This is a genomic window from Cutibacterium modestum, assembly GCF_008326345.1.
GTDB classification, from domain to species: domain Bacteria; phylum Actinomycetota; class Actinomycetes; order Propionibacteriales; family Propionibacteriaceae; genus Cutibacterium; species Cutibacterium modestum.
Genome location: NZ_BJEN01000002.1, coordinates 403,701 through 461,371, shown reverse-complemented (window position 1 = coordinate 461,371; position 57,671 = coordinate 403,701). Strand labels below are relative to the sequence as shown.

The window sequence follows — 57,671 nt, the reverse complement described above, 5'->3', positions numbered from 1 at the left end:
AGGCCACGCAATGGCGTCATCAGGCTCTCATCTGGCGGTCGGCCCACGTCACCGGGGAGACGCGCTCGCCGGTGAAGAACGGGGTATCGACGTCGACGTGGCGACGAGCCTCAACATAACGGAGGTCCTTCATAACGTCGACAACACGGGCAAGGTCGTCACCTTCCAGGGTAAGAATCCACTCGTAGTCCCCGAGCGCGAATGCAGCCAACGTCGACGCCTTGACATCGGAGCTGGCGGCACCGACGATGCCGTGTTCGCGCAGCATGCGGGAACGATCAGCCGCCGGAAGGAGGTACCACTCCTTGGATCGAATGAAGGGGTAGAACGCGGCCCAACGCCTCGGGGCGATACCGGCGAAGCAGGAGGGCAGGTGAGACTTGTTGAACTCGGCAGGGCGATGAACTCCCACGTTGGACCACACCGGTTCCAGGTGGCGACCCAGTCCAGAAGCGCGGAAACGATGGTAAGCGTCCTGCAACACCGTCGGATCGTCGCTAACCCACCACACCAGCAGGTCGGCATCAGCGCGCAAGCCCGACAGGTCGTACCACCCGCGGGTGTCGACACCAGACTGTCCCACCCACTCGTCGGAGCCTTCAATGAGGTGGTGACGCTCGTCATCGTCAGCAGGAAGTGGGGTCGCGACGCGGAACACCGAGTACATCGCCCACTTGCTGGCGGCGTTGACCTCGTCGGGAATGACGGGGGTGTCGCGGGGATCGGTCGGCGCGGTGTAGGAGCCGGCGGGGACCTCGTCGTCGCGTGGTCCCTCAATTACCGAATCAGCACCGGAATAGTCAGACATGGGGGTCTCCTTAATCAACAGGTCGTAGGAGGAAAGAGCCACCGGTTCGACGGCCTCTGGCTCCGGGTGCGCGACTGCACTCTCTGAGCCGCTTGGCGCAAACCCCGCACCTACTGGCTCAGAAGCGGCTACCCCGGTTCTGGCAGCCGAAGACTCGACGACATCGTTACCGGAGACAGCTAGAATATCCTCAGCGCCCGGCCAGCGTCGACAGCAACCAGCGGCGCAGGGAGTCTGCCACGACGTCAGATTGCCACCCTCGCCTCGAGCCGCCGCGGCCTGGGACACGATGAGCCCGGCGATATCAGCGATAAAGGCCGGGTGGACGCCAGCAGTTGCCGCCCGCGCGAAAGCGAGCCCGGACTTGTTAGCCGCCTCGGCGGCCTCGTGATCGAGGTCGTTAGCGACCTCCATGTGGTCAGCAACGAAACCGATCGGGGCAACGACAACGGATTTCACGCCCTGCGCGGGAAGACCGCGTAGGTAGTCGTTAATGTCCGGTTCGAGCCACGGATCGGTGGGGCGTCCCGACCTCGAACAGTAAGCCAAATCCCACTGGGGCATATTTCCGAAGGCCTGGCGCACCTGTACGGCGACCCGCTCGCAAACCGTCTTATGCTGGGAGACGTAGTCGGTTTCCGGCTGACCGGTACCGGATGCGTCTTGCATGGAATCCGGGATCGAGTGAGCGACGAAAACGACGCGGGTGGCCTCGAGAGGAGTGGGCGGAATCCGCATAAACGCCTGCATCAGGGCATCCGCATTGGCGCGGATGAATCCGGGTGCTTCATTGAAGGGGGGTACCTTGTCGACCCACATGTCAGTGATACCGGCATGAGCCAGGGCAGACGCGATCTCCTCGCGGTACTGACGGCACCCGGAGTAGCTGGCATAGGCAGAGGTGACAACCGCCAACACCCGACGCACCCCGTGCGAGTGCATCTCAGGTAGCACGTCCTCGAGAAAGGGCGTGCCGTTGCGGTTTCCTAATACCACCGGAACTCGTACTCCGTGACGGCGCAGTTCATTCTCAAGTGCGTTAACGAAAGCATCTGTCGCATCATTGATCGGGCTGATTCCGCCGAAACGATCGTAGTGACGGGCAACGTCGGCCAAGCGCTCTTCAGGAATGCGACCGTTGGAGACCCTTCTCAGAAAAGGTACGACCTCTTCGGGGGAGCGTGGCCCACCAAACGAGGCGACGAGCACGGCATCATAAGGGGCCAATGGATCCGTGGGAGTGATGTAGGGGTTGGCGGTCACGATTTCCTCTCCTTACCTCGGGGCGCCGTCTCCGCGGCAAGATCGTCCACCCGCAGGCCGGTAACCGGACACGTCATGCAGTCAGCATTAACGAAGCTGGACATGTCGATGACAGGCGCGGCGATATCCACGTCAATACCCAATACGTCCGACAACGAATTGAGCCAGCGATCCCCTAAACCCTGCTCAGAGGCCATCCTGGCTCGTGCCGACGGGATGTGCGCCATAGACGCAGCGAGCCGGCGAAGGGACACCGCTACCTCATCAACGGGGACCGAACCTTCTTCGGGCAAACGTTCCAGTTCAGCGGTAACCAGATCTGAAATGACGTCGCGCAGGGCAACAACAGCCGGAGCCATCCGGCGGCGCTCCAGATCGATAGCCAGATGGTGCACTCCCGTAGCGACGATGTGCTCGGCAGCGGCCCGCTCAGCTTCCGCAGAGGCAGGAACAGCCTGTCGGATCGTCTCAAGGTCGATGACCTCTACCCCAGCGGGAACAGGCTCCTCAACGTCCCCGCTGATCGCTAGATCAAGAACCAGGAGATCGCGACCGCCACGAGTGTCAACCGCGCGCCGAGCAGCCTCGGCCGACAACGCGGGAACTCCCGACCCACGACATGTGACGACAAGGTCAGATTGCGCCAGTGCGGCGTCAAGATCGAGGGCCTCAGTCACCCGGTGGCGGCGCGCGAATCCAGCGGCCCGCCCGGAGGCCGAGTGAACTTGGATCTCAGCGACCCCACCAGAACTCAGCTGAGCGCACGACGCGCCGGCATAGGAGCCAGTCCCCATCACGAGCACCCGGGCGCCATTCAAGTCCATCCGCTGGGCGACAAGGTCAAGCCCAACCGAGACAACGGTGCGACCCTCAGCAGCCAGCGCAGTCTCGGTCGCGACATGGCGCGACGTCTTAAGAGCCTCCTCGACGACGTGACCAATCGTGTAGGTGACGGTCTGCTCACGACGCGCCTCACGGAGAGCACGCTTCATCTGTCCAGCGACCTCACGCTCCCCGACAACCATCGACTCCAGGCCTGCGGCCACCCGGAACAAACGCCAAACGGCGTCGTTCTCGCAGAAGAACTGGGCAGATTCAGCCAACACGGTCGCACCATGGTCTGCAATACGCCTGCGCAAGGCGGCCTCGTCGAACCCGTGCGCGACTGCGTCAGGGGAGGTCTCAACGATCACGCACACCCGGTTGCACGTAGATAGCACAAGGGCGCCCCGGATCTGGGGATAATCGGTCAATGCTAGGCCGAGTCCGTCAACCTGCGCGGCAGCCTCGGAAACAACGCCAAGTCCCTGCCCAGCATGGTCCACGGTCAAGACACACAATCCCACGAGGCGCTATTCAACCATGCTGTACCGACGAACCCCAGTACATCCAAAGGTCGCATCTCGCTCAATAACCGCCCCACAGATGGCATCTGCACGCGGTGCGGCACAATCGAGGTGATGACTGAAACCACCACGTTCACAGCAAATTCATCGCTTCTGCAGGCCATGACTGGACACCGCCCGGCCGTAACCCCAGTGTGGTTTATGCGCCAGGCAGGTCGTTCGCTCCCGGAGTACCGCGAAGCCCGAAAGGGCACCACAATGCTCGACTCCTGCCTCAATCCGGAGCTCGCGGCCGAGATCACCTGCCAACCTGTGCGCCGCCACCACGTCGACGGGGCCGTTCTCTACTCCGACATCATGGTGCCGCTCGCGCTGGCCGGGACGGGGGTGCGCATCGAGCCGGGAGTCGGTCCTGTTCTCGACGAACCCGTCCGCACTGCCTCCGACGTCGACCGCATTACTCAGCGCAATGCCGGGGATTCCTCGGTTATCGAGGAGGCTGCACGCCTAGTCGTCGCAGAGTTGGGCGACACCACTCCGCTCATTGGCTTTGCGGGTGCCCCATTTACTATTTCCGCCTACCTTGTTGAAGGCAGCCCTTCCCGCGACCATCTGTCCGCCCGGGCGATGATGCACTCAGATCCACAGGCCTGGGCGAGGCTTATGGAATGGGTTGCCGACCTGGACGCTGCTTTCCTGGCTGCTCAGTTGCGCGGCGGGGCGCGTGCCATCCAGCTCTTTGATTCCTGGGCTGGATCGCTGAGCGCTACCGATTACCGAGCCAGCGTCGCGCCGTTCTCTCAACGTGCGCTAGCTAACGTCGATCTGAACACCCCGGTGGTTCACTTTGGCGTCAATGCCACCCACCTGCTTTCTGAGTTTGCGCAGGTGGCGGCTACTGCCTCGCGGTACCCGGTACTTGGCGTCGACCACCGCATTAGCCTCGACGAAGCCTGCGCCACCCTCATGGTCTCCGAGATGGAGATGCCAGTGCAGGGCAACATCGATCCCGCCTTGCTCTTCGCCGGATGGGAACCGTTAGAGACCGCCACCCGCGAAATCGTCACAGCAGGACGTCAGGCCCCTGGACACGTCGTCAATCTGGGCCACGGCGTACCCTCGAGCACTGACCCCGACGTCCTGACACGGCTAGTCGAGCTGGTGCATTCACTGTGAGCAGGGAAAAGCGATGACTTCTTGTGATCCGCAGCACGTCGACGCCATCGTCATCGGCGGGGGCATGGCTGGCCTCGTAGCCGCCTGGCAATTCACCCAGGAGGGTCTGCACCCCGTCCTTGTCGAGTCCCGCGGGTACACCGGTGGGCTGGTCGCGGGGTCGACGCTGGCCGGAATCAGCTACGACATCGGGGCTGAGGGATGGGCGATCCGTCTACCTGACACCGCTGAGCTGGCCGCTGAGCTGAGGTTGACGGTTGAGGCGCCGGCCGCCTCCCCGTCATGGGTGTACTTCGATGACGCCTGCTTCGCAATGCCTAGCAATGCCATTCTTGGCATCCCGGCCGACTTGGCGGACCCAGCCGTCGTCACCGCCTTGGGAGCGGAACAGGCCGCCCGCGCCGCCGAACTCGATCGCACCCCGATGCCTAAGGAGCTTCCTCGCGACCTAGGGACGCTCGTGGCCTCCCGGATGGGGCCAGAGGTGCTAAGGCGTCTCGTCACCCCAATCGCCGGTGGCATCCACGCCGCCGATCCGCATCTGCTGTCGGCCGACGTCGTCTCCCCCGGTCTGAGAGCCGCCGCCCAGGCCACCGGGTCGCTGGCCGCAGGAGTGGCTCTATGCCGCTCACGGACACCAGCAGGGCCCGCAGTTGCCTCGGTGACAGGTGGCATGTTCACCATGCCGGCCGAGTTGCGTCGTCAGGCTGAACAGGCCGGCGCGACGGTCATAACCCGGGTGGGGGCCCGCGAGCTGACTCGCCACGGCGACCAGTGGCTGGTGGAGACCGCTGAGACCTCCCGTAATCCGGACCCGTCTTTGCCCCCCATCCCCGACGGCGAGGTCCATTCCTTCATGACCCCTCGGGTCGTGGTGGCCTGTTCGGCCGGGCCTGCCACGAAACTATTGAGCCGTGTCATCGACACCGCTGGGCCCAAGATGGTGCCGGGCGCCCCGATCGGCCATGTCAATCTCGCCTTGCAAGCGCCCGAACTAGACTCCAACCCGCGCGGAAACGGCATGCTGGTGGCCCCCGGAACGACCACCGTCACTGCTAAAGCACTCACCCATATGTCGGCAAAGTGGCCCAGCCTGGCAGAATCGTGTCCTGAAGGTCTGCATTTACTCCGGGTCTCCTACGGTCGATCCGGTGAGGCAGGCGTCGCCTTAAACGTTAACCAGGCCTTAATGGACGCCTCTATCCTGCTCGGCATGGAGCTTTCAGCCGATCAGGTTGTGGACTCTCAGATCATTCACTGGACAGGTTCCTTAGCGCCCACGACTCCAGAAACCCGAGCATGGCGCGACGGTCTGCATCATCAGCTCGAGGTGTTGAACCAGTCTGGACGGGGACGAATCAGCCTAGTCGGGGCGTGGGCATCGGGGTCGGGGATCGCCGCCCTGGTGGCACAGGCTCGCCGGACCGTTCGGCAACTGGTCTGACTGCGGACTGAATCTACGTCGGTGCTAAGTGCCACAATGAATAGCATGTCTGCGATCCGTCTGGGAACCCGAGCCAGTACCCTGGCCACCACTCAGTCAGAGATGGTTGCAGGAATGCTCAGATCGGAGGGACTGGACGTCGATCTGACAACGATCACTACCCGCGGGGACACCTCAACGACCTCGTTGGCGGCGATGGGAGGAATCGGGGTATTCGCCTCGGCGATCCGTGCGGCCTTACTGGGGGGAGACGCCGATATCGCCGTCCACTCCTTCAAAGACCTACCGACAGGGCGCCCACTAGGGCTGACGATCGGCGCCGTTCCGCATCGAGAAGACCCACGCGACGCCTTGGTGGCCCGTGACGGGCTCACCCTTAACGACCTCCCGCAAGGAGCTAGCGTCGGGACGGGCTCGCCACGTCGAGCAGCGCAACTATTGGCAGTAAGGCCAGACCTGACGATCATCGACATTCGCGGAAATGTCGACACCCGGCTGGGTCGCGTCAAAGGACTCGGCCACTACGCCCAAGGCAGTGGCACAGAAGACCTCGACGCCGTCGTTCTCGCAGCCTCTGGATTGGCTCGACTGGGCCACAGCGACGTCGTGACTGAGTTCCTTAACCCATCGGTGATGCTACCTGCCCCCGCTCAGGGAGCGCTAGCCGTCGAATGCCGGGCCGCTGATTCGCGTCACGGCAAGCTGGCCAAGGCGCTGGCGAAGATCGACGACCGGCCAACCAGACTGGCCGCCACCGCTGAGCGCGCAGTGCTCTCTCATCTGGAGGCGGGGTGCGCTGCCCCCATCGGAGCGTTGGCGCAGCTCAAGCCTGCCCCCGGAAAATCCCCAGAGGTCTTGACACTGGATGTCGTGGTGACTGCTGTCGACGGCTCCCGCACCATTCGGGAACAGGTCAGCGTCGAATTACCCGAGGAGGTCGATCCAGCACTGGCTGCGGCACATACGCTGGGCATGACTGCTGCCGAAGAGCTGCTGGATGACGGCGCAGCCGACGTTGCAGACCTCAAAGCTTCAGGAAGCACTCGATGACCACAAACCCTGCCGATCTCATGAAACCCCCGGTTGTCGTTCCTCGTGACGACTCCCACGACAAGTTCGTGACGACCTTGAAGCAGGCCGGTTATGGGGTTATCCATAAAGCGCTGACGCGCACCATCAAACTGCCGCAGGCCAAGGAACTCACCGGCCCTGACCTATGGCAGGCCGACTGGCTGGTCATCACCTCGAAGACCACCGTCGGACTGCTTCCCAACCCATTGCCGAACCCCAACATCAAAGTGGCCGCGGTCGGGGCCGCCACCTCCGCTGCACTGCGCAAGCGTGGGATTGACGTCGACTTCGTCCCCAAGGATCACAGCGGCGCCGGTCTAGTCGCAGAATGGCCCGGTGGGGCCGTCAGCGTGCTCCTACCAGTGTCCCAGTTGGCGGCCGACACCGTACCGCAGGAGCTGACGAATGTTGGCTGCACAGTAAACCGTTGCGAGGTGTACACCACCACCGCCGTCGAGAAACTGCCCGATGTCATCGCCCAGTCGTGGCCGTCTGTCGGGATCGTCGTCGTCACTGCCTCCTCGGTGGGACGCGCCCTCGTGGAGCTAGTGGAACCGCTGGGATGGCGTTGTCAGAAGCTCGTCGCCCTCGGTAAGCCGACCGCCAGAACCCTCGGGGAGCTCGGCCATCCGGCGAATGCGGTAGCCTCCTCCCCCACCCCTGAGGCCGTCCTTGATGCGGTTGAGTCTTTGGCTGTTTGACCAACGACTGTTCGTGAAGGAAGTTCATCATGAACCTGTACCTGCCTGATGCCAGCGATCCCCGCATGACCGGGGTTAAGCCACTGCCCAGGGGTCTGAATCCTGTCTCCCGTCCGCGTCGGCTACGCACCACCCCTGCGATGCGCCGGATGGTCGCTGAAACCCGCGTCGCCCCCGCCCAATTGATGCTGCCGGTATTCATCAGGGAGGGGATCGATTCCCCCGTCGAGATCACCAGCCTGCCCGGCCAATTCCAACATTCCACTGAGTCGATCAAGGAGCTCGCTACCCAAGCTGCCGAGGCCGGTATTGGTGGTATCGACCTATTTGGTATCCCGGTTCATAAGGATGAGATCGGTTCTCAGGCCTGGGACCCGAAGGGCATTCTCAACGCCGGTATCTCTGCGGTGCGCGAGGCCATCGGCGACGATCTGGTGATCTGTGCCGACACCTGTCTGGACGAGTTCACCGATCATGGTCACTGTGGGGCTCTGACCCCTGATGGTCGCGTCGATAACGATTCCACCCTGCCGCTCTACGCCGCGATGGCGGTGTCCCAGGCACGCGCCGGAGCCCACATGGTCTCCCCGTCGGGGATGATGGACGGCCAGATCGCTGTCATTCGCGATGCTTTGGATCGCGAAGGATTCACCGACGTGTCGATCATGGCCTACTCAGCCAAGTACGCCTCGGCCTTCTTCGGCCCCTTCCGTGACGCCGTCGACTGCTCCCTCAAGGGCGATCGCAAAGCCTACCAGCAGGATCCGTCGAACCGCCGGGAGGGCATGCGCGAGGCCCTCCTCGATCTCGCCGAGGGAGCTGACCTGGTCATGGTGAAGCCCGCCTCTCACTACCTCGACGTGCTGGCCGACGTCGCCGAAGTGTCGCAGGTACCGGTTGCCGCCTACCAGGTCTCCGGCGAGTACGCCATGCTCGAGGCCGCTGCCACTAACGGTTGGATTGATCGCCGCCGTTGCATCGGCGAGTCCTTGACTTCGATCGTGCGGGCCGGTGCCGATCTCGTCTTGACCTACTGGGCGATTGAGGCCGCCCAGATGTTCCGCGAAGATTTTTAATCCGTCGTGATCACAATCATCACAAGCCCCAATGACTGGAAGGACAACATGACCTCCAACGCCGAACTGTTCTCCGCCGCCCAGGCCGTCATTCCCGGCGGGGTGGATTCCCCGGTGCGGGCGTACGGCTCAGTAGGAGGGGTCCCCCGCTTCATCGAGAAGGCCCGAGGACCGTGGATCTGGGACGCCGAAGGCACCCGCTACCTCGACTTGGTATGCACCTGGGGCCCGGCTCTGCTTGGGCACGCCCACCCCGAGGTCGTCTCTGCGGTTCAAGAGGCCGCATCGAGGGGGCTATCCTTTGGCGCTCCTACCCGCACCGAGACCAACCTGGCGGACGCCATCATCGAGCGGATGGCTCCGGTCAAGAAGGTGCGCTTCGTCTCGACGGGCACCGAAGCGACGATGACGGCTGTCCGTTTAGCCCGTGGCGCTACCGGACGTGACGTCATCATCAAGTTTGCAGGTAATTACCACGGCCATTCCGACGCGCTGCTCGCCGCCGCCGGCTCCGGGGTAGCGACGGCTGGTCTGCCCGGTTCGGCCGGCGTACCGGCTGCCTCGACGACCGACACCATCGTGGTGGATTACAACGACGTCACGGCCCTCGATGCGGTGTTCTCCGAGCGTGGCAACCAGATTGCCGCAGTGATCGTGGAATCCTGCCCGGCCAATATGGGAGTCGTTCCTCCCGACCCCAGCTTCAATGCCGCGATCCGTCGCCTTACAACCGGGCACGGTGCTCTCATGATCACCGACGAAGTACTCACCGGTTTCCGGTGCAGCGCGTCGGGGTTCTGGGGTCTCCAGCAACACGATGGAGAGGACTTCGCTCCCGATATCTTCACCTTCGGCAAGGTTGTTGGCGGTGGAATGCCGCTGGCTGCCCTAGGTGGACGCGCTGATGTCATGGATCTGCTAGCTCCCACCGGCCCTGTCTACCAGGCTGGCACGTTGTCTGGTAACCCGTTGGCCACCGCCGCGGGGCTCAAAACCCTGCAGCTAGCCGATGCCGGGGTGTATCAGCGCCTCGATGCCCGCTCTAGGCAGTGGCGCGGGGAGCTCGCCTCCGCGCTCGACGCAGTCGGCGTGACGTACCGTCTACAGAACGCCGGAAATCTCTTCAGCGTCTTCCTTGACGTCGATTCTCCGGTGCGCAATTACGACGACGCCAAATCCCAGAATGCCGAGGCATACGCCGCCTTCTTCCACGCCATGCTGGACGCCGGGGTGAACCTGCCGCCGTCGTGCTTCGAGGCCTGGTTCCTTTCCGACGCCCACGATGACGAAGCCTTCGAAGTGTTCCGCGCAGCCCTGCCAAAGGCCGCCGAGGCCGCTGCCCGAGTCATCGGCGTCTGAGAACGGGCCATCAGTGCCTGCCGGGCTGACTCCGCAAGCCATCAAGACAGTCTGTGACTGGTTCGACATCAACGGGCGTGACCTGCCATGGCGTCGACCGGGCACCTCCCCGTGGGGTGTGCTCGTCAGCGAGGTGATGAGCCAGCAGACTCCAATGTCACGGGTAATCGACCCGTGGCACGAGTGGATGAACCGCTGGCCTACCCCTGACGATCTCGCAGAAGAGGACTCTGGGGAAGCAGTTGCCGCGTGGGGGCGCCTGGGTTACCCGCGTCGAGCCCTACGCCTACACGCCTGTGCCGTCGCCATCGCCACCGAGTACGACGGGGTTGTGCCCAGCAGTTATGACGAACTCGTCGCCCTGCCAGGCATCGGCGATTACACCGCTGCCGCAGTGGTGTCCTTTGCGTTCGGCGGCCGCGCCACTGTGCTCGACACCAATGTGCGCCGCCTTATCGCCCGGGCAGAATCTGGGATCGCGAACTGTCCAACCTCGGTAACAAAGGCCGAGCGGGTAGTCGCCGACGCATTGGTTCCCGAGGAAGATGCCCGGGCGGCCCTGTGGGCGGTGGCGTCGATGGAATTGGGAGCGCTGGTATGCACGGCGCGGTCTCCCCAGTGCACGGTCTGTCCGATCCGGGAACGCTGCCGGTGGGTGGCCGACGGCAGACCGGACAATGCCCCGGCCCGGCGAGCACAACCGTGGAAGGGTACAGATCGTCAATGCCGCGGCGTGATCATGGACGTCGTGCGTAATAGCCCTCACGGAATAGAGGTTCGGATCGCCGTGTCGGCGTGGCCGGAATCCGACCAGGCCTTACGATGTCTGGAATCTCTCGTCAACGACGGTTTGGTACGCCGCCGCGGCAACCTCGTAAGCCTGTGACTGGGAAATACTCAGATGGATCATTCAAGGAGACTGAGTCCGGCAGTGATGCCGCCGGGTTATTCTTGGATATGGTCCTCAGACGAGATCCGCCAAACCACGTCACTGATTAAGACACCATGAGCGCAACACCCAGACAGCCGCGCACGGCGACAGCTGCTCGTCGTCGGCATATTGTCGACCATCTGCGTTCCCTAGGGCGCTCAGAGTCCATCGGCGATCTTTCCCAGCTGTTCGGGGTATCCACATCGACGATCCGCCGTGATGTCGATGCCCTCTCGGATGAATCCAAGATCTGGAAGATATCCGGGGGAGACGTCATGATCCGACGACACGAACCCACCTGGCACGAGAAGGAACAACACGGGCACATCTTCAAGACGGCAATGGCCGCATATGCCGCAGAACACCTCGTGAACGAAGGTGACCTCGTCCTGCTCGATTCCGGAACGTCTACCGCAGCACTGGGCCGCCTTCTGTCGACTCGCGATGACATCACCATCCTCGTAGGCGGCCTGTCGGTACTCCAGGCCGTCGCCGAGGGCACTGCAAATGTCATGGTGCTCGGTGGAGCGTTGAGGCAGCACAGTGGGAGCCTCTTAGGGCCGTGGGCATCATCGAACTTGCGGAGCATCACCCCAGATGTCGCGTTCATTGGCTGCGATGCCGTCTCTGCGACCGAGGGACTCAACTGTCCGCTCCTGGAGTCCGTCGAGTTCAAACACGAAGCGATGACGCGGGCTCGTACGTCGTGGATCCTCGCCGACCCCACCAAGATCCTTAACCCTGGCGCTGAACCATATTGGGCACCGATACCGCCCCGCACGGGGATCCTCACTGTCAAATCGTCGGACATTGAGCTAGGGGAGAAGCTCGATGCCTTCCTCCAGAACGGGCACCGGGTCATCCAAACAGCCCTTCAGCCTTCAGACGCCGACTGACGCTTCTTTCGGCTCCCAGCAAGCCCGTCACCGGCTAGTCCCATTATCTCGTCCTCATCCCACAGTGCGGACATACTTTTAGATGCTCATGATTCTCATCTTGTGGCTACTTTCCTGCATTAAGTCCGCAATTCATAACCAATCCTGATATCATGGCGCATGTTCACATGAGAACATGAGCATGATGCTCATATGCATGCCCTAAGCGAAGGAGCTGGGAGTCGTGTCGGAGATTCTCGTCATCGGAGATGACCTCACCGGTACCAATGCAACCGCGTCCGCATATGCGCGAGATGGGCTGCGGGCAATGACCGTGCTCAATCCCACCGTGCCGGTCGCCCTCGACGACTCCGTCCAGGTCGTCGCATGCTCGACGGGCTCTCGCCACATGACACCCGCACGCGCCGCACAGACTGTGGCCGCGACCGTCAGAAACTTTGGTCATGGTACCCGGGTCATCGTAAAACGGTTTGACACCACCTTGCGCGGCAACATCGGAGCTGAGATCGAAGCAACCCTTACCGCAGCCAGAGAGGTGCATCCGAAACATTGGATACGCGGTCTCGTCGTCCCCGGTTTTCCGGCGGCTCATAGAACCACTATTGGCGGTTATCAACTCCTCAACGGCGAACCCATTCTCATGGGTCCGGCATCGCGCGATCCCTTCACGCCGGTCCAACATTCTGGTGTCGCCGGCATTATCCATGAGCAAACCCAGCTGACCACGACGAACATTGACCTGGATGTCGTCATGGGTGATGTCTCTACACTCGCCGACAAGCTCGCGAGGGCTATACAGGACGCCGAGCTCGTCATCGTCGACAGCGTGACCGACGACGACCACCAGCGGATCGCTACGGCAGCCAGTGCTCTCGAATCGGATGGATGCAGCTGGGTCGTGTTCGAGTCGGGCCCGTTCGGTGCCACCTACGCGCATGCGCTGGGAATTCGTCCACATGCAAACCGGACCAATCCCATCCTGGCGTTGATAGGGTCACCCACCGAACTCACGAGATTGCAGTCGGACCGGCTCGAGGGCCAATCCGGTGTCGACCTCATCACAATCGAGGACCCGGCCTCCGACGTCAACCAACTCTTGTCGCGACTCCAGGCATCAGCCAAAGCCGGGAACGCCGTCGTCGGAATCCGCACCACGTCACGGGACGGCTCAACCCCCGACCCGCTGCACGCATCCCAGATGCTTGCGCTAATCATCGACTTGGCAGTGGAGTGCGCGGATTCAATGCAGTTTGACGGCATCTACGCCTCTGGGGGTGACGTTGCTTTCGCCGTCCTCGACGCCTTGGGTGCCCGTCGCTACGAGGTAGAGACCGAGGTCGTCCCCCTGGCCGTGTCCGGGAAACTGGTCGGTGGCCCTCACGATGGTCTCGGATTTGCGACCAAAGGTGGCCTCGTCGGGGACGTCGACGCGGCGGTCGAGCGCATCAACCAGCTCCGAAGCCGAATACGTCATTCCAAACCGCAGATCGTTTAGACACGGATTCAGCGCGATCGCATCATCAACCCCGCCCACACGACAACCATCAGATAACAAAGGAGAGTATGACAATGCCCAAGACACCACTTCTTGGAATCACCGAAGGCGACCCCGCAGGAATCGGGCCGGAAATCGCGGTCCGCGCCATCCACAACATGGCTGACGACCGATCCTTCATCCCAGTCGTGTACGGCGATCCAGCCATCATCTCTCAGGCGTGCTCCGTCACAGGATTGAGCGAGACTGTTCGTCCCGTCACCTCCGAGGAGCAAATCGAGCCAGAGCCGAATGTGATCAACGTCATCGATACCGGCACCGTTTCCAATGCCAATTCCATCGAGTGGGGAACCGTTCAGGAACTCGCCGGGCAGGCAGCCATCGCTTCGATCGAGGCAGCTACTTCCGCGGCTCTTTCAGGAAAGACCGATGGTGTCGTCACCTCCCCAATCAACAAAGAAGCTATCTGGAAGACTGGCTCAGAGTTCCTGGGGCACACGGAGATGTTGGGGAGCCTGTGCGGCGCCCCAGACACAGACACAATGTTCGTCGTCGGTGGGCTCAAGATCTTCTTCGCTACCAGGCACATGTCGTTGCGCGAAGCTGTTGACTCCATCAGACGCGATCTCATCGATCAAGAGATCCACAAGGCGCTTCGCGCTCTGAAGGTGTTCGGCTGTAACTCGCCGAAGCTAGCGGTCGCCGCCCTCAATCCCCACGCCGGTGAGGGCGGCCACTTTGGCACTGAGGAGATCGAAGTCCTTCGCCCCGCTGTTGAGCGCGCCTGCGCCGAGGGACACGACGTCATCGGACCGGTTCCTGCAGATTCCGTCTTCCACAAGGGCGTCATCGGGGAGTACGACGGCGTCCTTTCCCTATATCACGATCAAGGCCATATTGCATCGAAGACCCTTGACTTCGACGTCACGGTCTCCGTCACCGCAGGGCTGCCCATCCTCCGGACGTCGGTCGATCATGGCACGGCATTCGATATCGCTGGTCGGGGCATCGCTTCACCTAGGACAATGCAGTCAGCCCTGCACGTTGCCAGCGATTTTGCGAGATTTGTTCCGGCAATTCGAAAGGAGTATTCGCCGAGCACCGGCCACCACTGATTTTTGATGGCATCTGTCTTCGACAATCTTAGGGGTCCTCCATGGCCATCAACTCAATCCACGATTCAAAAATGACCGGCAACACCGACGCAAGCAAACCACCAACGAAGCGCTGGGCCTACGTGATCCCCGTAGCCGTGGTCATGTACATGTTGGCATACCTTGACCGGACCAACACGGCGATGATTCTGCCGTACATCAACTCGGACGCCTCCAGCCAGATTCATCTCACCAAAGCCGATGAGGGCATCGTGAGCGGTATCTTCTTCTTCGGCTACATGTTCCTGCAGATCCCGGCCGCCATTCTCGCAGAACGTTGGAGCGCGAAGAAGACCGTTGCGATCCTCATGTTTCTTTGGGGATTTGCCGCCATGGCAGTCTCCTTCGTCCAATCCAACGGTCAATTCTATACCGCCCGATTCATCCTCGGTTTCTTCGAAGGTGGCGTGTGGCCGTCGGTCCTCATCCTCATCGCCAACTGGTTCCCGCTCAAGGAGCGCGCCAGGGCAAACTCCTTGTGGATGTGCTGCCTGCCGCTATCGTCGGTGCTCATTTCCCCGATCACCGGAATTCTTCTCGACCATTTCAGCTGGCGGACGGTGCTCTTCGTGGAAGGAGTCCCGCCACTGATCTGGGCGATCGTGTGGCTGTTAGTCGTCTCCGACCATCCTCGTGATGCGACGTGGGCGTCCGGTGCCGAGCGAGAGTACATTGAGGCTGAGCTGGCCGCCGATGAGGCCAGCAAACCCGTCATCGACAGCGACGGGAAGGGCGGCTACCTAGCAGCCGCACGCAGCCCGCACGTATGGCAGCTCATTGTCATCTACCTGTGTTTTATGGGCGGTTTCTACGGCTACACTCTGTGGCTTCCCACCGTGGTTAAGGGGCTCGTGTCCGGCTCGTCAGCATCATCCGTCGGACTTATCACCGCAATTCCATACATTTTCGCGGTCGTCGGGATGCTAGCGGTGTCGTCCTGGAGTGACCGTACCGGGGACCGGCGTATGGCCATCGCGGTCCCGCTCTTCATCGGGGCCGTTGCGCTCACCATCGGCCAGTTGGTGCATAATCCGATCGTCAACATCGTTCTCCTGGTGATCGTTGCCATCGGGGTGTACTCACCGTATGGCCCGTACTGGGCCGTTCCGGGGGCCTACCTCAGAATTGAGGCTCTCGCAGGGGGACTTGGTCTAATCAATGCCTTAGGCAACCTGGGTGGATTCCTCGGCCCGTATCTTGTCGGTTGGCTTGCCGACCTCACGGGGTCTGCCGCGACCGGCTACTACGCCCTGGCCGGCCTGCTCGTCGCTGGTGCTGTCCTCACGTGGGTCGTCATTAAGCCGGAGATCACCCCGACAGCACCGTAAGGTTGCGTCGAAGCTCCACTCGCATCTGCGACCCACCCTGTTGTTCTCGTCGACCCGTTCCTAGACGGGCTCAATGTGACCCATACACGGAAGTCCAGTCAATCCGACCGAGTACTCGCGGCCAGATTGACTGGACTTTAAACAGAAACCTCAGATTCCGGTCAGATCCTTGAACTTCACGGTCGTGACCTCACTAGGATCTGTGGCACAAATTGCATCAACTTTCCACTTGTCATGAGCATCGACAGAGCTGGTGTTAGCCAAGCAAGTTTTCTGCGTTGTTGCCGCCACATTATAGGTGTGAAACTCGATCTGGATATGATTGTTCATCGGATTATCGGAATTGTTGCACACAAATCCCGCCACGTGGACCGAGACCTTGTCCTTCTTTAATTTCTCACCCCCGAGCATGGCAGGATCACCCTTGACTCAATCCTCATCGTAGTCTTCGCAGCAAGCTATGCCATCCGGTGGGGGTGCTTGTTCCCTTATAACACCCCTCACGATCAAGCACCGGTCTGTGAAGAATCCTTTATCGGTTACTAGGTTAGTTATATAAGACGGTACCGAAGAGGTTAGACAAACAACGTCACTATTACGCCGCATTAGCGTACATAGTTGTGGATCTGAGCGCCATCGTGTTCTGGCTCCCCCCACCTCAGCCTCTCCACCAAAGGCTGTGCTAGCATTTCGGGAGCAGTTCATGGATTTCAGGCTTGTGACTTTCGGCAATACCTGATCCACCGGCGGGTACGAGTGTGTTCATGCCGGTGTTCCACAGTGCCGGAGGTTTACATGAATTCAGTCATGCAGTCCCTAGCAAAGGGACTCATCGTGTCGTGCCAGGCGTTGCCTGGCGAACCCATGTATTCCGAGAACGGCGGCGTCATGCCCCTGTTCGCGACAGCAGCTGCGCAGTCCGGGGCCGTCGGCATCCGCGCTAACTCAGTCCGCGATATTAAGGAAATCCGAGCAGCCGTTCCGTTACCAATAATCGGCCTGCTCAAGGAGAACTACGACGGTTTCGAGCCATACATCACCCCGACCCTCGATGGCGTCGAAGCAGTCCTGTCCGCCAGAGCCAACATCGTCGCCTTCGATGCCACGAACCGCATCCATCCCCACGGTGTGTCCACTCCTGACTTCATCGGTCAGATTCGAAAGGCCGCCCCGTCAGCTGTTCTATTGGCCGACATCTCCACCTATGACGAGGCCATAACAGCCGAGAAGTGCGGCGTCGACCTCGTTGGAACCACCCTGTCGGGATATACGGCTGCCTCCGCGGACTCGCCGGTTCCTAACCTCAACCTGGTGCGACGCCTCGCGTCAAGCTTGTCAATCCCTGTCCTCGCAGAAGGGAACATCTCGTCCCCCGGCCTCGCGGTCGCCGCCCTTGACAGCGGGGCCCACAGTGTCGTCGTCGGTGGCGCTATCACCCGTCCCGCTCAGATCTGCACCCAATTCGTCAACGCGATCCATGCCCACGTCCCCCAATCCTTGGAGAATTGACATGTTCAAGACCCTGCAAAAGATCGGCAAGGCGTTTATGCTGCCGATCGCCATCCTCCCTGCCGCAGGTCTGCTACTGGGAATCGGTGGTGCGTTATCCAACCCCACTACTGTCAAGAGTTACCCAGCTCTCGGCAATCCCATCCTTCAAGACATCTTCCAGGTGATGAGCGCTGCTGGAAATGTCATCTTCGAAAACCTTGCTTTGCTCCTGTCGATTGGCCTGTGCATCGGCCTGGCGAAACGTGACAAGGGAACCGCGGCACTCGCCGGCATCACAGGTTTCCTGGTCATGACAGCCACTACTAAGGCGCTCGTCGCTCTCTCAAGTAGCCCCGACCGTTCGATTGACACCGGAGTCATCGGTTCACTCGTCATTGGTGCCGTCGCCGTCTGGCTTCACAATCGCTACCACAACATCGAACTACCGGCGTTTCTCGGCTTCTTCGGAGGTTCTCGCTTCGTTCCTATCGTCACGGCGTTTGCGGGAATCATCATTGGCGCATTTTTCTTCCTCGTCCGGCCACCGATCCAAACCGGGATGGTGTCGGCCGGCACTGCGATCGCAGGATCGGGTGTCATTGGTACGTTTTTCTACGGCTTCCTCATGCGACTGGCCGGCGCCGTCGGTCTTCACCACATGATCTACCCGATGTTCTGGTACACACCCCTCGGCGGCACCGAGGCGGTCGCCGGCAAGACGATCGTAGGCGCACAGAAGATCTTCTTCGCCCAACTAGCCGATCCCAACCATGTCGGGCTGTTCACCCATTCCACCAAGTACTTCGCCGGCCGCTTCGCCACCATGATGTTTGGACTGCCCGGGGCCTGTCTGGCGATGTGGCACTGCATTCCCAAAGGGCGTCGCGCCAAGTACACCGGTCTGTTCGCCTCCGTCGCCTTCACGTCCTTCCTGACCGGAATCACCGAGCCCATCGAGTACATGTTCCTCTTCGTGGCCCCACTGCTCTACGTGTTCCACTCCTTCCTCGACGGCGTCTCGTTCCTTGTCGCCGACGTTATGAACATCCGCATCGGCAATACCTTCTCTGGCGGCGTTATCGATTATCTGCTGTTTGGTGTGCTGCAAGGTGAATCGAAGACACACTGGTTGTACATCCTGCCGGTCGGTACCCTATGGTTTGCCCTCTACTACTTCTCGTTCTCGTTGTTCATCAAGAGGTTCAAGATCGCGACCCCCGGACACCTCGAGGACACCATGATTGCCGCCATCCCCACCGGTAGGGGGTCTAAGAAAAAATCCGACCGGGGGAACGACGGGATCGACGAGAGAGCGACGGAGATCATTACTGCCCTGGGCGGTGCCGAGAACATCGAGGACGTCGACGCATGCATTACGCGTCTGCGCGTGTCAGTAAAGGCCCCTGATCAGGTCAACAAAGCTAGCCTCAAGGACCTGGGAGCGACCGAGGTCTTTGAAGTCGGTGGTGGCGTCCAGGCCGTCTACGGGGCGAAGGCCATCCTCTATAAAAACGCCATCAACGCCCAACTCGGAATCGACGACTGAGAGGTACCAGCATGTCCATCTTTCGCAAGCGCCACAAGGCCGCCTCCTTAAGCATCGCAGTGCCGGTCTCGGGAACCATCCTCGACATTAGCGATGTTCCAGATCTAGTGTTCGCGGGCAAGCACATGGGTCCGGGATTCGCGGTCGACCCAACCTCGGGGGAGTTCGTTTCCCCGATCGACGGGGTCGTCACTCTGATAGCTCCGACCCTGCACGCCGTCGGACTCAAGGCCGATAACGGGGCCGAAGTCCTCGTTCACATCGGCATCGACACGGTTCAGCTCAAAGGTGAAGGTTTCACCGCACACGTCAAGGACGGCGACACCGTCAGCACCGGCGATCCGCTGCTAAGCGTCGACCTGGACGCCGTAAAACCCCGGGTACCGTCGATGATCTCCCCTGTGGTCATCACCAATGCGTCTGATTTCACCATCTCGGAACGCAGCAATGATCCGGCGTCAGTACTCTCAGTTACCGCAGGATGACCCGGTGCAGCCTCCGAAACACTCGCAGCAGCTGACCAAGTCCGCCTCGCTCGGTCCTGAGCAGGTCATCATCAAAAAAGTTTATAACAACAATGTCCTTCTCGGCGTCGATCACTCCGGGACCGAGATGGTCGTCAATGCCCGCGGTATCGGCTACGGTCGGCATCGGGGCGAGGTTGTCAACGTCTCATCGGGCCAGCGCTACGTGGCGGAAGGCACCTACCGGACGGCGGCCATAGCATCTTTACTCTCGAACGCTACGCACGCCCAAGTACGTGTAGCGCAGGCAATTATCGAGCTGACGCAGGATGACCTTGGAACGCCCAATGCTCAGCGGATGATGCTGCCGGTGCTTGACCATCTTGTCGCAGCCGTGCATCGGGCCGAACGGGGAATTGTGATCGACTTCCCACTGACCTGGGAGGTTCAGCAGCTCTACCCCGACGAGGCTGTCTTGGGTCACCGAGCCGTTGAGATCGCTGACAGTGCCCTCGGGATCCACCTGCAACCCGAAGAGTGGGTGGCATTCTCCCTGCATTTCATCAACCAACGGTGGGATGGTAAAGGGGTTTCGCGGACTATGTCGATGACCCAGGCGATCTCCGACATCTTCCGAGAGCTCGAGGACCTATGGCGGGTCGAGATCGACCGCTCGTCCATGAGCGCATCACGCTTCGTCACACATCTTCGCTATCTGTTCGCTCGAGCCTCGGACAGCAAACAACTTTCTCACGTTGACCTGGACATTGTGGGGCTTATGTCAGATCGCTACCCAGAAGCCACATTGGCAGCTACCCAAGTGGCCGAGCACATGTCGAAAGTAATTGGCAACGACCTGACGAACGCCGAGATCAACTACATCGCCTTACACACCACCCGGCTCTACAAGGAGGTGATGGGGACGGATGGCTGACGGCCGCGCCTATTACGCCACATCGATAATCATGGCCGGTACACAAGAATGGCGATGTCCCTCCTATCGGAAATGTGAGCGCCGAAGCCACCCAGATCAAAATCCAGACATTTACTTAACCTCCGCGCCGGCATAACGAGGTTCAGCCACTGTGATCCATGGCAGTGGCTGAACCTCAAATTCATCAGATCCCGGTCAGGTCCTTGAACTTCACAGTCTTGACTCTATGAGGGTCTGTTGAACAAATCGCGTCAAACTTCCATTTGCCGTGAGCATCGATGGTATTGGTATTGGCCAGACAGGTGTCTGTGTTGTTGCCGGACGCGTCATAGGCGTTGAATTCGATCTGGACGTAGTTGTTGATCGACTCGTCAGAGTTGTTGCGCACGTACCCCATCACATGGGCCGAGAACTCGTCCTTCTTCAACTTCCAACCTTTGAGCACGGCAAGATCACCCTTGACTTGATCCTCGTCGGTGGTCTTAGCGGCAGGCTTCTCAGCGGGTTTTCTCGCAGACTTGTCAGCCTCCTTGACCTGGCTCGTAGCCGGAACCGACGCAGCCTTGTCACTACCGGATTTCTGCTCATCACCTCCTTTCAACCCTCCTGACTGACCTGCGAAAATCCCCACAATGACGACGGCGATGACAATCCAGAACCACGCCCGCTTGTAGATTGGCTTTTTTGGCTTCGACGGAGGCATTCCGCCCGAGTTCTGGGCATGCTGAGGGTTGGGTTGGCCTTGCCGGCCATCTCCCAGATACTGCGGCTGTGGGTAGTGGGGTGGTTGCTGGTCATTGGACATTGGTGTCTCCTTTCGACTCCACACCAGTGCATCCCGGGAACGGGCTCCCCCACATCGGCCGAACGGACAAACCACAGGTGGCCGATTGGCCAGATGTCTTCGCCCCACCGGTCGAGGCAGCTTTACCGCGCCCGCCTTTAAGATGAGAGCATGTTCGAGTACGAAGTCGTGGGTGAGGATCGCAGGCCTGCCATCTGGCTGTCCATCATCCTCATCGTCATCGGGATGCTCGGATGTTTGGTCTCGACCGCATTCTCGCCGATGGCCATCCGTGTGACGGCGCCGAACCCCGCCGGTCTCACCGCGCTGCACGGAATCGCCACCTTCACCGCAGATGTGGTTGTGCCCATCTGGCTACTGCGGCGTCATCGTCAACCGTTCACAGTCACCCTCGTCACAGCGGCAATCAGCTTGGTTTTACCGATTGGCAACACCGTTCCCCTCATCGCCCTAGCATGTTTGTTAGGACGACGACGCGGTGCGGCGTCGTGGTGGGCCACCGCAGCCGTAGCGGTCACGACCACTATCGTCGGCGTCGTCGACGCCACCAGGTCCCCAAAGGCCGCGTCGACGATCAAGTCTCTCCTGTCGCCAGCAAACACCCCTGGCACTGCCGACCTGACGGTCTCTTGGCCTACCGTTGCAGCATTCATCGTCGCCGGGCTCATCATCTCGATTAGTTCGGGGCTGTGGCGCCGCACTCAACGGGCCGCAACCTCACTCACCCGGGAGCGCGACGTCGCGCGAGCTACCAACGCCAAACTCGGCGACGAACTGTCACGCCGTGAGGAACGCGAGCGTATCGCCCAGGAGATCCACGACCAACTCGGCCATCGGTTATCCCTTCTCAGTTTGCAATCGGGAGCGCTGGAGACCCAGCTTCGGGGCAATCCAGACGCCGCCAAGGCTGCCCACGAGGTGCAAGCTGGGACAGCTGCCGCAGTCAAAGACCTGCACTCCCTGCTGTCGGTGCTCACCGAGTCCCATGTCACACCCGACCTGCCGCCGCTGTCGAATTTGGCGGAGGTCATTGACGCATCGTTCGGTGCCGGTCAGCCCCTCAATTCGAGCGTCTTCATCGAGGACGCCAACCGGGTCGATCCTGCCGTGTCGAGAGCCGTCTACCGCATCATTCAAGAATTGCTCACTAACGCCGCCAAGCACGCGCCCGGACAGACGACGACCCTGCGCGTGCGCGGGAATCCCCAAAACGGAATCAGCATCGACGCAACGAACGGCTACATCGGCGGATGGGCCGGAGGGCCAAGTGCCCATTCCCGCGGGCTCAGGGGGATCACCGAACGCGTCGAGCTACTTGAGGGCAGCCTTCACTACGGCCTTGACGACAATCTGTTCCACGTTCATGTAGACATCCCATGGCGCTGATAGTCATCCCACCCAATCCCATAACCACAGCGGAGTCGCAACGGATCGCAAGCTAAGAACATCATAGGATGTGGGTATGTTGCCCGTTCGCGTCTTGCTCGTCGACGACGACACACTCGTACGCAAGGCACTGCGCCAGATCCTCGAGGCCACTAACGACCTTGAAGTGGTCGGAGAGGCCGGTGACGGCGACGAAGCCGTTAGGCACGCTCATCAGGCCGATGTAGTTCTCATGGACCTACGGATGCCCGGAATGGGCGGCGTGGAGGCGACGTCGCGGATCATCCATTCGCCGAGCCCGCCCAAGGTTGTCGTCCTCACTACCGTCACCGCTGATGCGGCCATCATCGACGCAATTCACGCCGGGGCATCGGGATTCTTGCTCAAAACATCCTCGCCCGAAGAAATTGTCAATACGGTACGTGCGGCCCACGCTGGGGATGCCTTCATGTCCCCGACGTCGACCCGTCAACTTCTCGAACAGTTAAGAAGCGACGCTGGTAGACGGGACCGCCGGGCTGCCCGCAGGACCCTCGCCGCCCTCACCGACCGGGAGCGAGAGGTTGCAGTCGCGGTAGCCGAAGGACTGACCAATGATGCCATTGCAGCACAGTTAAACATCTCGGCGAGCACCGTCAAAGCACATCTGTCAACGATTCAGACCAAGCTCGACGTCGACAGCCGAGTCCGCATCGCGGTACTCGTTGAGCGGGCGGGGTATCTTGTTGCATAAGCGCAACGGCGCTGATAACTTGGGGTCGCTGCGCGGAGCTACTCACCTGATGACGGGCTGACCGCCCCCATCGTTGCTTTCCCTGGTCCAAGAGGACAAGACTTGTGGGGTGATCATTGACGCCAACCGCCCTGACCTTCTGGAGGAGCTCATCCTTGCCAGATTTCCACAGCACGAGCAGCCGGTTGTCCTCATCGATGGGCGCTCTGGGGCAGGCAAGACCACCTTGGCCAACACCCTCATCTCCCACCACGCCGACTGGCAGCTCGTCCAGGCTGACGACCTGTATCCCGGCTGGTCTGGACTGTCAGGAGCGTGGGATCTGCGTGATCTCGTCACTCGACACCGGTACCGGCGATGGGATTGGTATCAGGACCGCTTCGGCGACGAGGTCGTCCTGGATACGAATCGTCCCCTTGTCATCGAGGGCTGCGGAGTATTGACGCCGACGAATGCGCCCTTGGCATCCCTGCGAGTGTGGTGCGAAATTCCCGCACCGCTAAGGCGTCAGCGAGCCCTAACCCGGGACCCAGAATTTCGCGACCATTGGTCCATGTGGGCCATTCAGGAGGGACTACACATCGCACGTCACCGACCAGCTGATCTCGCTGATCTCACCGTCTCCTGACCGGCACCAAGCTGGTCTCAGCCCATCAGATATTTGACCACCAAGGCCGCCACCATGGCGACCAACAACAGGGCCATCCGAGGCCACGTCTGCGGGGATTTACCGGCCTGAACGCGTTTGGGATCCTCGAAAAAAATGATCCCGCACACCATTCCGACGAGAAAACCACCGAGGTGAGCCTGCCAGGCGATTCCGGAAATGAAGAACAACAGGGCCGCGTTGATGGCCAGCACGACCCACAGATCACGGGTCGAAGCTCCCAGTCTTCGCTGCACGATCAGCAACACTCCGAAGAGGCCGAAGATCGCCCCTGACGCCCCGACAACACCGTCGTCAACGTTCGGCAGGATCGTCCCATTCCCATTCGTAGTGGCCATCAGACAGAACAGCGCTCCTCCACCCAGTCCAGACATGAGGTAGGCGGCGAGGAATCTGGCGCGTCCTAGAAAGGGCTCCAGAGATCGGCCTAGGGCCCACAGCGCGTACATATTGAAGCCAATGTGGAAAATGTTTAGTGCGTGCCCGAACATTGAGGTGACGAATCGCCACGGCTCGGTAAACCCGGCTCGTGGGGCTAACACAACCGCCTGACTCACCTGAGGGCTTAGCAGCTCCCCCACCCACACTAGGAAACAGGTACCGATGAGGGTCCATGTGACGACCGGAACATCACTACGGCGCTTCACCCGGGCAACCGGCTGGGGAGCCGCCTGCTGGTATGACACCGAAGGAGGCGCCCACGAAGGATCTACGTCAACCGATCGGTAAGGCTCAGGCTGGGGTGTCGTCGTCTCATCTCGCTGCGCTGGTCTGGCATCGTCTCGTGTCCCTGCCGCATCGCCGTGGTTCTGCTGGGGTTCGTCCTGCCACGACCTCCACTCGTCGGGGCGAGAGAAACTGTCGGGGCGTTGGTTGTTGTGGTTCATCGGCGTCCTGCAAGTGCTGAGGTGATTGACTCGGTAATGGAGGCGTCACGGAACTCGAATCCGTGCTCAAGGGGTTTGGCTGGTCTGATCCTCTGCCCCGAGCACAGCGCCTCGTCGACGAGCTGGGGCCCGAAGATCATCTTCGCTGCTGGAATCGGGAATGGCATCACAGATGGACGGTGAATTGCCTTAGCCAGCGCTTTCGTGAACTCAGCATTCGTGCATGGGTTTGGACCGACGAGGTTCACCGGCTCACTTGTGGAGTTGACCACAGCGTCGACATCGTCAAGGAAAGGAGGCGCGGTGGAGAGGGTGTCAAGGCCCCACCGTTTATCGGAGGGCTGGATGGGTTCATGACGAGTCAACGTGACGACGTCATGGCCTCCCTTGCGCAGCCGCTGAACCAGCGCTGTGCCGATAAGGCCGGCAAACCCTCCGATGGCAATCCTCATGTGATTATCCTAGGGGTCCGGCGAAGGGCATCCATGCCACCATCGATCGGCCTTACATGAGTGCGCTCACGAATCACGCTGACGTGAACCCTGAAAGTCCGCAAAGAATGCGCAGACGATCACGCAGATCGTTCCGGCACTAATCGTGATGAACATCGACTCACCAAGGCCTCGGCCCAAGTTGTGACGAGCCATGATTCGGGCATCCATCATCATTGCAATGAAAGCCGACCCTAAAGCTGACCCGACCTGACGGGTGGCGTTATAGACCCCCGAACCGGCTCCAGCGTCGGCTTGGCCGAGGTCATCGGTACCAACCAGAGAAATTGGGCTCCAGGTAAGAGCCGCACCGACGCCGGTGATGGCAGATAACAGCGGGAACACCCACAGTCCGGTCGATGGCACCGTAAACAGCCACCATCCGAGGGAGGAAATCACATATAGCGCGACGCCAATCGCAGCCATCCGGCCAGACCGACGGCGTTGGAGAACCCGTCCAATCAGCGGAGACAGCACGCCGGACACAACAGCGGTTGGGATCAGCAATAGGGCAGCAACTGTCGGGGATTTTCCGCGCACATTCTGCAGATAGACGGCCGTCGGCAGGAAGTAGGCGGTCACTAGCATGCCCACAAGGAAGATCGCGATATTGGCAAGGGTGAAGTTTCGCTTAGTAAACAGCCGCAGCGGAACCAGCGGCTCAACGTTGGTCGAACGGGCATGCAGGCGGATCTGTACCCGCTGCGTCTGCGAGACGACGAAGAGCACCATAATGACCACACCGAGGATGATGAGCAGCGGCACGGAAATGACGCCAGTGATCGTCCCCCAGTTGTACTGCTCTCCCTCCTGAATGCCGAAAACCAGCAGGGTCATGCCGATACCCGATAGGACGACGCCGAGCCAGTCGAAGGCGTGGCCGTGAGTTTCGAGGGCAGGCACATTACGGATAGCCAACCACAGCCCGATGACGGCAACCGGGACGTTGACGAAAAAATCCACTCCCAACCCAGGGTGTCGACGAGGATGCCGCCGAGCACAGGACCGACGAAACTCGCGACACCGGCAGTGGCTCCCCACAGACCCATAGCAGCCCCGCGCTTCTCCGGTGCGAAGAGCCGGGTGATCATCGACAGGGACTGCGGGGTCATGAGGGCAGCGCCGATGCCCTGAACAGCCCTAGCAGCGATGAGGACGCCAATCGTCGGAGACAGGCCACATGCCAGTGAAGAAACTCCAAAAACGACCATGCCGATGAGGTACATCCGATGCGGCCCCCAGCGGTCACCCATACGCCCGGTAATCAGCAACGGGACCGCATAGGTGAGCAGGTAGGCGCTCGTGATCCACACGCCTTGGTTGAGGTTGGCGTTAAGGGCGCGGATGGTCGCCGGCAGAGCGGTCGTAACGATTGACGTATCGACAAGGATCATGAAGAAACCGATGAGAAGGGCCCACAGTGCGCTCCAGGCCTGCTCCTCAGTGATGACATGTCCATCTTGGTCCCGAGCAAGGTGTTCGACATGCGCGACGGACGACTGCTCAGACAGCAAGAGGCCTCCTAGGAGAAACGAAGAGGGTAGTCAAGAAGCGATCGTACCCCCGTAGGTCAGCCAGGGAATGCGCCACATCGTCCCCGAAACCTGCGTTATCACACTATAAACAAGTCTTCGACTAGGAATTATGCTTATAGATGAGATCTCAAGCTAATAGCCGTCACCAGTCGCAAGCGGCCATCACGAATCTGACGACGACCCCTGCCCGCGCCTGGGCAAGACGGTCAGCATCCTCGGGATCGACAACCCCAATAACCGGATAACCGCCCGTCGTCGGATGGTCCGGCCCAAAGACCAGAGGCACTCCCGAGGTAGGCACCTGGATTGCACCTCGCATCACCGGCTCACTCGTCAACTCCCCGGTCACCGCTCTTTCCAGGGATGGTCCTTCCAGCCGCGTTCCGACGCGGTCACTCGCCTCCCCGACGCGCCAATGGGTCTCCTCAAGGCAACGCCGCCCAGCTTCGGTAAACCAATCGTCGCGAGGTCCCCACACCCCATGAAGGACGAGTTCCATCGGCACCTGGTGCATGTCGACGGGATTCGTCGAGATGAGGCCAGCTGGACCGTCACCGACGCTGACGCGGTCGCCTGCCTTGAGAGGGGCCGGACCCATCTCACGGGTCGGATCGGCTGAAACGCTGGCAAAGGTGGGCTCCACGTTAATCCCTCCGGTCACAGAAAAATAACTTCGCAATCCGCTCACTGGCACGCCGATGCTCACCGTCTGACCATCTGTCACGAGAAAACCCCAGCCATTGGGCCGCGGCGCGCCATCCAGATCGACCTGAGCATCAGCACCTGTCACCGCAACTAGGACAGGTCCCCCGACACATCTCAACTGCACCGGTCCGAGCAGAATCTCCAGGCACCCCAACCCAGCACCATTGCCGACGAGTCGGGCACCGTCCAGATAGGCCTGACGATCCCACGCCCCGCAGCCACTGATTCCTAGATCCGCCCAACCGCGACGGCCAGCGTCCTCGATGAGGGTTCTCGGCCCGGCCGTCTCCACTACGAAGTGGGTCATCAGTTCGCCACCTCGAATTTGATGACAGCTCCCGGAATTAGTAGGGCTGGCGGGTCGGCCTTCTCATCCCACAACACTGCGTCAGTCGTGCCAATAATCTGCCAGCCCCCCGGGGAGGCTTGTGGGTAGGCGCCTGTAAATCCGTCGGCCAAGGCGATACTGCCCGGCGGAATCCTGGTTCGAGGACTGTCCCGACGCGGGACCCGGTAAGGCCAATCAGTTCCGGACATGTACCCAAATCCGGGCATGAACCCAGCGAATTCCACCGTCCACTGTTGATCACTATGGCGTCTCACCAGCTCGTCAGTGGCCATGTCGAGTACGTCCGCCACGTCAGACAAGTCCAGCCCGTCATAGCGAACTGGTACCACAACGGCCTCCTGCGCTCCTTCCTCGACGCATTCCAATCCATCGGCGATCAGCTCCTGGACATGAACGACGGCATCTGGTAATTGGCCGGCTGACTCGACCTCGATGAGCACCGTCGTCTGAGCTGGAACGAGATCTACCGTTCCTACCGCCGGATGCTCACTCAGGGTCCGATGCAGGCGTCGACGCTGACCGGCATCATCCAGCTCGACGAGCACAGCTGTTCGCCCGGCCGGCAACAATCTCATGCGGCAGCCCGCAGTTCCACTCCAGCGGCAGCAAGGCGATCACGCACTGCCGTAGCCATCGCAACAGCACCCGGGGTGTCACCGTGGACACACACCGAATCGGCCTTAATAGCCACTTCGGTGCCATCGATAGCAGTCACCGATCCCTGAGTCACCAGAGCCACGACCCGCTCGGCGACCTCGTCAGGGTCATGTAACACCGACCCCTCTTGGCGACGTGATACCAAAGTGCCGTCGGGGTTGTAAGCGCGATCGGCGAACGCCTCGCGCAGGGTGCGGATACCCTGCTGCTCAGCGAGGTCAAGAACGAAAGCTCCTGGCAAGCCGAGAATGGCCACATCGGCGCCCGTGGCGGAATTGACAGCACCGATTGCATCGACGACGGCCTTAGCCTGGGCCTCGTGGTGAACGATCGTGTTGTACAAGGCACCATGAGGCTTGACGTAACGTACCGAAGCACCATGAATTGCAGCAATTCCACGCAGTGCTGACAACTGGTAAATGACTTCGTCACGCAGCCGTCCGGGGTCAACGTCGATGAAATTGCGACCAAAACCGGCGAGGTCCCGGTAGGAGACGTGGGCGCCGATGCACACCCCATGCTCCGCAGCGGCTTTGCACGTCCCGCCCATGACGACGGCGTCGCCGGCATGGAACCCGCAAGCCACATTCGCGGAGGTGACAATTCCCAGCAGGGACTCATCGTCACCCATCTTCCACGATCCGAAAGATTCCCCCATGTCCGCGTTGAGATCAACAGTTGCCATGACATAAGGGTGACGCCGAGATCCCTCTCGGTCAACACGTTTGTCTCGGTAAACGCGCCCATGACGGTCTGGTCACCTCTAAAGTGACGCCACAACATCCCCAGAAACAGGAGAGGAGTGCACCATGTGGGTTCTGCTCGCCGTGGCTATCGTCGTCGTCGGCTTTGCATTGCGGCTCAATGCCATGCTCGTGGTCGCCGTCGCGGGAATCACTGCTGGCCTTATTGCCGGAATGTCACCTATCAAGATCATCGAGACGTTCGGCACCGGATTCGCCAGTTCGCGTTCTGTGACGGTCTTTATCGTCGTGCTACCCGTCATCGGATTGCTCGAGCGCCACGGCCTCATGCAGCAGGCCGGCTGCTTGATGTCAAAGATGAAGTCTATGACGGCCGGAAAACTCCTCACCGTCTATCTTGCTGTTCGTCAGATCACCGCAGCTGTGGGACTGTCATCCATTGGTGGACCGGCCCAGGCGGTGCGTCCCCTCGTAGTGCCGATGGCTGAGGCTGCCGCTCGACGCACCCACCCGCGATACACCCGCAAAATGCGTGAAAAGCTGCGCTCCTATGCGTCCTCGTCAGACACCATCGGATTGTTCTTCGGCGAGGACGTCTTCATTGCTATCGGGTCGATTCTGCTCATCACTGGATTCGTTGACGCTACCTACAACCTCAAACTCGAAGCCCTACAAATCGCCTTGTGGGCCATTCCAACAGCTATTTGTGCCTTCCTCATCCACGCGCCCCGGTTGTGGTTGTTGGACCGTAAACTCGCGAAGATGGCTGCCGAGGGAGGCGACGACGTCGACATCGATGGCGCCCCTGAGCCTGGCCACACCGTCAGCCTGCCCTCGGGTGGCAATCCGGAGCAGGGGGTCCGCGAATGATCAAAGTGGAATGGTTTTACTGGCTGTGTGGGCTCCTGTTCCTCGTTGTCGCGGCCGTCCGGCTACGGGACCGCAACGACAGCAAGCATTTCGGATCCACTACCTTTTGGACAATTCTGGCGTTCTCATTTGGCTACGGCAGCTTTGTCGTCAATAAGACTGCACCTGCTCTCGTTGAAGGTATTGCGGTGCTCATCCTTGTCGTGCTGGCCGCGTGTGGATTTCCGGGTCGCGGCTCCACCGAGACGACCACCGACGCCGAGCGAGAAAAGTCGGCAGAGAAGTTCGGCAACAAAGTCTTCATGCTTGCCCTCATCATTCCGATTGTGGCGGCCATTTTCGCGGTGGCTGGTATGCGCAACTTGTCGATTGGCGGGGCGTCGCTATTAGAACCCGGCATGGCGACGATCATCGGCCTCGGGGCAGCGTCCGTTATCGCCCTTGCCGCAGCCATGATCATGTTCAAGGTGCGCTCACCGATGGTGGCTTTTAAGGAGGGCGACCGATTGCTCGGTCATATCGGGTGGGCAGCTATCTTACCGCAGTTCTTGGCAACCCTCGGCACCCTTTTCAACGATGCCGGTGTCGGAGATGCGGTGGGACGCATCACCTCAAGGATCCTTCCCTCGGGAAGCCTCTTGGCGGCAGTGTGCGTCTACTGCCTTGGGATGGCCTTGTTCACCCTCATCATGGGTAACGCTTTCGCTGCTTTCCCAGTGATGACTGCTGCCGTTGGTTGGCCGCTGCTCATCCAGCACTTCCACGGCAACATGGCCGCCGTCTTCGCCATGGGCATGCTGGCGGGTTTTTGCGGCACCCTGTGTACACCCATGGCTGCGAACTTCAATCTTGTTCCAGCTGCTCTGCTTGAGCTTGACGACAGCTATGGCCCAATTAAGGCACAGATCCCCACTGCTATTCCGCTGCTGGTTTGCAATACCCTCATTATGTACCTGTGCTGCTTCCCAGGAGGTTTGCTGTGACTCTCGACCAGTACGCCCAGGGATGGGCGAGAACCATCACCGACGGGCTCAACCGTCCCTTCCCATGGGGGTCTGCCCACCAGTCTTCGGGACCTAACGATGTCGACGTCACACCGTGGCGTCTCCACCCGTGCTTCCACGGCTGTTTAGATTGGCACTCCTCAGCGCATATGCAGTGGTCAGCGCTTACCCTTCTCGAGCACGCATATCAGTCGATCGATCGCGCAACGATCGACGAGCTGACGAGTCTCCTCGATGTGCGCCTGACGGATGAGAATGCTCAGGTGGAGGCAGAATACCTACGAACCCATCGTGGGTACGAGCGCCCATATGGCTGGGGATGGGCAGCTCTCCTTTCCGCCACATGCGCCGCCCCGGTCGTCACGGCGAACCATCCAGAATGGGCCTCGGCTACCAGCATTATTGGTCGTCAGATCTTCAATAACCTCCTTGCCTGGCTGCCGACGATGACTTTCCCGGTACGTACTGGCACCCACGACAACACCGCTTTCGGTGTTGGTTTGTGCCTCGACGCAGCGCGGTCGCTGGGACGTAGCGACGTCGTCGAGGCCATCGTCAAGCACTCCCATCGCTTTTTCGATACCGACATCGATTACCCGTCATCGTGGGAGCCGGGCGGCAATGACTTCTTGTCGGCGGCATTGAGCGAGGCTCACCTCATGGCTCGGGTGTATGACGTCGAGAACCGCTCCGACGAGTTCGAGACTTGGCTTCACGCATTCCTGCCGCGGCTAGGACAGGCTGATGACAACCTCCTGGAAGTACCCGAGGTCACCGATGGCACTGACGGCAAGCTTGCCCACCTCTATGGGCTGAACCTGTCGCGAGCATGGCAACTGCGTGCGCTGGCCACGTGGCTTGACGACGACATTCGCCGTCGCATCGAGATTGCCACCGACCGTCAGATCAGCGAGGTTGCTCCACAAATCACCGACGGAGACTTCATGGCCACCCATTGGTTGGTATCCTTCGCTTTGCAGGCGGCACTTGCGAAGCTGTAGGCAGGTCGATCGGGGGTCCTTTTCACACCTCCACTCCACATGCAAATCTGTGGCCCGACACTCGATGCGCCGGGCCACAACCACAACAACCGTCAACCAGTATCAGTTCTACTGGCCGTCATTATTCTCTCCTGCCGAGGAGGTAAGCTCCTCGGGCACCTCGTCGGGCAGCTCTGAACGCTCCGTTCCCTTGAACACGAACGGCTCGTCGGAACCTTCCGAGGCTGCGTCAACAACCACGATCTGTCCAGGCTTGACCTCGCCGAAGAGGATTTTCTCGGCCAGGACGTCCTCAATGTCGCGCTGAATGGTTCGACGCAGCGGACGGGCACCGAGCAGCGGGTCGAACCCACGCTTGGACAGCAGCTCTTTGGCAGCCGGGGTTACCTCGATACCCATGTCCTTGTCACCCAGACGACCCTCCAGTTGCTCCACCATGAGGTCGACAATCCGCAGGATGTCCGGCTGGGTGAGCTGATGAAAAACGATGATTTCGTCAAGGCGGTTAAGGAACTCAGGACGGAAGTGCCCCTTAAGCTCCTCAGTGACCTTGGCCTTCATCTTCTCGTAGCTGGACTCGACGTCGTCAACTTTGGAGAAACCGAGGTTGACCGACTTGGAAATGTCACGAGTACCGAGGTTGGTCGTCAGCACAATAACGGTGTTCTTGAAGTCCACCACACGACCCTGAGCGTCGGTGAGACGCCCCTCATCAAGAATCTGCAACAGGGAGTTGAAGATATCAGGGTGAGCCTTTTCAATCTCGTCAAAGAGGATCACGCTGAACGGTTTGCGGCGCACCTTCTCGGTGAGCTGGCCACCCTCCTCGTACCCTACAAATCCAGGCGGGGACCCGAACATCCGCGATGCGGTGTGCTTCTCGGAGTACTCGCTCATGTCGAGGGTAATGAGGGCGTCCTCGTCACCGAACAGAAACTCAGTAAGCGCCTTGGTGAGCTCGGTCTTACCGACACCCGACGGACCAGCGAAAATGAAAGATCCTGCCGGACGCTTCGGATCCTTGAGGCCGGCACGGGTGCGTCGGATAGAACGACACAGGGCCTTAACGGCGTCCTCCTGACCGACATAACGCTTGCCGATCTCGTCCTCCATATGAAGCAGACGCTGAGACTCCTCCTCCGTGAGCTTGAAAACCGGAATACCAGTAGCTCCAGAGAGCACCTCGGCAATCTCGTCGGGACCAACCACAGCTGGTACCGACTCGTCGCCCTGCTTCCACTCTTCCTCTTTGGCCTCACGTTCAGCGAGAAGCTTTTTCTCGTCATCGCGCAGCCCAGCAGCACGCTCAAAGTCCTGGGCGTCGATGGCGGCTTCCTTCTCCACGCGCACATGAGCGATCCGCTCGTCGAACTCACGCAGATCCGGGGGGGCCGTCATACGACGAATGTTCATCCGGGCACCCGCCTCGTCAATAAGATCAATGGCCTTATCCGGCAGAAAGCGGTCTTGGATGTAGCGGGACGCAAGATTCGCCGCCGCAGTGATGGCCTCGTCTGTGATGGTGATCTTATGGTGAGCCTCGTAACGGTCGCGCAGACCCTTGAGGATCTCAATAGCCAGCGGGATCGAAGGCTCATCCACCTGGATCGGCTGGAAACGACGCTCCAGCGCAGCATCCTTCTCGATGTACTTGCGGTACTCGTCGAGGGTCGTCGCACCGATGGTCTGCAGCTCACCGCGAGCCAGCATAGGCTTAAGCATACTGGCAGCGTCGATTGCCCCCTCGGCGGCACCGGCACCAACAAGGGTGTGGATCTCGTCGATGAACAGGATGATGTCACCGCGGTTCTTGATCTCTTTGAGGACCTTCTTCATCCTCTCCTCAAAATCGCCGCGGTAACGTGATCCGGCGACCATGGAGCCGAGATCCAGGGAATAAATCTTCTTGTCGCGCAGAGTCTCGGGAACATCTCCCCGCACGATAGCCTGAGCCAGCCCCTCGACACAGGCAGACTTACCAACGCCAGGCTCACCAATGAGAACCGGGTTGTTCTTGGTGCGGCGGCTCAACACCACCATGACCCGCTCAATCTCCCTCTCGCGACCGATGACCGGGTCGAGCTCGCCGCCACGGGCGGCGTCGGTAAGGTTGCGACCGAACTGGTCAAGAATTGTCGCCGAGGACTGCTGCGGGCCAGCCTCAGGAGCACCGGAGGTGGCAGCCTGACGCTCGTCACCCTGATATCCCTGCAACAGCTGCAAAACGCTATTGCGCACCGTGTTGAGGTCAGCACCCAGCCGGATCAGCACCTGGGCAGCGACGCCTTCCCCCTCCCGAATGAGACCAAGCAGAATGTGCTCGGTGCCAATGTAGGAATGATTCATCTGGAGCGCCTCACGCAGGCTAAGCTCAAGGACTTTCTTGGCGCGCGGGGTAAAGGGGATGTGACCTGTCGGCGTCGAGGTACCGTGACCAATAATCTCCTCTACCTGAGCGCGAACAGCCTCCAGCGAAATGTCAAGGGATTCGAGAGCCTTGGCGGCAACGCCCTCACCCTCGCTAATGAGCCCGAGCAACAGGTGCTCAGTGCCAATGTAATTGTGGTTCAGGGCCTTGGCCTCATCCTGGGCCAGGACGACGACCCGACGGGCCCGATCGGTGAACCGTTCGAACATGAACTCTCCTTGTATGTGGGGTAGATCACTCACCGGACGACCGGTCTACCCGCGGTCGCGTGAAACCTTCATGCAACCAACCGACAGCACTGGACTATCGATCTGTGTGCTCAGTCTAGTAACCGCTACCGACACATCTGCGATACCCGTTTACGCCGCTGGCACAACCTAGGTGGAACAGCGCGACGCCGGAGCTTTCCTGCTCCGACGTCGCCACCGACACGCCTCGCCAGGCGGTCATATAATCTGGAATCAGTGAGTGCGTTCGTAGGCCTCACGGATCTCATTCGAAACGCGGCCGCGCTCCGAGACCTCGTAGCCCTGACTCTTGGCCCACTGGCGAACCTCATTAGCGGTCGGCCCCCCGGTGGGGCGACGACCACGAGTACGGCGACCACCAGTGCGACGAGCATGATCAACCCACAAAGACAGGTCATCGCGCAGTTTGGAAGCGTTCTCGGAGGACAGGTCAATCACATAGTTGACACCGTCGAGAGCAAAATTGACGGATTCCTCGGCTGGGCTTCCGTCCACATCATCGACAAGATCAACACGCACACGCTGTGCCATGGCATTCCTTTCAGGCTTGTGTCGTAGATACAACTTCGGCTTACGGAAGACAGTTTATGTTCATAACAGCAAAAATCACAAGGCAGGTCCAGTTATTTATCGAAAATCGTTGTCGTGAAGATGCATCTGAGCACGCAATGCGGCATCCTCAAGGTGTGTTCAGTTCCACGCGAAAGATCTTGTTCGTCGTTGGATCGATGCCGTTAACGCATCCCAGTCAATCCCCAGATGACGAACTTATCAAGAAATACGAGGTGACTCGGCTTGATCTAGGACGCCTTCACCCCAGCAGGCCGGGGCTCGTCACTATCGCCACAACTGTCGATGACGATCTCATCACCTCTTCACAGGTAAATGTCGGCAACCTCCACCGCGGTGATGAAAAACTCTTCGAAGTTCGCGATTACCGGCAGATTCCCATGCTTGCATCGCGTCATGACTGGACGGCCCCATTCATCGGTGAGACCGGCGCAGCCCATACCATTGAGGAAGCGATGGGCATTACCATCCCAACTCGCGTGACGTGGATACGGACTCTGCTTACTGAGTTCAGCAGAATCACCTCACACCTCACGTTTTTGTCATGGGTAGGCCATCACCGTGACGATGCCGACCTTGAAAATGCGATAGCTACAGCGATTGAAAATGCCCGAAGAGTCTGGCAGAGGTGCTCTGGAAATCGGATCCATCCTATGATCACCCGAATCGGGGGACTTCGAATCCACCCAGAAAGTGAATGGCAGCCCGCGTTGCGTGTGTGGCTCGACGAAGCTGAGGCGCTTGTGACTCGGGTCCGTGCCGCTCTCGACTCCGCCACTGGCGTACGCGGAGTGGCCGTCATCCCCGCAAACATGATTGACAGCTATGGCCTGTCGGGACCCGTCTCCCGGGCTAGTGGAGTCGACCTAGACGCCCGAAGGCGTACCACGGTGTACAACGAGCTGACATGGCCTGACGTCAATACAGACCCCCGGGGCGACGCCCACGCCCGGCTATCGACCTTGTGTAACGACGTGACGGTCTCGTCGAGCCTGTGCCGTCAAATCCTCGAACGACTGCCGAGCTTAGACGGGCCGCTAGAGACTCGTCTGCCGACCGCCCTCAAAGTTCCTCGAGGGCGTACTTGGACCGCTATGGAGGCTCCCTGGGGACGCTCCGGGCACTTCCTTGAGTCCCGCGGTGGTACAACACCATGGCGGATGGCTCTGCGCACCCCCACCTTCGCCAACGTTCAAGCCTTGGAGACTGTGCTTCCCGGCACTCCAATTGACGGCGTCGAGGCCACCATTGCTTCCGTGGGATGGACGCTAGGAGACCTTGATAAGTGAGCTCGCGCCGGGAGCTTCAGCGGATGAAGAGACGTTGTGGGGCCCAGCCGGATAGCTGGGCCCCACAACGTTGGGCGGGCAAAAATGTCGGCCAAGTGTCAGGCCTGGCGACGAGCCTCGGAAGGCTCGTCGGACAAGCGTGGGAAGGCGACCCGGGACAGATCAGCGATAGTCGCATCGTTGCCGCGTTCCCAGATCTCCTCGGCGGTAGGGACACCAGCATCGGTGACAGTGCGAAGGGTGGCCAAACGTCCGGACCGGCCGTCAGCCAGCAGAGCGTCGAGTTCGGTCTCCAACTCGGCAATACGCATCTCAAGGGAAGCGACCTTCTTGTTACCAGCGGTGACCTTGTATTGCAAAGCGGCCTTGTCGCCACGGAGGGTCGACAACTCATTCTCTGCGCGATCGAGCTTGGCACGGGTATCAGCAAGGGTCTTCGAGATGGAGCCAACCCGACGCGAGAAAGTGTCGATCATCTCCATAGACTCGGCGTGATGACGCTTCTCCTGCTCCGACGCGGCGTGACGAAGCTCCTTAAGAGTGTCAAAGTGCATCTGGCGAATGGCATCAACCTGGCGCCACGCCATGAAGACAGAAACCCATGCCCCAACGAGGGCAACGAGCACACCGGCTCGGACCGCCCAAATGGAGGGGATTACCCCACACACAACGGCAACAACCGTTGCCACAATGAGAATAGCGAGCACACCTCTGCGCTCGCCAGTGTCCTTTTCAACCCGTTTAAGATCATGCTCGCCGCTCACGCGCATCATCATATCCCGCAAAGAGACCACAAGTACAGTCCGTTTGGCCTCCGGTCAAGCACTGACTACCGGCGAGTCGCGTTCTTGTCCGCCGCCACACCTAAGGGCGTTTATCGGGATCATCAGGCCCTTTCGGGACCTTACAGGCGTTCTCCAGAAGCCACCCGGCCCATGCCATAACGGCGCAGGTGGTAGCCGTCACTCCACCTACGATAGCACGTTGGCGCGGGTAAGGAATGTTGAGGTGCCACACAAAAGTCAGCACGTATACGATGCAAGCACCGACAAGCGCAGCGCCGGATAGGGCGATCGCCTTACCCAGTGCTAGCGAGACGAGCCCTTGGTTCGCCTCAATCTCACGTTCTGGATCAACAACCTTGGCGCGGAAAGCCCGAGCGTACCCCCAGGTTGCGATAGCGACGACAAGGATGACCACTGGCAAAGACCACGGCAAGATCGGCACAGTGGTGTCATTGATCTTGTAGATGCTCAGCGCGAACCATCCCAGCGCGGCCCCGCACAGGGCTGCCACGAGGATGACCTTCCAGTCGGTCGGAGCGAGGTTGCCCGGAGGATCACCGCCGTCGTCGGGCTGCCGATCGCCATCCCAGTCAGGTGGCAAGCTCCGTGTCATACATCCTCCTCGTCGTACCTCTCATCCCATCTTCTCGCAACCGTGACCCCAGCCACGTCAATCCGACGTGGATAAGGCTTAATAGCTTCTGCCAACTCGTCGGCACCGAAGGATGCTAACAGTTCGGCGATCCGACCATACCCGGGCAATTCGGCCTCGGGGTCGACATCGGACCACGGCACGAGGACGAAGGCACGCTCATGCGCACGGGGGTGTGGGAGGGTCAATTCGTCGGTGGTGACGATCTCGTCACCGACGCAAATGAGGTCAACGTCGAGGGCGCGGGGACCATTCGGTATGGTGCGCTCTCGCCCGTGAGCGTCCTCGATGACGTGGGCACGCTCCAACAAGACTGACGGAGGAAGGTCACTAGTCACGACAACGACGAGGTTAAGGAAATCGTCCTGCTGCACTCCCCCGACGGGAGTGGTGACATAGACGGGCGAGACAACGACGTCATGGATGCCGGGAGTTTCGGCGATCAGGCGGACGGCATCGCGCAGGTGGGTAAAGGGGTCTCCCATATTGGAACCCAGGCTGAATACGGTTTTCACTTGGCATCCTTTCGGCACGTGACAGCCACGTCGTCGAGGGCAACGCCCACGGGGGCATGTGGCTTATGGACGGTTACCTGGACGGAACGGACACGTGGGCTGATAGCGAGAACGGTATCCGCGATCCTGCCAACCAGAGTTTCAACGAGGTTCACCGGCTCGCTGGTGAGAATATTTAGGACCCGCTGTGCGACTGTCGCATAGTTGACGGCGTGGGTGAGGTCGTCAGAAACAGTGTCCATGGCGACGTCGAGACTCACGTCGACGCTGAAGAGCTGGCCGAGTTCACGCTCGCTAGCAAGCACGCCGTGATTCGCGTGAGCACGAATGCCCGTCAAGGTGATCTGTCCGTCAGTCATGGCGGAAGATTACCTGTTCGCCACAATTGGGCTTTTCGACAAGTGCGCGGACTCCCAGGCGAGAAGGCAAGCGATGGTCTCCATGGCATCACGGTTGGCACGAACCTCGTGGGTGCGCACACACCAGGCGCGATGAAGAGCGAAATACGTCGACAAGGCCATGGTGCTCGCGTCACGTTCGAGGGCTGGACGGTCTTCCCCGTTCTGCGCAAGCAGCTCGCCAAGGAAGCGCTTGCGACTAACTCCCCACAGGACGCGGAGGTCGGCGAATGCATCCTGGAAGGTATCAACGGCGTCGATGAGCTGCCAGTTGTGCTCGACCGTCTTGGAGAAACCGATGCCCGGGTCGACGATGATACGCTCACGGTCGATGCCAGCAGCAATGGCTGCATCGACCTGCTGGGAGGTCTCAGAGATGACGTCGGCGACCACGTCGTCGTAGCCGACGAGATTCTGCATGGTGGCGGACTGACCCCGCCAGTGCATCAGAACGTAATCGACACCGGCGTCGGCGACGACGTCGAGGATCGCCGGTTCAGCCTTGCCCCCAGAGACGTCGTTGACGATGGTAACCCCAGCCTCGATCACGGCTTTGGCCACTGAGACGCGCATAGTGTCGACGGAGACGGTGACCCCATCGGCCACCAGAGCATTGACGACGGGCAGGACGCGACGCAACTCCTCGTCCTCGGGGGTGCGCTTAGCACCTGGACGGGTAGATTCGCCACCGACATCGATGATGTCGGCTCCGTCGATGACCAGGTCGCGGGCGTGACGGATGGCCGCCTCAGGGTCGGCCCACATTCCCCCGTCAGAAAAGGAGTTAGGGGTAACGTTGACGACACCCATGACGAGGGTACGGGCGGGATGCGGGTTGGTGTTAGCCGGGCCGACGTTGATCATGCAGTGGAGTCTAGGACTGCCTCGCAGGCGCTCATCGAGGTCTGCGAGGCAATCACTTATTTGCACCCCTCATTGATCTTGGGGACGCGTTTGCCGTTCTCCAAAAGATAACTCGTCTGACCAGTGGACGAACTGGATTCTTTAGCATCTTTTTCTCCGGCCTTCGCGACCCAAATGTCATAGGAATCGTCCTCCAAATCGGAAGTCTCACTGCTCTTCTGCTTGTCGATCTGGGTGTCGTCAGACTGGTAGAGGAACTTAGCGAAGTCGTTAGTGGTGTTAGCGTCCAGCGGGTTCATAAACCGCGCCTTGACCAGCAGTGGCACCCCATTGGAGAGCTTAACATCGTCATCCCCGAGCCACTTTCGGACCTGACTCCGGTTCTGGTCGTTGACGGCTACCCGGATGGTGGTCGTCTCACGACTCTTGTGGTCACCGTCGGACTCCTCCTCACGACCCGGCTTCTTAGGCAAAGTACTCCCCTTGCCCTGCTTGCGGTGGCGGCCCTCGTTGGTTACCGGCATCGCGAGACTTATTGGGCTCAGGCTTCCACCTACCCAGGCCAGGAACAGGCTTCCCCCCACCCGGACCAAGAAGAGACTTCGGCTTACCCGGCTCAAATTTGAAGTCACCATCCACGCCAGAATCGGCACCTTTGGCACCGCTCTTGGTGATGACGAGCTCTGTAATCTTGCCAGATTTGTCTTTGGTTACCGACACCGAGGTATCGTCATCAATCCCGGCATAACCGCCAACAGTTGGTGTTTTGACGCCGTGGTTACCCATCGTCGCGCCCGCGTTCGCATGGGCATCACCCTTAGCCGATCCCGAAACTTCAACCGTGTGCGTTATCGCACCAGTCTTCGAATCGGACTTGGTTGTGTACTGAACATTGCCGTCAACACCGCCGCTAGCACCAGCATCGACTGAACCGTGACCACCGACTTTAGCCTTAACTTTGAGGTCCGCCTTACCTTTGACATCGACCTCCACTGTCTTCGAGGTCGAAGAGAGCTGGGAGTTGGGGGCATCGGGGGCACTGCCAAGATGCATGACCGCCAGCGCACGTCCCCGAGCGTACTTGTTCAAGTTGTCCCGATCTGCGTGAGCAGCGGCGACACTGTCGTAATGGAAAGTCTCACCCTTCGTATACTTCGCCGACCCGGTGATGGACGCGTCGAGGCTGGCAGGGCCTTTACTCCAGCCAGGCGCTGCGGCGCCGGCACTTGCCCCGACGTTATAGAACAATTCGACGTCAGCTTTACCATCGCTGTACTCAACGAGATGGTAGCCGTATCCGCCTTCCCCACCGACCTTGGCTCAGGTGAATTTTCCCTCGGCATAGATTGACGTGGTGTTCTCGTCGGAGTGAATCAGGCAGCGCTTAGGCAGCTGTTGGGCCGGTGGCTTCACCGCCGGGGCACACGAACCCTTCCCAGAGATAACCGCCAAGGCCTGGCACACTTTCTGCTGTACCCACGACGCCGACCGCCACGGCACTGGTGAACATAGCCGCAATAAGGAGCATCGCGATGTATTCCAGCGCAGCGGCGCCCCGATCGTCCCTTGTCCGCATGGGTCTCCCCTCTATAGACCTACCCAATACAGGGAGAGCATAAAAAGAAGCCCATGGCTGCGCCTGAGTCCGTGGCCCCAAACCGGGACCTAAGCCGGGCCCAAACCATGGGATCAACCGGATGGCTATACATCACACGACGGAACCAGAAGACTCCTCCACCGCACTAAACAGCTGCCCAGTCCCGGTTCACAAGCTGCGATGGTCGGCTACGAGCCGCGCACACAACCGCCACAAATACCCCGTACCGACGCGGCACAGGCCGCAACCGGAAGAATCGGAGCAAGCGCTCCTACGACCACAGGATCCACCGGACTCAGGTCCACACGCACCCACGCATACACGGCCATCCCCACCACACACAGCAGGACCAAGCCACACGACCACCACACCGTCGCCAACGCCCGGCGCGATGCCCATACATGCGAAAGCACCAACGCACCCAGGACCCCCAGAAGCACCGCCCCCAGCCGCGTGTCATAAACGAGAGCACTCGACCACACGACGACGACATCAGCGATACCTGCTGCAACGATAGTGAGCAATACCCCCAAAACAACGTCAAACATCCAAGACCGTTGTCTCGGTGCCGGCGACGTCAAAGTAGGGTCCGCCCATGCTGACCGAGTATCTCGCCTCGTACCTCTCACCGCCATCTCCACCACCTCAAACAGGACACGAGATCACGCCTTAAACGACATCGAAGCAATACTTTGTCAACCAGATTCGTGTCGTCGCCGGGAAGACGGAGAAGCACGATCGCGGTACCCTCGGTGGGCAACACGCCCGAAGCAACAAGCCAATACCCACGCGCAGACTTCCCCTTATCAGTGAAGTCAAACGGGCACTTGATCGCCTTAGCAGCGCCCTTGATGGTGATCTCCTGGTACCCCTTAGCGTGGTAGCCCTCGAACGTCCCGGAGATCATGAACTTAAGCACGGACCATGCCAACGTAGGTTCGGTGTCGGCGCTGTAATGACCCGCAATCTGCATGCCATGGGGGCCGTCAGCGAAATTCTTGGTGAAATTTTCATTCTCCGGTGGCTTCTCCACCCACTCCTTGGGGTGGCTCACCGTGATACGACCAACAGTCACCGACTCCCAGCTCGAATCCACCTCCCCTTCCGAATCGGAGCAACCCACGAGCCCGACGCCAAGCATCAATCCGCCCACACCGAGCAACGCCCTACGCGACACGCCATAGTTGTTGACCATCATCCCTCACTCACTTACAGCCGGCAGCCACCGCTTCAACAAAACGCGGTGGGTCGTAGCGTTCTCGAAAAACTTGGCCTACATGGGTCTCATCTCGATAGTCTCCACAATGCCGCGATGATCATAGCGGCGAAACTGTCCGGCACGCCTGGGCCCGTGACTCTAATCTAGGCCTAGTTTGGACCCAGGCCTCAACATCGTTCCCTCAGCGAGTCACCGGAATATCAGGAGACGTCTTAGCCGACCCCACCGCGATCTTCACCTTCGTCACCGATTCCGGCAAAGGCGGATACGACGCCTGCATCACATACACACTCTTGGCGTCAATCTCCGGTTCCTCACTACCAACTACGAACGTCATGCTATGAGAGCCGTGGAAACTGTCGACTGAATATTTGACTCCTCCAGCAGTGTCGATAAGAGACGGGTAGTCCTCGGGAGCAGCAGCCGCCATCACATGACTCAGCGCCTGTGAAGTCACCCAAAAGGTCAGGACAGTTCCAGTCGGCCCAGTACGCACCGATGACACATGCAAAATCGCTTCCTGGGTATAACGATTAGGACGAAAACGAATCGCGGCAACCTCTTTGGGAATCGGACCACCATCCTCCTTCACCTTATCCCGAATCACCCGACCCGCCGCCGACTCCACAACCACAGCCCGCGCCGAACCCATCACACTAACCGACGCACTCGGCGACGCCGATATACCCGCCACAGACACACCCGAAGAAGTAACAGCATGGGGCGACCCAGCAGACATACCAGTGCTACCACAAGCCGTCAGAACCAACACAGCCACACAGCCAACGAAAACCGGACGACCTTTCATCACCCCTCCTTGACAGTGATCGTGACCCGACGATTCAAACGACGCCCAGCCTCAGAATCATTACTAGCCACCGGATCAGCCTCCCCCTTACCCGCCGTAACCAACGTGACCCCCTTCGATAGCTGCAATCCAAGAAGCCTGGCCACCGACACAGCCCGCCGACGCGAAAGATCCAAATTATGAGCAACAGAACCACTATTATCTGTATAGCCAGTCACCCCAATCTTCCCCGACACCTTACGAGCAACAAACTGCTTAACCATCCGATCAATAATCTGACGACCAGCCGGCTTAACCACATCAGAATCCAAATCAAAAAGCACACTGGCATCCAGATCAATCTTCATAGACCCCTTAGTCACCCGCTCACGACTAGCATCAGAAACATCACCAGTCGTAGTCACCAACGCGTGCACAAACTTCGACACATCAACACCAGCCAAATCCTTCGGATCCAGTGCCGGCTAAGCCACACCCAACGGCATACCCTCACTCCAACGACCCCTCGCCGTCTCCTTATCAATAGTGGGACCCAACAACCCATCACCCACCGGCACATCATGAAAGATACGGTTACCCACCGTCACATCAACCCGCTGCACATCAGCAGGCAACGGCGGAGTACTAAACCAACCAAGCGTAGAATGCCCAGGAGCCGTTCCCCACACCGGCGCACCCTCCCACCAGTCGTCGCCACACATCTTGCAACCACGGAGGTCGGCGATCGTGCTATACAGCCGCCGGTTGCGCACATCAATGATGGCCCCATCGGCAACAAGGTCGCCGCTGTAGTGCGCCTGGGCACCCCCTCCTGTACCGACGAGGTACCCGTAGTCCTCAAGCGGACCAGACACCGAAGCATCCACCGACACCGAGTAATACACCACCGTGGCATACGGAAGACGCCGCACAGCATGCAACGCCAAAATCACCGACCCCGGGTTCTCCTCCTGCCGTTTCGCGTGGTCATCCTGGCTCACCGCAACCGCATCAACCAGAGGCACCGGCGCACTGACACTCTCATCAGACCGCGCCGGCAACGCCACAAACCCAAAGACCACAGCAAGCCCACCAACAAAACCTGCTACCCTCATCTTCCAATTCCACATTCCCACAACACCTACCCAAGCCCATACACAACCAAAGCCCTACCGGACCACGAACACATCACCGCACCAACGACGCTTTACGACCCCCAAGAAGAAAACCTCGAATCCCACGCAGAGAAACCCTAGCCGCAACCCCACCATGCTCATCAATATCCACGTCGATAACTTTGTCACCGCACCGCATGTGACCAGAAGTCTGCTCAATAGGCGCTAGAGCCGGTTCGCCAGCACCACCAGGAGTCGACGTAGTACTCACAACCGGACCAGACATCGGTGTCGGCGTCGGCACATCGAGTACGCACCTGCCCCCAAAAGCAAATCCTGAGTCCGCCACCGCATGGCCCGTATTCTGCATGCCATTCTCTTGCACTTTATTGCTTCTCACTGTCACGCTCACCAACCCGTCCACGGGTGTGTACTGATACGTGACAACATGCGACCCATTTCGCTCTGCAAAGGAGATGGCGGACTCTGCCCCAATCGACCCAACCGCCGGGCTTTCCCCACCCGAGCGAGCATAGGCCTCGACTATTTGCGGAAGCATTTCCTGGACTTGCTGCGCCCCCGCCAAGGCAGCAGCATCAGCAGCACTGTCAAGCCCAGTACGCTCAGTTCCAGCCCTAGTAAAATTTGGAATTGCCATCATTGCTATCGTCAGCAGGACGAAGGTGAATGACATAAGGATAGCAGTACTTACCTGTCCTTGCTCACCACGTTTGCGTGACATTGATTTCCTCATTCCCAATCCACGCTGTCTCTCCAACGAATCCCAACCCCGAGGCAACACGCGCATATACTTAGAATATTCGACACAACTCAGCGCGATGGGGAAATCGACCCCACCGCGTAGCCGCAAACAGAGAACTCAACCCAATGGACTGCTTCCTCCTACATAGGCAACAACTTCACCCACCGACATTCAAACGATCCATGACACTGGTCGCCTTATCAACCCAGCTCTTAATTTTTTCAGGCTTGATTACCCCATAGATAGCAGAAACGAAAACTGCACCGATAATCAGCATGCCGACGTATTCAAGGGCGCTGGCACCACGCTCATTCTGACGAAGCCTCTCAACCATCGACTTGATGGCGAGCTGCGTGTGGACAGTAGTAGCAAGAACCAGATCGTTCATGGCGAATTCCTCTCCTCGTGGTTCGAATGTGCATCCGTGATATCCCAACGAAGGCAACCGGGCGATTTCCGCCCCCTCACTTGACATGTACGACATTACGGAACCGAAGCAATCCGTCATAGGGTCCGCAGGCCCAATTGTGGACCCAGGCCGAACCCAACCCTCATTCGGGCCCGTCCGGACCCGAGCCCTGGAGCCACAGGACGATGGCCTGAGCCCTCGTCGTCACCCCGAGTGTGGCGAAGATTTGGTTGATGTGGTTCTTGACCGTCTTCTCGGCTAGAAAGAGCGTCTTGCTGATCTCCTTGTTCGACTGGCCCGCAGCGATGAGATCCATCACCTCGGCCTGACGATCGCTGAGACCCATATTTCGACGAATCCCCGGGAACCGACCGATCTGCGTCCCGTGGCCCCGGCCGGCCAAGGCCGACATGACCATGGGTGCCACGGGCATGACGCCGGCCTTCGCACTACGGATCATGTGGCCCAACGCATGGGCATCGAAAGTACCGTGCACGAGGTATCCCGCAGCTCCCTCGTCCATGGCCCGTCGGATCGCTCCAGCGTCGTCGGTGAAGGTAGTCATGATGACCGTTGACCCCGCCGCGAGCTGAGACAACACTGACAGTCCATCCCGCCTAGGCATCCGAATGTCGAGCAGAATGACATCGGGTTGAAGCTCGGTGGCGCAGCGCACCGCGGTGTCACCGTTTTCGGCTTCGCCCACCACCTCGATGTCGTCGTCCTGCTCGAGCAGGGTCCGCAACCCCAGACGCATGACAGCGGAATCGTCGACCACGAGCACCGTGATCGCCTCGTTTTCACTCACGTTCCTCCAACGGCTCGTCATGCACCACCATCGTCACCGTCGTGCCCCGGCCTACCTCACTAGAGACATCAGCAAGGCCACCGATCCGCACCAGACGACGCTGCACGTCAAGCACCCCTTGATGACCGACTCGCTGGCAAGCCCGCAATTCCGACTCGGAGAACCCCTTGCCGGTATCGCGGACGACGACGGTGAGGATGGATCCCTCCTTGCTGACAATGACGTCGACATCGCAGTGTCCGGCGTGCTGGGCAATGTTGTCGAGTGACTCGCTGAGGGCGGCCAACACCTCGAACTGGACATCAGGTCTCTTGAGCACCATGTCCTCGTCGACAGTGAGCTGGACGTGCCGGCCCTCGGCACTCTGCCATGTGCTCACTAGGCCGATGACCGCTTCGCCGAAGACGAGATCAGTGCCGTTGCTACGTAATCCAGACATCACCCCTCGTAACTCGGTGACGGCGCGGGCGCTCATCTGGTGGGCCTGACGCGCCGCGGTGATCGCCCGTGCCGGATCGGTCTCCACCGCCGCCGGAATGACCGAGGTCATCAGCGCGACACTCTGGATCGTCTTGGCCAGTTTGTCATGAAGCTCGGTGGCCAGCTTGGCTCGTTCCTCAGCAGCAGTGGTCGCGATAAGGCTGGCACGCAGGATCTTGTGGCTGAGCACCTCATCGTCGGACGCCTTGCGCATGACCAGTGCCAAAACCCACAACGCAACGAGCATGAGCATCGCGATAGCTCCGCCAAGCCGATCGACCCACAGGCCGACAAGGAAAGCGGTCGTCAGCACCGTTAGCTGCAGGGCCGACGTTGCCCCGGCCACGGCGACAAAGCCGACGACGATGGCCAGGTCGACGAGTGCCAGCATGGGGTGTGCTTCGAGCAGCGCCAGAAACTCAGTGAATCTCAGCTCGACGGTCGACATCGCCACGATGACGATGATCTGCACCGGCGTCATGAGCCGGTCGGCCGGGCTCAGCAAACCGACGAAGACCGCCAGGAGGCGAAGTGCCAAGGCCGCTCGGGTGAGTTGGACAAGTTGGGACCAGCCCAAAACGGGCCGTGACGGGGCACTCACTTGAACATCCCCGAGATCTGGTGGAGCATGCCCGTCCCAATAAGTAGGCCGCCAATGAGTAACACGAGTATGCCGGGCACCATGACCGTCGTCGTCACGAGAGAAACACGCGGCTCGATTCTCGAGGCCCGCTGGAGCGCTGCCTGGGCCGACGAGCGGCGCATGTCGGCGGCGATGTGGTTGAGGGTGTCAACAAGGGGCGCGCCGAGCTCCTCGGACTGCACGTACGCCGAGACGAACTCATCAACGGCAGCCGAACCAGTCCGGTCACGCAGGGCAGTAAAAGCCTGGCGCATACTCGCCCCGTTGTCGACGTGCTGCAAAGTGAGCTGGATCTCGTCGGCGAGGGGCCCACCGTACCGCTCGGAGACGGTACGCAAAGCACGCCGGAAACCGATACCGGCGGTGACCGTCACAGCCAGCACGTCCATGAAACTGGGCAGATCCTGGTCAATCTGCTCCTTACGCCTCTTGACGTCGCCAGTGAGCTTGCCCAGCGAGATGACGGGCGGGATGAAGAGCGCAAGCAGAGCGATGAATGCCATCCCCTGCACCAACACGAAGACCGCCAACGGCACAACAATAACCGCCCACTTGAGCATGTCGGCGAGTACAGTATCGACAGTCATACCGTCGGGGCGACCAGCAGCGTTGACCTGCTTTTGGATCCACGAGACAGCACGAGTAGGCAACGCGCCGCGAACCACTGGCAGAAATCTCATTGCCAGTGACTCGAGCGGGCCAGCATGGCGGTCCCGCTCAGCTTTCTTGAGCAGTGCCACCTCGTCCAAGTCGAGCGCCTCCGATGGGTCGGATGCGGCCAAATAGATGCCTCGGACGATCAGGAGAACAGCACCGAGGGCGACCACCCCCGGGATGAGGCCGATAAGGAGGGAACTCACAGCTTCACCTTCGTCATCTGACGGATTACAACGAATCCCACCGCAAAGAGCGACAGTCCAGCGATGAGACAAATGCGACCAACGAGGGAATGGGTCATCAACTCCACCGTTCCAGGTTCGAACATGTTGAGGGCGACGAGCAGGCCCAAGCCGATGATGATAATAAGGTAAGCCGTCGCCAACGACTGGGAAAGGATAGTCGTCACCTCACGGCGGGTCTCCTTACGCTCCTCAAGGGAGTCGGCGATGCCGCGCAATGCTGTAACCAACGAGCCGCCACTGCGCGCCGAAACGATGAGAGTCGACATGAGCACCGTCACTTCACGAGATCGTACGTGAGACGCCAACTCGTCGAGGGCCGTTTGCAATGACGCGCCGAAACGTAACCGGTTCTCGACCTGTGCGAACTCCGAGCGGGCCGGCTCACCGAGTTCATCGGAAACCATGGCGATCGCGGTGGGCAGCGACAGCCCCGCGTGGCTGGCATTGGCCAACAATCGGGCCAATTCGGGAAGCTGATTAACAAATTTAGCCGTGCGACGCTGCTGAGACCGGCGTACAGACTCCCACAGGCCTGCCAGGCCGAGCAGGACACCGACCACGGCCAAGGCTGGGGCGAGCATATTGTAGAAAACCACAGCCACCAAGATGGATACGAGAATGGTCACTGCAGCCACCACTGCCGGCGGCTGAGTGATACCGCCCAACTCCAATTCCCGGGCCAGCCACCGCCCCGGACGGGTGCGCACAAACCTGGTATTGATCTCACCAAGGAGCGTCTTGGAGTGCAAGATACTCGGCGTAGCGTCGCTGACTGCCCGACGTCGCTGTGCGACCACCCATGCGAACTCGCGTATAGCCAAGATAACAAGCCCAGCCATGAGTAAACCCTCGGCAAGCATGAGCCAGAAGTAGGTCATGCGACCTCCTCGTGATCCACGGAGACACCGCTGGCCGCCAACCGCTCGCGCAGGGGGCCGGGCAGGCCACAAGTGCGGAATGAGCCCTCGCGCGGATTTTGTGGCACATGGACCCATTCCATGATCGGTTCCATGCGGAAAGGCTCCTGCCGCCGACTAGTCACGTACGAGACGGTGGTCACCCGGCGAGCTCCGTAGCTGGTGCGCTGGAGCTGGACGATAATGTCGACGGCCGAGTTGACCTGATCATGGAACGCTTGGAAAGGCATATCGACATCGCTCATGGAGGCCAAGGTCTCAAGCCGCACGAGAGCGTCCTCGGGTGAGTTGGCGTGCACCGTCGTCAGCGACCCCTCATGGCCGGTATTCATCGCCTGAAGCATGTCGAGCGCCTCACCGCCACGGCACTCACCGACGATGATGCGGTCGGGCCTCATACGCAGCGAGTTGCGCACCAGGTCGCGGATCATCACCTGCCCGCCACCCTCGACGTTGGCCGGGCGGGTCTCAAGCCGAATGGTGTGGGGCTGATCAAGAGTGAGTTCGGCAGCGTCCTCGATAGTGACGATGCGTTCCGCCGGGTCATGAAAGTCGACAAGGCGTTAAGCAAGGTCGTCTTACCCGAACCGGTGCCTCCCGAGACGATAATGTTGAGACGAGCCTGCACAAAGGACTGCAGGAGCCGTGCCATAGCCATGTCAAGCGACTTGCGTTCGACCATCGCCTCAAGGCTGAGGGCCTGAGGGAACAACCGGATCGTCACCGTCGGACCGTTGAGGGCCAGCGGGGGCAGGACGACGTTGACCCGAGCGCCTCGGGGCATGCGCGAATCCGGTGGCAGCCGCGCGTCAACCATCGGGCTGGACTCGTCGACACGTCGGTTGACGGTCGAGACTATCCGGTCGATCGCCTGCATGAGCTGTTCCTCGGAGCTGAAGGCCGTTGGCCACAGTTCCAGGCGACCGGCACGCTCAACGTAGATGGTCTGGTGGCCGTTGATCATGATCTCGCTGACGCTCGGGTCCGAGAGGATCGGTTCGAGCACACCCAGACCGACGGCCTCGTCGACGACCCGACGCACCAATTGGTTGCGCTGGGAGGTCGACAAAATAACTCCCTCGCGGGAGACCAGGTGAGCGATAACCCGCTCCAGACGCACCCTACGCTGGGCGGTGTCAAGCTTGGACAGCTCTCCCAGGTCGACCTCTTCGAGAAGGAGACGACGAAAGACCGACACGAGCGACTCACGATGATCGTCGGCCTGGGTGTTGCTGGGTCGAGAATCCTCGAACGCTGCGTACGATCTCATGCGTGCAGCCTCGGCATCTCTGCAACGCGGGTTACGGTGCCTACCCGGAAGCCGATGAGGGAGGGCACCTTGACCGTCAGGCTGACGCGACAACTGTCTCCTCCCGCAACCGACATCGACTGCACGTGCAGAACCCCCGTCAGAGACGCCTCCGCCGCCGACTGCGCATCCTCGCCGAGGGATGCGGCACGGGCGGCATCGCGGGCGGCATGCTCGGTCTCGATCGAGGCCCATCCGGCCAATCCAATCTGCAGGGTGGCGATCGCCGCCACCAGGAACAGCGGGAGTAGCCCGACGCACTCAATTGCTGCCCCTCCACGGTCGTCACGGAATTTCGGACGCGATGTCGACTCGTACACGCTCATCGAGGCTCCTCCACGACATTCTTCGACATTTCCACCACATCCATGACGCCCCACACACCGGTGAGGGAACCAGGCACCCGCAGCTTGACGTTTATGGTGCTGTCACCACTCACGGTGACGTCGTTGAACGGGGCCGGGACGCCCGCGCGGGCCGTGTCGGTTGCCATGGCCAAAGACCCGGTCACTGCATATTCCCGTGACGCCGCCGAAGCCGCACGGCCGAGCATGACGTCAGACACGCCCACAACCAGGATCTGCCATCCAGCTAACACCACCACCAGCACGATCGGCAGCATGCCGAGGTCTTCCAGAGCGACCGCGCCCCTCTGTCCCGGAATCGCCGTCCGAGGTCTCTCAGCAACGTCATCACCTGACACCCCTGTCCTCATCGGCTGTTCTTCTGGCCGGTCGATGCGTCTCGTCCGGGGATCGACCGAAGTCGGGAAGGATTCGTCGGCGCCATACTGGTTCGGCAGTGACCGTTACCGATTCCATCGGTTCGATGTCGGCGCCAACCTCGTGGCGCAGATCCGAGATGAGACGCCACCACGACACCTCGGTAAGGGCCCGCGGGTCACGATCGTTGGACGCCACCTCAAGGGCCCGCGGCATGAACGGCAGCATGACGTCGACCACCTTGGCCACTGTGAGCTTGGCTACCGCGGAAGCTGGGAAGATCGACCTTTTGTCAACCTTGTTGACGACGACCTTGAGCTCCGCCTCGTCACGCACTCCCAAGGACTCCCAGGCCGCAGCCCGCTTGCGGAAGGCTCGCATGACCAGGGCGTCGGGGCTTATCACGACGACCATCTCGTCGGCCATCTGTGCGACAGCCGCCTGACCGGGCGAAACGTGTCCACCGGCGTCAACGATGACGAGCGGGAATTCCATGCGCAGCAGGTCAAGAATGGCGTGGATCGCCTCCGGGGTGATGTAGTCCGACTCACGCACGTCGACTGGGGCCAGCATGACGTGGATACCGCTCTCGTGCTGGATGACAGCATCCCCCACGGTGTTCGCCGACAAGTCCGAATAGACCTTGGCAATGTCAGCAATGGAGACCGACTGGCGGATGTCGAGCACCGCAGCGACATCCCCCTTCTCGACGTCGGCGTCGACGACGCAAACCCGAGACTGCGGATGGACCCGCAGGAAATCGGCAGCCATGTGCACAGCCAAAGTCGTCGTGCCGACGCCACCCTTGGCACCGGCCACACAGATCAGACGGCCGCGGCGTCGTCGCTGCGCCACGGTGCCGGCGATGACCTTCCGCATCGTGTCGGCGTACTCCAAAGCTCTGCCGATACGTTCGGAAACATCCTCGAAGGCGAAGGGCTGGCTGACGACACCGCGCGCACCCGCCTCCATGGCCCGCAATGCCGCCTGCGGCGACCGATGAGTCAGCACTTGGATGACAGCCGTTCCCGGATGGACGGCGAGGAACGATCGACACACGTCGTCGACCGAGTCGGGCCCGGTCTGGTCACCGATAAGTACGAGATCGGGGGCACCTTTGGCGACGGCCCTGTGCAACTCGATCGTCGTTGAGACGACATGGCTGATTACGAGGTCCGGAACCTCATCCAGCACGGTTCGCAGGTCACCCACGACGTTCTGATCGGTGTGACAGATGATGACGGTACTCATCGCTGGCCCTCCGGAACAGCCCTGCCGCCCAGGCTTGACGCATCGTACTCGTTCTTCTCACCATTGCGGTTCGCGCCCGCATCGGTCGGCAAGGCGACCAGGCGTACCTCCTTGGCGAAGGCCGCAGCATAGGTCACTGCGGTGGCGTCATTCGGGGTGAGGGCCAAAGTAACCGGGATGACCTCAGTCTCGGTAACCCCATTGCCAGACTGCCCGGAAATATTCATCTTACCAGCGATCGAGACGACTCGAGTGTTGCGGGTGAGAACCCGCACTGACTTAGGTAGACCAGGCACATCAGCGAAGACCGCATAAATGTCGACCCGGTCACCCGGCTTGACGCGCCCGGCGACCCCTGTGACCGAGTTGACGTTAATGGCGATCTCCCGCTCGTCCGGATTGAGGTCCGACGGCGCGATAAGCATGTCTCGGGTAATGACGGTGCCTGCCTCGACACGGAAGCCGATCCGACGTCCCCTGAGGCTCGACAAACTCACCATCGAGGAATCCGAAGTCCACCGACGCGGCACCTCAACCGGTTCGAGCACAGAATCCGACAAAGGAGTGTACGGCGAAATGGCCGTTTTAGCCCGGTAAACGGTCACCCGCGAGCCGACCTGACTATTAACCGACGCCACGTACCTGGTCACCGTGAGGAAGGTCGCAATAGCGACAACGACTGCGATGAGCAAGTAGATCAGACCACGACGTTGACGGGGATTCACGCGACACTCTCCTGCACGAGAACATGGACATGACAGACGGGGCACACCACCGAGACGCATTGCACCCCGCACACCGGGCAGCGACCGGCGTACCCCCGGTCGTCGGAGGGCCATCCGAGGAGGGCAAACTCCCGGCCGTGGCCGCCGTACTCGGCCCGCACGTCAGTGATAGGACGCTCGACCGACGCCGACTGGAGCGGACCGGGCAGGAGACCATCACCCTCGGTAACATGCCAGGACCCGGCTCCACCTTCGAATAACGAGTCTGAGTTAGGAAGTCGGATGAACTCGACCTCCGGAGCGAACTGGACGACGAACGGTGGGCCCCATGGCAGCAGCGAGGCCAAGTGCCTCATGATTCCCGGATTCGGGTCGTGCAAACCTGCCACTGACGACAGCACGACCCCAGATCGTGCCGTCGTTAAGATTCGTTCGAGCCATTCGACCTTCGAGGCCAAAGGATCACGCCAGGGAGCGACCGCCCTGCAGGCGAGGGCCGCTGCCAAGGCCGAAGCCCGGTGCGTCACCGTCGTCACGGAAAGGCCGGGCACAGCCCCACTAGCAAGGTTCGCCATGAAGCGGGCCTGCCGATCGACCTGCGCCCGGTGCACGATGACCACACCGCCAACGTCATACTCACGCACCCAGACGGCCAAGGCGCTGGGGTCGTCGATTCCCATGACGAGGACGAAGGGATCGTCGTCTCGCCGCGAAATCGGCGAAGGCCAGTATGGGTGCGCCTCAGCGACGACGAAGAGATCACTCATTGTCAGCAAAACTCCTTGGTGTGGTCGAGTCGATCAAAGTGCGATGGTTCGTAACCAATTCGTGCCGTTCTTGAGAAGGAGCATCAGCCAGACCCGAGACCAAGGTCACTCTATAGGCCAATACCTTGGGGTCTGGCGCTGCCCAGAACCGGACGCATCGAAGGCGTGCGCCCGCGTCGGATAGGGTCAATACATCCCCAACTCTGCCGTAAAGGATGACCTATGGAACGACCGCTTGCCGCGTCACGGCACCGAAGCAAGTGGCGGTACACCAATTCACGGCGATTACAGGCCGTACGCGTCATCCTCACGATCGTCGTGTCGATCAGTTCCATCGTGCTACTCGTGTTAGGCATCGCCGCCTGGAGCCTGCCCGAGACCGAAGACATCCACTTGATCTCCGCATCTACCGTCCATCTTCAGAAGTCTCCACCATTGTCACAGGGGCAGGTGGTGTTCGTCAGCAAAGACATCGGGCTCGACGGGACCGGACCTGACAGCGCCCTGTCATGCTCCATCACCCGAGAGTCGAGCACATCGAGAGTGACGGCCCCTGCCGACCCTTCCATCGGTGAACGTGCGCGCGAGGACACCGCTCTGCGCCCAGTGCTGCGGATCGGAGCCACCCACGGCGATGAGACCCTCCACTGCTCCGGGACGGCGGCCGAGTCAGGTGCCGTATGGGTCATGCCGGTGCGCGTCGGTGTCCCGTTCCGGGCACTCGTCGCCACGGTCGCCGGGATAGGATTATTGGGTCTGGCCCTCATTATCCACTTCGGACGTCTGCTGGACCGAGAAGGCTGACCGGCCGCCGTCATGACCACAGTCCTGACAGAGCAGGCATAATGAGCACCACTGAGCACCAGCCACCATGTGCGGGCCGAAGGCGAACTCACGCGCACTCTCCCCCTTGACGACACGCAGTCCCAGGCCCCAAAACGATCCAATGAGGGCGCCCGCCAACACGGCAAGAAACACGTGCACCCACGACAGGTAGCCGTTCATGAGGCCGATGGACACCGACAGCTTGACGTCGCCCATGCCCATGCCGCCGCCCCCACCGATGAAGGCCAGCGCGAAAAACACAAGAAAAACGAGGAAGCCTGCACCCAGCGAACGTCCGAGAGCAGACCAGGCAGAGGTTACCGCCGCCAGGATCCCCAAAGCGACAACCAGCACCGCAGCCGTCGGAAGGGTGATGGCGTCGGGCAGTCGCTGGACGTCAACATCAACGACGCAGGCCGCAACCAATGGCGCTACCAACGTCAGAACGATTGCCATGTACGCCGGGGCGTGCCACCACGAGAAAGCCAGACTGGCGCAGGCGAAAACCGTCCAGACGGGGACCCACCAACGGCTGCGTGGCGGGCAGTCGACCTCATCGCCGTGCCGATAACGCCTCGGTGTGACAAAAGCCAGGACAAGTGCCCCCTCGGCCAACCCGGTCGCTACACCTACCGTCGCGGCAACAGGTCCGCCCACAGCGCTTAACACTGTTGCCATGCTAGGGAGATCAACGCTCCAGGCGTTAAGCCCCAAGACCCAAGTAAGGGCCCATTGGAATAGTCAACGCCCAGCCGTGATAAGTCCCATCGCTTCGGCCCGCGTCGCCGGGTTGCGCAGGATCCCGCGAACCGCAGAGGTCACCGTTCTGGCTCCTGGCTTGCGGACCCCTCTCGTCGTCATGCACATATGCTCGGCCTCAACGACCACGATCACACCACGGGCGCCCAGGTGCTTTACCAAGGCGTCGGCCACCTGGGTCGTCAACCTCTCTTGTACCTGAGGTCGACGCGCATAGACCTCCACTAACCTGGCGATCTTGCTCAGTCCTGTCACTCGGCCATCCTTGGCCGGAATATAACCAACGTGCGCCACTCCGATGAAGGGCAGCAGGTGGTGTTCACACATCGACTGCAGCTCAATATCGCGTACTAACACCATCTCGTCGTGGGAGATGTCAAAAGTCGTTGCCAGCAACTCTCCCGGATCTTGACTCAACCCGCCAAATAGTTCCTCGGCCGCCTTGGCCACGCGCATCGGGGTATCGCGCAGACCTTCCCGATTGGGATCCTCGCCGATCGCCAGGAGGAACTCACGGGTAGCTGCCGCGACTCGCTCGCGATCAACCAACAATTTCGTGAAACTCACAGCGGACAGCCTAGAACGACGGCCTGCCGCGTTACATGCGGCAGGCCGTTGATGATCATGGCCTGGGTAGGCCCCAAGGGCTACCGCTCGATGGCGGCTGCGGGCCCTCCCCCGGATTTGTCGGTCCAGGGCTTGGCGGCTCAGGTGGTTTACCTCCCCCGACACTCGGCGGCTGCCAATCAGATGGCGGCTCCCACTCACCGGGTTTATCTCCTGGTAGGTCTCCGCCCGGCTCAGGAATCGGCGGGGTGATGACGCCACGACGGGGAGCACCGACCTGCGGAGCATCCTCCTCCACACCAGCGACCTGCGGCGGCTCGATCGGCGGGATAGACGATGGCACACGCTTATCCGAACCGGTGAAGGAACCGCGCTCGGGCCACCGCTTGAGCGGCTTGAAGATCTCGGCGACCTCAGCCTTGCTCAGCGTCTCCTTTGCGAATAACTGACGCACAAGCTCGTCGAGGACCTCGCGATTGGCGTCCAAGCAATCGAAGGCTTCCTGGTGGGCGTTTTCGAGAAGTTCACGCACCTCGTCGTCAATAATCTTGGCGGTCTCGTCGGAATAGTCGCGCTGCTGTCCAGCGGTCATACCGAGGAAGGGCTCGGTGTCCCCGGACCCTAGCTGCACGGTGCCGACGCGAGCTGACAAACCGTATTGGGTAACGAGGGCACGAGCTACCTTGGTGGCCTTCTCTATATCGTTAGAGGCACCCGTCGACGGATCGTGGAAGATGAGTTCCTCAGCCGCACGACCACCCATCATGTACGCCATCGAGTCCAGCAACTCGCTGCGCCTCTGGGAGTACTTGTCGGAGTCGGGCATGACCATCGTGTAGCCCAGTGCCCGACCACGCGGCAGGATCGTGATCTTCTGCACCGGGTCAGTACCCGGCATAGCCGCGGCTACCAGGGCATGACCGCCTTCGTGGTAGGCGGTCACCAGGCGCTCATGCTCGTTCATGAGCCGAGTCTTCTTCTGCGGGCCAGCGATCACGCGATCGATAGCTTCATCCAGCTCCGCGTTACCGATCACCGGTAGGTTGGCGCGAGCCGTCAGCAAGGCCGCCTCGTTAAGGA

53 protein-coding genes and 10 pseudogenes (1 of these 63 only partly in view) are annotated in these 57,671 nt (G+C 60.4%); 23 read left to right on the top strand and 40 right to left on the bottom strand.

The genetic code is table 11. The annotated features are described in order from the left end of the window. Positions 1 to 19: 19 nt before the first annotated feature. Positions 20 to 2,017 carry a hydrogen peroxide-dependent heme synthase gene (gene hemQ, locus F1563_RS06740; RefSeq protein ID WP_172623641.1) on the bottom strand — a complete coding sequence of 666 codons (1,998 nt, stop codon included), beginning with the start codon at positions 2,015 to 2,017 and terminating at the stop codon, positions 20 to 22. 50 nt (positions 2,018 to 2,067) lie between these two features. Then, entirely contained in the window at positions 2,068 to 3,417 is a 1,350-nt protein-coding gene (locus F1563_RS06735) for a glutamyl-tRNA reductase (RefSeq protein WP_007433294.1), read from the bottom strand. A gap of 114 nt (positions 3,418 to 3,531) precedes the next feature. Between F1563_RS06735 and hemE the strand changes: the two genes are divergently transcribed. From hemE to F1563_RS06680, 11 genes are all read left to right on the top strand, one after another. Beyond that, complete coding sequence (gene hemE, locus F1563_RS06730; protein WP_002529007.1) at positions 3,532 to 4,593, top strand: uroporphyrinogen decarboxylase; 1,062 nt, start codon at positions 3,532 to 3,534, stop codon at positions 4,591 to 4,593. 13 nt (positions 4,594 to 4,606) lie between these two features. Then, on the top strand, positions 4,607 to 6,037 hold the full coding sequence (locus F1563_RS06725) for a protoporphyrinogen/coproporphyrinogen oxidase (protein ID WP_002529008.1): 1,431 nt from the start codon (positions 4,607 to 4,609) through the stop codon (positions 6,035 to 6,037). Between the two features lie 45 nt (positions 6,038 to 6,082). Then, positions 6,083 to 7,087: a hydroxymethylbilane synthase gene (gene hemC, locus F1563_RS06720; RefSeq protein WP_007433292.1), complete on the top strand. Its 1,005-nt coding sequence runs from the start codon at positions 6,083 to 6,085 to the stop codon at positions 7,085 to 7,087. Further along, positions 7,084 to 7,809: a uroporphyrinogen-III synthase gene (locus F1563_RS06715; RefSeq protein WP_002529010.1), complete on the top strand. Its 726-nt coding sequence runs from the start codon at positions 7,084 to 7,086 to the stop codon at positions 7,807 to 7,809. The genes hemC and F1563_RS06715 overlap by 4 nt, the downstream gene beginning before the upstream one ends. 29 nt (positions 7,810 to 7,838) lie before the next feature. Then, positions 7,839 to 8,885 carry a porphobilinogen synthase gene (hemB, locus tag F1563_RS06710; protein ID WP_007433291.1) on the top strand — a complete coding sequence of 349 codons (1,047 nt, stop codon included), beginning with the start codon at positions 7,839 to 7,841 and terminating at the stop codon, positions 8,883 to 8,885. A gap of 48 nt (positions 8,886 to 8,933) precedes the next feature. Next, positions 8,934 to 10,244 (top strand): glutamate-1-semialdehyde 2,1-aminomutase, encoded by a 1,311-nt coding sequence (gene hemL / locus F1563_RS06705; protein ID WP_036958502.1) that lies wholly within the window; start codon positions 8,934 to 8,936, stop codon positions 10,242 to 10,244. A gap of 13 nt (positions 10,245 to 10,257) precedes the next feature. Then, positions 10,258 to 11,130, top strand: a complete 873-nt coding sequence (locus F1563_RS06700) for an iron-sulfur binding domain-containing protein (RefSeq protein ID WP_007433290.1) — start codon at positions 10,258 to 10,260, stop codon at positions 11,128 to 11,130. A 119-nt stretch (positions 11,131 to 11,249) separates the two neighbouring features. Next, positions 11,250 to 12,071 (top strand): DeoR/GlpR family DNA-binding transcription regulator, encoded by an 822-nt coding sequence (locus F1563_RS06695; RefSeq protein ID WP_002529014.1) that lies wholly within the window; start codon positions 11,250 to 11,252, stop codon positions 12,069 to 12,071. Between the two features lie 223 nt (positions 12,072 to 12,294). Beyond that, the gene (locus F1563_RS06690; RefSeq protein ID WP_002529015.1) at positions 12,295 to 13,566 is read left to right on the top strand and encodes a four-carbon acid sugar kinase family protein; all 1,272 of its coding nucleotides are present in this window, start codon (positions 12,295 to 12,297) and stop codon (positions 13,564 to 13,566) included. 74 nt (positions 13,567 to 13,640) lie between these two features. Further along, positions 13,641 to 14,681, top strand: a complete 1,041-nt coding sequence (gene pdxA / locus F1563_RS06685; RefSeq protein WP_172623611.1) for a 4-hydroxythreonine-4-phosphate dehydrogenase PdxA — start codon at positions 13,641 to 13,643, stop codon at positions 14,679 to 14,681. Between the two features lie 41 nt (positions 14,682 to 14,722). After that, entirely contained in the window at positions 14,723 to 16,048 is a 1,326-nt protein-coding gene (locus F1563_RS06680; protein WP_002529017.1) for an MFS transporter, read from the top strand. Here the strand turns inward: F1563_RS06680 and F1563_RS14175 are convergent. Both F1563_RS14175 and F1563_RS13595 read right to left on the bottom strand, forming a co-directional pair. After that, positions 15,964 to 16,150, bottom strand: a pseudogene (locus tag F1563_RS14175) (hypothetical protein). The gene F1563_RS06680 and the pseudogene F1563_RS14175 sit on opposite strands and share 85 nt — an antisense overlap. Before the next feature lie 48 nt (positions 16,151 to 16,198). After that, positions 16,199 to 16,477: pseudogene (locus F1563_RS13595) on the bottom strand (FxLYD domain-containing protein); the annotation flags it as partial. Between the two features lie 366 nt (positions 16,478 to 16,843). Between F1563_RS13595 and F1563_RS06675 the strand changes: the two are divergent. The 4 genes from F1563_RS06675 to F1563_RS06660 are packed head-to-tail and all read left to right on the top strand — an operon-like array spanning position 16,844 to position 20,483. Beyond that, the gene (locus tag F1563_RS06675; RefSeq protein ID WP_007433288.1) at positions 16,844 to 17,557 is read left to right on the top strand and encodes an N-acetylmannosamine-6-phosphate 2-epimerase; all 714 of its coding nucleotides are present in this window, start codon (positions 16,844 to 16,846) and stop codon (positions 17,555 to 17,557) included. 1 nt (position 17,558) lies between these two features. Then, positions 17,559 to 19,085, top strand: a complete 1,527-nt coding sequence (locus F1563_RS06670) for a PTS transporter subunit EIIC (RefSeq protein WP_002529020.1) — start codon at positions 17,559 to 17,561, stop codon at positions 19,083 to 19,085. 11 nt (positions 19,086 to 19,096) lie between these two features. Then, positions 19,097 to 19,570: a PTS sugar transporter subunit IIA gene (locus tag F1563_RS06665; RefSeq protein WP_002529021.1), complete on the top strand. Its 474-nt coding sequence runs from the start codon at positions 19,097 to 19,099 to the stop codon at positions 19,568 to 19,570. Continuing rightward, the gene (locus tag F1563_RS06660; protein ID WP_002529022.1) at positions 19,533 to 20,483 is read left to right on the top strand and encodes a PRD domain-containing protein; all 951 of its coding nucleotides are present in this window, start codon (positions 19,533 to 19,535) and stop codon (positions 20,481 to 20,483) included. The genes F1563_RS06665 and F1563_RS06660 overlap by 38 nt, the downstream gene beginning before the upstream one ends. 184 nt (positions 20,484 to 20,667) lie before the next feature. On the opposite strand, the gene F1563_RS06655 is transcribed toward F1563_RS06660, so the two are convergent. Then, complete coding sequence (locus tag F1563_RS06655) at positions 20,668 to 21,186, bottom strand: FxLYD domain-containing protein (RefSeq protein ID WP_172623640.1); 519 nt, start codon at positions 21,184 to 21,186, stop codon at positions 20,668 to 20,670. A gap of 252 nt (positions 21,187 to 21,438) precedes the next feature. Between F1563_RS06655 and F1563_RS06650 the strand changes: the two genes are divergently transcribed. The 3 genes from F1563_RS06650 (at position 21,439) to F1563_RS06640 (ending at position 24,035) form a co-directional block, all read left to right on the top strand. Further along, on the top strand, positions 21,439 to 22,674 hold the full coding sequence (locus F1563_RS06650; protein ID WP_002533937.1) for a sensor histidine kinase: 1,236 nt from the start codon (positions 21,439 to 21,441) through the stop codon (positions 22,672 to 22,674). Positions 22,675 to 22,750: 76 nt separating this feature from the next. Next, positions 22,751 to 23,407, top strand: coding sequence for a response regulator (locus tag F1563_RS06645; protein WP_069181714.1), 657 nt, complete (start codon positions 22,751 to 22,753; stop codon positions 23,405 to 23,407). Between the two features lie 73 nt (positions 23,408 to 23,480). Then, positions 23,481 to 24,035: a nucleoside/nucleotide kinase family protein gene (locus F1563_RS06640; protein ID WP_002529027.1), complete on the top strand. Its 555-nt coding sequence runs from the start codon at positions 23,481 to 23,483 to the stop codon at positions 24,033 to 24,035. A 17-nt stretch (positions 24,036 to 24,052) separates the two neighbouring features. On the opposite strand, the gene F1563_RS06635 is transcribed toward F1563_RS06640, so the two are convergent. The 6 genes and pseudogenes from F1563_RS06635 to F1563_RS06610 all read right to left on the bottom strand — a co-directional run bounded on the left by F1563_RS06635 (position 24,053) and on the right by F1563_RS06610 (position 29,383). Beyond that, positions 24,053 to 24,961 carry a rhomboid family intramembrane serine protease gene (locus F1563_RS06635; RefSeq protein ID WP_002529028.1) on the bottom strand — a complete coding sequence of 303 codons (909 nt, stop codon included), beginning with the start codon at positions 24,959 to 24,961 and terminating at the stop codon, positions 24,053 to 24,055. Next, positions 24,958 to 25,413 (bottom strand): DUF1731 domain-containing protein, encoded by a 456-nt coding sequence (locus F1563_RS06630; RefSeq protein WP_002529029.1) that lies wholly within the window; start codon positions 25,411 to 25,413, stop codon positions 24,958 to 24,960. Before F1563_RS06630 ends, F1563_RS06635 begins: the two co-directional genes overlap by 4 nt. Before the next feature lie 66 nt (positions 25,414 to 25,479). Then, positions 25,480 to 26,966, bottom strand: a pseudogene (locus F1563_RS06625) (DHA2 family efflux MFS transporter permease subunit). 163 nt (positions 26,967 to 27,129) lie between these two features. Continuing rightward, on the bottom strand, positions 27,130 to 27,999 hold the full coding sequence (locus F1563_RS06620; RefSeq protein ID WP_002529032.1) for a 5-oxoprolinase subunit C family protein: 870 nt from the start codon (positions 27,997 to 27,999) through the stop codon (positions 27,130 to 27,132). Continuing rightward, positions 27,999 to 28,616: a 5-oxoprolinase subunit B family protein gene (locus F1563_RS06615; RefSeq protein WP_002529033.1), complete on the bottom strand. Its 618-nt coding sequence runs from the start codon at positions 28,614 to 28,616 to the stop codon at positions 27,999 to 28,001. Before F1563_RS06615 ends, F1563_RS06620 begins: the two co-directional genes overlap by 1 nt. Further along, on the bottom strand, positions 28,613 to 29,383 hold the full coding sequence (locus F1563_RS06610; protein WP_002529034.1) for a LamB/YcsF family protein: 771 nt from the start codon (positions 29,381 to 29,383) through the stop codon (positions 28,613 to 28,615). Before F1563_RS06610 ends, F1563_RS06615 begins: the two co-directional genes overlap by 4 nt. Positions 29,384 to 29,507: 124 nt before the next feature. Between F1563_RS06610 and F1563_RS06605 the strand changes: the two genes are divergently transcribed. From F1563_RS06605 to F1563_RS06595, 3 genes are read left to right on the top strand one after another with little or no spacing between them, the layout of a single operon-like run. Further along, a complete protein-coding gene (locus F1563_RS06605) occupies positions 29,508 to 30,272 on the top strand; it encodes a DUF969 domain-containing protein (protein ID WP_002529035.1) in 765 nt (254 codons plus the stop codon). Then, positions 30,269 to 31,255, top strand: a complete 987-nt coding sequence (locus F1563_RS06600; protein WP_002529036.1) for a DUF979 domain-containing protein — start codon at positions 30,269 to 30,271, stop codon at positions 31,253 to 31,255. Before F1563_RS06605 ends, F1563_RS06600 begins: the two co-directional genes overlap by 4 nt. Next, positions 31,252 to 32,277: a DUF2891 family protein gene (locus F1563_RS06595; RefSeq protein WP_149302610.1), complete on the top strand. Its 1,026-nt coding sequence runs from the start codon at positions 31,252 to 31,254 to the stop codon at positions 32,275 to 32,277. The genes F1563_RS06600 and F1563_RS06595 overlap by 4 nt, the downstream gene beginning before the upstream one ends. 108 nt (positions 32,278 to 32,385) lie before the next feature. On the opposite strand, the gene F1563_RS06590 is transcribed toward F1563_RS06595, so the two are convergent. Both F1563_RS06590 and F1563_RS06585 read right to left on the bottom strand, forming a co-directional pair. After that, positions 32,386 to 34,914, bottom strand: a complete 2,529-nt coding sequence (locus F1563_RS06590) for an ATP-dependent Clp protease ATP-binding subunit (RefSeq protein WP_002529038.1) — start codon at positions 34,912 to 34,914, stop codon at positions 32,386 to 32,388. Positions 34,915 to 35,166: 252 nt separating this feature from the next. Then, positions 35,167 to 35,484, bottom strand: coding sequence for a histone-like nucleoid-structuring protein Lsr2 (locus F1563_RS06585; RefSeq protein WP_002529039.1), 318 nt, complete (start codon positions 35,482 to 35,484; stop codon positions 35,167 to 35,169). A gap of 137 nt (positions 35,485 to 35,621) precedes the next feature. Between F1563_RS06585 and F1563_RS06580 the strand changes: the two genes are divergently transcribed. Continuing rightward, positions 35,622 to 36,812, top strand: coding sequence for an NADH-quinone oxidoreductase subunit D-related protein (locus F1563_RS06580; RefSeq protein WP_172623610.1), 1,191 nt, complete (start codon positions 35,622 to 35,624; stop codon positions 36,810 to 36,812). 98 nt (positions 36,813 to 36,910) lie between these two features. Here F1563_RS06580 and F1563_RS06575 read toward each other — a convergent pair whose 3' ends face one another. From F1563_RS06575 to F1563_RS06450, 23 genes and pseudogenes are all read right to left on the bottom strand, one after another. After that, positions 36,911 to 37,588 carry a hypothetical protein gene (locus F1563_RS06575; protein WP_002529041.1) on the bottom strand — a complete coding sequence of 226 codons (678 nt, stop codon included), beginning with the start codon at positions 37,586 to 37,588 and terminating at the stop codon, positions 36,911 to 36,913. Positions 37,589 to 37,676: 88 nt separating this feature from the next. Next, positions 37,677 to 38,210 (bottom strand): DUF3180 domain-containing protein, encoded by a 534-nt coding sequence (locus F1563_RS06570; protein WP_002529042.1) that lies wholly within the window; start codon positions 38,208 to 38,210, stop codon positions 37,677 to 37,679. Continuing rightward, entirely contained in the window at positions 38,207 to 38,764 is a 558-nt protein-coding gene (gene folK / locus F1563_RS06565; protein ID WP_007433283.1) for a 2-amino-4-hydroxy-6-hydroxymethyldihydropteridine diphosphokinase, read from the bottom strand. Before folK ends, F1563_RS06570 begins: the two co-directional genes overlap by 4 nt. Further along, positions 38,761 to 39,123, bottom strand: coding sequence for a dihydroneopterin aldolase (gene folB, locus F1563_RS06560; RefSeq protein WP_002529044.1), 363 nt, complete (start codon positions 39,121 to 39,123; stop codon positions 38,761 to 38,763). The genes folK and folB overlap by 4 nt, the downstream gene beginning before the upstream one ends. A gap of 9 nt (positions 39,124 to 39,132) precedes the next feature. After that, positions 39,133 to 40,026 carry a dihydropteroate synthase gene (gene folP / locus F1563_RS06555; protein WP_002529045.1) on the bottom strand — a complete coding sequence of 298 codons (894 nt, stop codon included), beginning with the start codon at positions 40,024 to 40,026 and terminating at the stop codon, positions 39,133 to 39,135. 56 nt (positions 40,027 to 40,082) lie between these two features. Then, positions 40,083 to 40,499 carry a hypothetical protein gene (locus F1563_RS06550; RefSeq protein WP_002529046.1) on the bottom strand — a complete coding sequence of 139 codons (417 nt, stop codon included), beginning with the start codon at positions 40,497 to 40,499 and terminating at the stop codon, positions 40,083 to 40,085. A gap of 145 nt (positions 40,500 to 40,644) precedes the next feature. Then, a pseudogene (locus tag F1563_RS14170) lies at positions 40,645 to 41,602 on the bottom strand (hypothetical protein); the annotation flags it as partial. A 189-nt stretch (positions 41,603 to 41,791) separates the two neighbouring features. Continuing rightward, a pseudogene (locus tag F1563_RS06535) lies at positions 41,792 to 42,258 on the bottom strand (hypothetical protein). Positions 42,259 to 42,285: 27 nt separating this feature from the next. After that, a pseudogene (locus tag F1563_RS06530) lies at positions 42,286 to 42,821 on the bottom strand (Tat pathway signal sequence). A 202-nt stretch (positions 42,822 to 43,023) separates the two neighbouring features. After that, positions 43,024 to 43,494 carry a hypothetical protein gene (locus tag F1563_RS06525; protein ID WP_002529052.1) on the bottom strand — a complete coding sequence of 157 codons (471 nt, stop codon included), beginning with the start codon at positions 43,492 to 43,494 and terminating at the stop codon, positions 43,024 to 43,026. 155 nt (positions 43,495 to 43,649) lie between these two features. Beyond that, positions 43,650 to 44,759: pseudogene (locus F1563_RS14165) on the bottom strand (OmpA family protein). Between the two features lie 565 nt (positions 44,760 to 45,324). Next, positions 45,325 to 45,486 (bottom strand): annotated as a pseudogene (locus F1563_RS14615) (pilus assembly protein TadG-related protein); the annotation flags it as partial. Positions 45,487 to 45,664: 178 nt separating this feature from the next. Then, positions 45,665 to 45,895, bottom strand: coding sequence for a hypothetical protein (locus F1563_RS06505; RefSeq protein WP_007433277.1), 231 nt, complete (start codon positions 45,893 to 45,895; stop codon positions 45,665 to 45,667). A 163-nt stretch (positions 45,896 to 46,058) separates the two neighbouring features. Next, a complete protein-coding gene (locus tag F1563_RS06500; RefSeq protein ID WP_007433276.1) occupies positions 46,059 to 46,724 on the bottom strand; it encodes a response regulator transcription factor in 666 nt (221 codons plus the stop codon). Then, the gene (locus tag F1563_RS06495) at positions 46,717 to 47,805 is read right to left on the bottom strand and encodes a sensor histidine kinase (RefSeq protein WP_227431991.1); all 1,089 of its coding nucleotides are present in this window, start codon (positions 47,803 to 47,805) and stop codon (positions 46,717 to 46,719) included. Before F1563_RS06495 ends, F1563_RS06500 begins: the two co-directional genes overlap by 8 nt. After that, the gene (locus F1563_RS06490) at positions 47,802 to 48,707 is read right to left on the bottom strand and encodes a type II secretion system F family protein (protein WP_149302607.1); all 906 of its coding nucleotides are present in this window, start codon (positions 48,705 to 48,707) and stop codon (positions 47,802 to 47,804) included. The genes F1563_RS06495 and F1563_RS06490 overlap by 4 nt, the downstream gene beginning before the upstream one ends. After that, a complete protein-coding gene (locus F1563_RS06485) occupies positions 48,704 to 49,627 on the bottom strand; it encodes a type II secretion system F family protein (protein WP_002529060.1) in 924 nt (307 codons plus the stop codon). Before F1563_RS06485 ends, F1563_RS06490 begins: the two co-directional genes overlap by 4 nt. Continuing rightward, positions 49,624 to 50,630: pseudogene (locus F1563_RS14155) on the bottom strand (TadA family conjugal transfer-associated ATPase). Before F1563_RS14155 ends, F1563_RS06485 begins: the two are co-directional and overlap by 4 nt. 302 nt (positions 50,631 to 50,932) lie before the next feature. Continuing rightward, entirely contained in the window at positions 50,933 to 51,301 is a 369-nt protein-coding gene (locus F1563_RS06470) for a TadE/TadG family type IV pilus assembly protein (protein ID WP_002529063.1), read from the bottom strand. Next, a complete protein-coding gene (locus F1563_RS06465) occupies positions 51,298 to 51,678 on the bottom strand; it encodes a hypothetical protein (RefSeq protein WP_007433274.1) in 381 nt (126 codons plus the stop codon). Before F1563_RS06465 ends, F1563_RS06470 begins: the two co-directional genes overlap by 4 nt. Further along, positions 51,668 to 52,948 carry a CpaE/TadZ family protein gene (locus tag F1563_RS06460; RefSeq protein WP_002529065.1) on the bottom strand — a complete coding sequence of 427 codons (1,281 nt, stop codon included), beginning with the start codon at positions 52,946 to 52,948 and terminating at the stop codon, positions 51,668 to 51,670. Before F1563_RS06460 ends, F1563_RS06465 begins: the two co-directional genes overlap by 11 nt. Continuing rightward, entirely contained in the window at positions 52,945 to 53,673 is a 729-nt protein-coding gene (gene cpaB, locus F1563_RS06455; protein WP_002529066.1) for a Flp pilus assembly protein CpaB, read from the bottom strand. The genes F1563_RS06460 and cpaB overlap by 4 nt, the downstream gene beginning before the upstream one ends. Further along, the gene (locus F1563_RS06450; protein WP_002529067.1) at positions 53,670 to 54,440 is read right to left on the bottom strand and encodes a hypothetical protein; all 771 of its coding nucleotides are present in this window, start codon (positions 54,438 to 54,440) and stop codon (positions 53,670 to 53,672) included. Before F1563_RS06450 ends, cpaB begins: the two co-directional genes overlap by 4 nt. A 222-nt stretch (positions 54,441 to 54,662) precedes the next feature. On the opposite strand from F1563_RS06450, the gene F1563_RS13590 reads away from it, so the two are divergent. Further along, positions 54,663 to 55,244: a hypothetical protein gene (locus F1563_RS13590; protein WP_007433273.1), complete on the top strand. Its 582-nt coding sequence runs from the start codon at positions 54,663 to 54,665 to the stop codon at positions 55,242 to 55,244. On the opposite strand, the gene F1563_RS06440 is transcribed toward F1563_RS13590, so the two are convergent. The 4 genes and pseudogenes from F1563_RS06440 to ftsH all read right to left on the bottom strand — a co-directional run. Then, positions 55,188 to 55,721: a prepilin peptidase gene (locus F1563_RS06440; protein WP_227431990.1), complete on the bottom strand. Its 534-nt coding sequence runs from the start codon at positions 55,719 to 55,721 to the stop codon at positions 55,188 to 55,190. The genes F1563_RS13590 and F1563_RS06440 overlap by 57 nt on opposite strands. Before the next feature lie 45 nt (positions 55,722 to 55,766). Then, a pseudogene (locus F1563_RS14150) lies at positions 55,767 to 55,943 on the bottom strand (prepilin peptidase); the annotation flags it as partial. 63 nt (positions 55,944 to 56,006) lie between these two features. Next, positions 56,007 to 56,591 (bottom strand): GTP cyclohydrolase I FolE, encoded by a 585-nt coding sequence (gene folE, locus F1563_RS06435; RefSeq protein WP_002533939.1) that lies wholly within the window; start codon positions 56,589 to 56,591, stop codon positions 56,007 to 56,009. 55 nt (positions 56,592 to 56,646) lie between these two features. Beyond that, positions 56,647 to 57,671, bottom strand: partial view of an ATP-dependent zinc metalloprotease FtsH gene (ftsH, locus tag F1563_RS06430; protein WP_002529071.1) — the 3' end only. It continues 1,135 nt past the right edge of the window; the window shows 1,025 of its 2,160 coding nt (coding positions 1,136-2,160); the start codon falls outside the window, past its right edge — the gene reads right to left on this strand; its stop codon occupies positions 56,647 to 56,649.

Coding starts and splice junctions, on each gene's coding strand:
- hemE (WP_002529007.1), top strand. CDS start 3,532: ATGACTGAAACCACCACGTTCACAGCAAATTCATCGCTTCTGCAGGCC.
- F1563_RS06725 (WP_002529008.1), top strand. CDS start 4,607: ATGACTTCTTGTGATCCGCAGCACGTCGACGCCATCGTCATCGGCGGG.
- hemC (WP_007433292.1), top strand. CDS start 6,083: ATGTCTGCGATCCGTCTGGGAACCCGAGCCAGTACCCTGGCCACCACT.
- F1563_RS06715 (WP_002529010.1), top strand. CDS start 7,084: ATGACCACAAACCCTGCCGATCTCATGAAACCCCCGGTTGTCGTTCCT.
- hemB (WP_007433291.1), top strand. CDS start 7,839: ATGAACCTGTACCTGCCTGATGCCAGCGATCCCCGCATGACCGGGGTT.
- hemL (WP_036958502.1), top strand. CDS start 8,934: ATGACCTCCAACGCCGAACTGTTCTCCGCCGCCCAGGCCGTCATTCCC.
- F1563_RS06695 (WP_002529014.1), top strand. CDS start 11,250: ATGAGCGCAACACCCAGACAGCCGCGCACGGCGACAGCTGCTCGTCGT.
- pdxA (WP_172623611.1), top strand. CDS start 13,641: ATGCCCAAGACACCACTTCTTGGAATCACCGAAGGCGACCCCGCAGGA.
- F1563_RS06680 (WP_002529017.1), top strand. CDS start 14,723: ATGGCCATCAACTCAATCCACGATTCAAAAATGACCGGCAACACCGAC.
- F1563_RS06675 (WP_007433288.1), top strand. CDS start 16,844: ATGAATTCAGTCATGCAGTCCCTAGCAAAGGGACTCATCGTGTCGTGC.
- F1563_RS06670 (WP_002529020.1), top strand. CDS start 17,559: ATGTTCAAGACCCTGCAAAAGATCGGCAAGGCGTTTATGCTGCCGATC.
- F1563_RS06665 (WP_002529021.1), top strand. CDS start 19,097: ATGTCCATCTTTCGCAAGCGCCACAAGGCCGCCTCCTTAAGCATCGCA.
- F1563_RS06660 (WP_002529022.1), top strand. CDS start 19,533: ATGATCCGGCGTCAGTACTCTCAGTTACCGCAGGATGACCCGGTGCAG.
- F1563_RS06655 (WP_172623640.1), bottom strand. CDS start 21,186: ATGCCTCCGTCGAAGCCAAAAAAGCCAATCTACAAGCGGGCGTGGTTC.
- F1563_RS06650 (WP_002533937.1), top strand. CDS start 21,439: ATGTTCGAGTACGAAGTCGTGGGTGAGGATCGCAGGCCTGCCATCTGG.
- F1563_RS06645 (WP_069181714.1), top strand. CDS start 22,751: ATGTTGCCCGTTCGCGTCTTGCTCGTCGACGACGACACACTCGTACGC.
- F1563_RS06635 (WP_002529028.1), bottom strand. CDS start 24,961: ATGAACCACAACAACCAACGCCCCGACAGTTTCTCTCGCCCCGACGAG.
- F1563_RS06630 (WP_002529029.1), bottom strand. CDS start 25,413: ATGAGGATTGCCATCGGAGGGTTTGCCGGCCTTATCGGCACAGCGCTG.
- F1563_RS06620 (WP_002529032.1), bottom strand. CDS start 27,999: ATGACCCACTTCGTAGTGGAGACGGCCGGGCCGAGAACCCTCATCGAG.
- F1563_RS06615 (WP_002529033.1), bottom strand. CDS start 28,616: ATGAGATTGTTGCCGGCCGGGCGAACAGCTGTGCTCGTCGAGCTGGAT.
- F1563_RS06610 (WP_002529034.1), bottom strand. CDS start 29,383: ATGGCAACTGTTGATCTCAACGCGGACATGGGGGAATCTTTCGGATCG.
- F1563_RS06605 (WP_002529035.1), top strand. CDS start 29,508: ATGTGGGTTCTGCTCGCCGTGGCTATCGTCGTCGTCGGCTTTGCATTG.
- F1563_RS06600 (WP_002529036.1), top strand. CDS start 30,269: ATGATCAAAGTGGAATGGTTTTACTGGCTGTGTGGGCTCCTGTTCCTC.
- F1563_RS06590 (WP_002529038.1), bottom strand. CDS start 34,914: ATGTTCGAACGGTTCACCGATCGGGCCCGTCGGGTCGTCGTCCTGGCC.
- F1563_RS06585 (WP_002529039.1), bottom strand. CDS start 35,484: ATGGCACAGCGTGTGCGTGTTGATCTTGTCGATGATGTGGACGGAAGC.
- F1563_RS06580 (WP_172623610.1), top strand. CDS start 35,622: ATGCGGCATCCTCAAGGTGTGTTCAGTTCCACGCGAAAGATCTTGTTC.
- F1563_RS06575 (WP_002529041.1), bottom strand. CDS start 37,588: ATGATGATGCGCGTGAGCGGCGAGCATGATCTTAAACGGGTTGAAAAG.
- F1563_RS06570 (WP_002529042.1), bottom strand. CDS start 38,210: ATGACACGGAGCTTGCCACCTGACTGGGATGGCGATCGGCAGCCCGAC.
- folB (WP_002529044.1), bottom strand. CDS start 39,123: ATGACTGACGGACAGATCACCTTGACGGGCATTCGTGCTCACGCGAAT.
- folP (WP_002529045.1), bottom strand. CDS start 40,026: ATGATCAACGTCGGCCCGGCTAACACCAACCCGCATCCCGCCCGTACC.
- F1563_RS06525 (WP_002529052.1), bottom strand. CDS start 43,494: ATGGGTTCGGCGCGGGCTGTGGTTGTGGAGTCGGCGGCGGGTCGGGTG.
- F1563_RS06505 (WP_007433277.1), bottom strand. CDS start 45,895: ATGAACGATCTGGTTCTTGCTACTACTGTCCACACGCAGCTCGCCATC.
- F1563_RS06485 (WP_002529060.1), bottom strand. CDS start 49,627: ATGACCTACTTCTGGCTCATGCTTGCCGAGGGTTTACTCATGGCTGGG.
- F1563_RS06470 (WP_002529063.1), bottom strand. CDS start 51,301: ATGAGCGTGTACGAGTCGACATCGCGTCCGAAATTCCGTGACGACCGT.
- F1563_RS06460 (WP_002529065.1), bottom strand. CDS start 52,948: ATGAGTACCGTCATCATCTGTCACACCGATCAGAACGTCGTGGGTGAC.
- F1563_RS06450 (WP_002529067.1), bottom strand. CDS start 54,440: ATGAGTGATCTCTTCGTCGTCGCTGAGGCGCACCCATACTGGCCTTCG.
- F1563_RS13590 (WP_007433273.1), top strand. CDS start 54,663: ATGGAACGACCGCTTGCCGCGTCACGGCACCGAAGCAAGTGGCGGTAC.
- F1563_RS06440 (WP_227431990.1), bottom strand. CDS start 55,721: ATGGCAATCGTTCTGACGTTGGTAGCGCCATTGGTTGCGGCCTGCGTC.